This window comes from Acidovorax sp. KPB24-07, from assembly GCF_057543315.1.
In genome coordinates, this window is record NZ_BAAJYS010000001.1 from 56,631 (window position 1) to 102,797 (window position 46,167).

General features: G+C 60.7%; 45 protein-coding genes. 33 read left to right on the top strand and 12 right to left on the bottom strand.

What is annotated here, in order from left to right:
* Positions 1-15: 15 nt before the first annotated feature.
* The 8 genes from AC27IQ_RS00290 to AC27IQ_RS00325 all read left to right on the top strand — a co-directional run bounded on the left by AC27IQ_RS00290 (position 16) and on the right by AC27IQ_RS00325 (position 10,010).
* Positions 16-471 carry a hypothetical protein gene (locus AC27IQ_RS00290; protein ID WP_228316155.1) on the top strand — a complete coding sequence of 152 codons (456 nt, stop codon included), beginning with the start codon at positions 16-18 and terminating at the stop codon, positions 469-471.
* 242 nt (positions 472-713) lie between these two features.
* Complete coding sequence (locus tag AC27IQ_RS00295; RefSeq protein ID WP_487087324.1) at positions 714-3,080, top strand: TonB-dependent siderophore receptor; 2,367 nt, start codon at positions 714-716, stop codon at positions 3,078-3,080.
* 222 nt (positions 3,081-3,302) lie between these two features.
* The gene (locus AC27IQ_RS00300) at positions 3,303-5,537 is read left to right on the top strand and encodes a type VI secretion system Vgr family protein (RefSeq protein ID WP_487087326.1); all 2,235 of its coding nucleotides are present in this window, start codon (positions 3,303-3,305) and stop codon (positions 5,535-5,537) included.
* 30 nt (positions 5,538-5,567) lie between these two features.
* Positions 5,568-6,887, top strand: coding sequence for a DUF2169 family type VI secretion system accessory protein (locus tag AC27IQ_RS00305; RefSeq protein ID WP_487087328.1), 1,320 nt, complete (start codon positions 5,568-5,570; stop codon positions 6,885-6,887).
* On the top strand, positions 6,877-7,236 hold the full coding sequence (locus tag AC27IQ_RS00310) for a DUF4150 domain-containing protein (RefSeq protein WP_228316159.1): 360 nt from the start codon (positions 6,877-6,879) through the stop codon (positions 7,234-7,236). Before AC27IQ_RS00305 ends, AC27IQ_RS00310 begins: the two co-directional genes overlap by 11 nt.
* 6 nt (positions 7,237-7,242) lie before the next feature.
* Complete coding sequence (locus AC27IQ_RS00315) at positions 7,243-8,241, top strand: hypothetical protein (protein ID WP_487087330.1); 999 nt, start codon at positions 7,243-7,245, stop codon at positions 8,239-8,241.
* A 12-nt stretch (positions 8,242-8,253) separates the two neighbouring features.
* The gene (locus AC27IQ_RS00320; RefSeq protein ID WP_487087332.1) at positions 8,254-9,216 is read left to right on the top strand and encodes a beta propeller repeat protein; all 963 of its coding nucleotides are present in this window, start codon (positions 8,254-8,256) and stop codon (positions 9,214-9,216) included.
* A gap of 191 nt (positions 9,217-9,407) precedes the next feature.
* The gene (locus tag AC27IQ_RS00325) at positions 9,408-10,010 is read left to right on the top strand and encodes a hypothetical protein (protein ID WP_487087334.1); all 603 of its coding nucleotides are present in this window, start codon (positions 9,408-9,410) and stop codon (positions 10,008-10,010) included.
* Between the two features lie 78 nt (positions 10,011-10,088).
* Here the strand turns inward: AC27IQ_RS00325 and AC27IQ_RS00330 are convergent, their stop codons facing one another.
* The 4 genes from AC27IQ_RS00330 to AC27IQ_RS00345 all read right to left on the bottom strand — a co-directional run bounded on the left by AC27IQ_RS00330 (position 10,089) and on the right by AC27IQ_RS00345 (position 12,499).
* Positions 10,089-10,706 carry a hypothetical protein gene (locus tag AC27IQ_RS00330; RefSeq protein WP_487087336.1) on the bottom strand — a complete coding sequence of 206 codons (618 nt, stop codon included), beginning with the start codon at positions 10,704-10,706 and terminating at the stop codon, positions 10,089-10,091.
* A gap of 105 nt (positions 10,707-10,811) precedes the next feature.
* A complete protein-coding gene (locus tag AC27IQ_RS00335) occupies positions 10,812-11,528 on the bottom strand; it encodes a LysE family translocator (protein ID WP_487087338.1) in 717 nt (238 codons plus the stop codon).
* A gap of 6 nt (positions 11,529-11,534) precedes the next feature.
* A complete protein-coding gene (locus AC27IQ_RS00340) occupies positions 11,535-11,870 on the bottom strand; it encodes a hypothetical protein (protein ID WP_487087340.1) in 336 nt (111 codons plus the stop codon).
* Entirely contained in the window at positions 11,867-12,499 is a 633-nt protein-coding gene (locus tag AC27IQ_RS00345) for a hypothetical protein (protein ID WP_487087342.1), read from the bottom strand. Before AC27IQ_RS00345 ends, AC27IQ_RS00340 begins: the two co-directional genes overlap by 4 nt.
* Positions 12,500-12,808: 309 nt before the next feature.
* Between AC27IQ_RS00345 and AC27IQ_RS00350 the strand changes: the two genes are divergently transcribed.
* The 5 genes from AC27IQ_RS00350 to AC27IQ_RS00370 all read left to right on the top strand — a co-directional run bounded on the left by AC27IQ_RS00350 (position 12,809) and on the right by AC27IQ_RS00370 (position 17,490).
* Positions 12,809-14,038, top strand: a complete 1,230-nt coding sequence (locus tag AC27IQ_RS00350) for a DUF1444 family protein (protein ID WP_487087344.1) — start codon at positions 12,809-12,811, stop codon at positions 14,036-14,038.
* A gap of 160 nt (positions 14,039-14,198) precedes the next feature.
* Positions 14,199-15,008 carry a hypothetical protein gene (locus AC27IQ_RS00355; protein WP_487087346.1) on the top strand — a complete coding sequence of 270 codons (810 nt, stop codon included), beginning with the start codon at positions 14,199-14,201 and terminating at the stop codon, positions 15,006-15,008.
* Positions 15,005-15,721 carry a hypothetical protein gene (locus AC27IQ_RS00360; protein ID WP_487087348.1) on the top strand — a complete coding sequence of 239 codons (717 nt, stop codon included), beginning with the start codon at positions 15,005-15,007 and terminating at the stop codon, positions 15,719-15,721. The genes AC27IQ_RS00355 and AC27IQ_RS00360 overlap by 4 nt, the downstream gene beginning before the upstream one ends.
* A gap of 284 nt (positions 15,722-16,005) precedes the next feature.
* Positions 16,006-17,001 (top strand): hypothetical protein, encoded by a 996-nt coding sequence (locus tag AC27IQ_RS00365; RefSeq protein WP_487087350.1) that lies wholly within the window; start codon positions 16,006-16,008, stop codon positions 16,999-17,001.
* Positions 17,002-17,025: 24 nt separating this feature from the next.
* Positions 17,026-17,490 (top strand): STY0301 family protein, encoded by a 465-nt coding sequence (locus AC27IQ_RS00370; protein ID WP_487087352.1) that lies wholly within the window; start codon positions 17,026-17,028, stop codon positions 17,488-17,490.
* A gap of 353 nt (positions 17,491-17,843) precedes the next feature.
* Here the strand turns inward: AC27IQ_RS00370 and mobH (AC27IQ_RS00375) are convergent, their stop codons facing one another.
* The 4 genes from mobH (AC27IQ_RS00375) to AC27IQ_RS00390 form a co-directional block, all read right to left on the bottom strand.
* A complete protein-coding gene (gene mobH / locus AC27IQ_RS00375; RefSeq protein ID WP_487087354.1) occupies positions 17,844-19,742 on the bottom strand; it encodes a MobH family relaxase in 1,899 nt (632 codons plus the stop codon).
* Between the two features lie 130 nt (positions 19,743-19,872).
* The gene (locus AC27IQ_RS00380; RefSeq protein ID WP_487087356.1) at positions 19,873-21,048 is read right to left on the bottom strand and encodes an MFS transporter; all 1,176 of its coding nucleotides are present in this window, start codon (positions 21,046-21,048) and stop codon (positions 19,873-19,875) included.
* A 72-nt stretch (positions 21,049-21,120) separates the two neighbouring features.
* Positions 21,121-21,954 (bottom strand): hypothetical protein, encoded by an 834-nt coding sequence (locus AC27IQ_RS00385; protein ID WP_487087358.1) that lies wholly within the window; start codon positions 21,952-21,954, stop codon positions 21,121-21,123.
* 175 nt (positions 21,955-22,129) lie between these two features.
* Positions 22,130-22,981 carry a helix-turn-helix domain-containing protein gene (locus AC27IQ_RS00390; RefSeq protein WP_284408720.1) on the bottom strand — a complete coding sequence of 284 codons (852 nt, stop codon included), beginning with the start codon at positions 22,979-22,981 and terminating at the stop codon, positions 22,130-22,132.
* A 271-nt stretch (positions 22,982-23,252) separates the two neighbouring features.
* On the opposite strand from AC27IQ_RS00390, the gene AC27IQ_RS00395 reads away from it, so the two are divergent.
* From AC27IQ_RS00395 to AC27IQ_RS00420, 6 genes are all read left to right on the top strand, one after another.
* Positions 23,253-24,089, top strand: a complete 837-nt coding sequence (locus tag AC27IQ_RS00395; protein WP_487087360.1) for a Bug family tripartite tricarboxylate transporter substrate binding protein — start codon at positions 23,253-23,255, stop codon at positions 24,087-24,089.
* 65 nt (positions 24,090-24,154) lie between these two features.
* Entirely contained in the window at positions 24,155-25,015 is an 861-nt protein-coding gene (locus tag AC27IQ_RS00400) for a PhzF family phenazine biosynthesis protein (RefSeq protein ID WP_284408722.1), read from the top strand.
* Complete coding sequence (locus tag AC27IQ_RS00405) at positions 25,012-25,491, top strand: RidA family protein (RefSeq protein WP_274342124.1); 480 nt, start codon at positions 25,012-25,014, stop codon at positions 25,489-25,491. The genes AC27IQ_RS00400 and AC27IQ_RS00405 overlap by 4 nt, the downstream gene beginning before the upstream one ends.
* Positions 25,492-25,502: 11 nt before the next feature.
* Positions 25,503-26,756, top strand: coding sequence for a lyase family protein (locus tag AC27IQ_RS00410; RefSeq protein ID WP_228316180.1), 1,254 nt, complete (start codon positions 25,503-25,505; stop codon positions 26,754-26,756).
* A gap of 33 nt (positions 26,757-26,789) precedes the next feature.
* A complete protein-coding gene (locus AC27IQ_RS00415; protein ID WP_487087363.1) occupies positions 26,790-27,539 on the top strand; it encodes a sulfite exporter TauE/SafE family protein in 750 nt (249 codons plus the stop codon).
* A gap of 307 nt (positions 27,540-27,846) precedes the next feature.
* Positions 27,847-28,458, top strand: a complete 612-nt coding sequence (locus AC27IQ_RS00420; protein ID WP_487087365.1) for a hypothetical protein — start codon at positions 27,847-27,849, stop codon at positions 28,456-28,458.
* Positions 28,459-29,169: 711 nt separating this feature from the next.
* On the opposite strand, the gene AC27IQ_RS00425 is transcribed toward AC27IQ_RS00420, so the two are convergent.
* Entirely contained in the window at positions 29,170-29,478 is a 309-nt protein-coding gene (locus AC27IQ_RS00425; RefSeq protein ID WP_323517478.1) for a hypothetical protein, read from the bottom strand.
* 432 nt (positions 29,479-29,910) lie between these two features.
* Between AC27IQ_RS00425 and AC27IQ_RS00430 the strand changes: the two genes are divergently transcribed.
* The 7 genes from AC27IQ_RS00430 to AC27IQ_RS00460 all read left to right on the top strand — a co-directional run bounded on the left by AC27IQ_RS00430 (position 29,911) and on the right by AC27IQ_RS00460 (position 33,041).
* Positions 29,911-30,369, top strand: a complete 459-nt coding sequence (locus tag AC27IQ_RS00430) for a hypothetical protein (RefSeq protein WP_487087399.1) — start codon at positions 29,911-29,913, stop codon at positions 30,367-30,369.
* Positions 30,370-30,392: 23 nt separating this feature from the next.
* On the top strand, positions 30,393-30,779 hold the full coding sequence (locus tag AC27IQ_RS00435) for a hypothetical protein (RefSeq protein ID WP_487087367.1): 387 nt from the start codon (positions 30,393-30,395) through the stop codon (positions 30,777-30,779).
* Positions 30,780-30,875: 96 nt separating this feature from the next.
* Complete coding sequence (locus AC27IQ_RS00440; protein WP_487087369.1) at positions 30,876-31,349, top strand: hypothetical protein; 474 nt, start codon at positions 30,876-30,878, stop codon at positions 31,347-31,349.
* An 82-nt stretch (positions 31,350-31,431) separates the two neighbouring features.
* Positions 31,432-31,794 (top strand): hypothetical protein, encoded by a 363-nt coding sequence (locus tag AC27IQ_RS00445; RefSeq protein WP_487087371.1) that lies wholly within the window; start codon positions 31,432-31,434, stop codon positions 31,792-31,794.
* Positions 31,795-32,018: 224 nt separating this feature from the next.
* Positions 32,019-32,252: an AbrB/MazE/SpoVT family DNA-binding domain-containing protein gene (locus tag AC27IQ_RS00450; RefSeq protein ID WP_487087373.1), complete on the top strand. Its 234-nt coding sequence runs from the start codon at positions 32,019-32,021 to the stop codon at positions 32,250-32,252.
* The gene (locus tag AC27IQ_RS00455; RefSeq protein WP_487087375.1) at positions 32,239-32,649 is read left to right on the top strand and encodes a PIN domain-containing protein; all 411 of its coding nucleotides are present in this window, start codon (positions 32,239-32,241) and stop codon (positions 32,647-32,649) included. Before AC27IQ_RS00450 ends, AC27IQ_RS00455 begins: the two co-directional genes overlap by 14 nt.
* A 26-nt stretch (positions 32,650-32,675) precedes the next feature.
* Entirely contained in the window at positions 32,676-33,041 is a 366-nt protein-coding gene (locus AC27IQ_RS00460; RefSeq protein ID WP_487087401.1) for a DUF3742 family protein, read from the top strand.
* 4 nt (positions 33,042-33,045) lie between these two features.
* On the opposite strand, the gene AC27IQ_RS00465 is transcribed toward AC27IQ_RS00460, so the two are convergent.
* Positions 33,046-34,563: a conjugal transfer protein TraG N-terminal domain-containing protein gene (locus AC27IQ_RS00465; RefSeq protein ID WP_487087377.1), complete on the bottom strand. Its 1,518-nt coding sequence runs from the start codon at positions 34,561-34,563 to the stop codon at positions 33,046-33,048.
* On the opposite strand from AC27IQ_RS00465, the gene AC27IQ_RS00470 reads away from it, so the two are divergent.
* From AC27IQ_RS00470 to AC27IQ_RS00485, 4 genes are all read left to right on the top strand, one after another.
* Entirely contained in the window at positions 34,562-34,717 is a 156-nt protein-coding gene (locus AC27IQ_RS00470; protein WP_487087379.1) for a hypothetical protein, read from the top strand. The genes AC27IQ_RS00465 and AC27IQ_RS00470 overlap by 2 nt on opposite strands.
* 548 nt (positions 34,718-35,265) lie before the next feature.
* Complete coding sequence (locus AC27IQ_RS00475; protein WP_487087381.1) at positions 35,266-38,238, top strand: ATP-binding protein; 2,973 nt, start codon at positions 35,266-35,268, stop codon at positions 38,236-38,238.
* 12 nt (positions 38,239-38,250) lie between these two features.
* On the top strand, positions 38,251-39,495 hold the full coding sequence (locus AC27IQ_RS00480; protein WP_487087383.1) for a Shedu immune nuclease family protein: 1,245 nt from the start codon (positions 38,251-38,253) through the stop codon (positions 39,493-39,495).
* Between the two features lie 560 nt (positions 39,496-40,055).
* Positions 40,056-41,897, top strand: a complete 1,842-nt coding sequence (locus AC27IQ_RS00485) for a tyrosine-type recombinase/integrase (RefSeq protein WP_487087385.1) — start codon at positions 40,056-40,058, stop codon at positions 41,895-41,897.
* Here AC27IQ_RS00485 and mobH (AC27IQ_RS00490) read toward each other — a convergent pair.
* A complete protein-coding gene (mobH, locus tag AC27IQ_RS00490; protein WP_487087387.1) occupies positions 41,894-43,777 on the bottom strand; it encodes a MobH family relaxase in 1,884 nt (627 codons plus the stop codon). The two genes, AC27IQ_RS00485 and mobH (AC27IQ_RS00490), sit on opposite strands and share 4 nt — an antisense overlap.
* Before the next feature lie 240 nt (positions 43,778-44,017).
* Here mobH (AC27IQ_RS00490) and AC27IQ_RS00495 point away from each other — a divergent pair, with 240 nt between their 5' ends.
* From AC27IQ_RS00495 to AC27IQ_RS00505, 3 genes are read left to right on the top strand one after another with little or no spacing between them, the layout of a single operon-like run.
* Positions 44,018-44,266 carry a FitA-like ribbon-helix-helix domain-containing protein gene (locus AC27IQ_RS00495; RefSeq protein ID WP_487087389.1) on the top strand — a complete coding sequence of 83 codons (249 nt, stop codon included), beginning with the start codon at positions 44,018-44,020 and terminating at the stop codon, positions 44,264-44,266.
* Positions 44,263-44,682 (top strand): PIN domain-containing protein, encoded by a 420-nt coding sequence (locus AC27IQ_RS00500; protein ID WP_487087391.1) that lies wholly within the window; start codon positions 44,263-44,265, stop codon positions 44,680-44,682. Before AC27IQ_RS00495 ends, AC27IQ_RS00500 begins: the two co-directional genes overlap by 4 nt.
* Positions 44,683-44,709: 27 nt before the next feature.
* A complete protein-coding gene (locus AC27IQ_RS00505; RefSeq protein WP_320200724.1) occupies positions 44,710-45,072 on the top strand; it encodes a DUF3742 family protein in 363 nt (120 codons plus the stop codon).
* A gap of 12 nt (positions 45,073-45,084) precedes the next feature.
* Here AC27IQ_RS00505 and AC27IQ_RS00510 read toward each other — a convergent pair.
* Positions 45,085-46,167: conjugal transfer protein TraG N-terminal domain-containing protein (locus AC27IQ_RS00510; protein ID WP_487087393.1), on the bottom strand; the 1,083-nt coding region annotated here is incomplete at its 5' end.

The window sequence follows — 46,167 nt, forward strand, 5'->3', positions numbered from 1 at the left end:
CCAAGGAAGATGTTGATGAAACTTCGCTACCGCCTGCGCCAGTTGACTGCCACGGCCGTGCTCTTTCCCGTCCTGTTTGCCGGTGCTGTTGCGACGGTCCATGCAGACGCGCCTCGCGCGGAAATCGCCACGCAGGTGAAGACCTATGCGTCCACCGATGGCGTCAAGGCCTGGACCTTGCGTTACGGCCCGCGCGAGAAGAACCAGGCACTGATCCAGGTCACCGATTCCGACAGCACGATCGACAAGAAGATTTTGCTCGCAACGACCAGCACCACGGCCAAGGACACGCGTTACACGGTCCAGCTCAACGGACGCCCCTACGTGCTGCTGATCCTCAATGGGAGCGCGGGCGAGCTGTATGTCCCCGGCTCGCAGAAGTCCACCTGGGTGCGCTATGACGAAGATCTGTCCGCGCAGAGCAACCCGGAGCACTACCTGACGGACTACGAGCAGCAAGGCAAGCCGTAACCGCCCGGGCTGCGTACTTGCCTTGCAAGGCGAGGTGAGAAGGATCCTGCTGCTTGCGTGCCGCAGGATTCTGCCGCAGCCAATCGGTCTTCCCACTGCCATACCGTTTTACCAAGGCAGCCAATCCGAGAGTCCGCTCGCGCATGCAGGGCGGCGCCGAAGCGCAACAGCGCGAGCCCGGCCCCTCATCGGTCGCCACCGAGGCAAAGGTCGTTCATTCTTGCCCGTCGGAGTCCGGTTCCATGCCCCATCGCGTGCCTTCCATTGTTTCAACCGGCATGGCCGCTGCCTTGCTTGTCCTTGGTGTGTCCGCTCCCGCATCGGCAACCGATGCGCGCGAGCATGAGGCGCCCATTTCCGTCTCGGTTCCCGCGCGACCGCTCGGCGAGGCGCTCAACGAGTTTTCCCGGCAAGCCGGCATGCAGTTGCTGGCGCCGCCTTCGCTGACGGCGGGCAGGCAATCGGTAGCCGTCTTCGGCCGTTTGAGCCGTCGCGAAGCCCTGCACCGGATGCTGGCTGGCACAGGGCTCGCCGCCGAGATCGACCTGCAAGAACGCCTGGTGGTGCTGAGGTCCGCGACACTACCCGCCGCCACCTCGCTTCCGACGCTCCAGGTCACGGCGGATGCACAAGTGCCCGAGCCCATCGGCTATGCGGCGCAGCGAAGCCGGACGGCCACCAAGACCGACACCGCGATGCTGGAGACACCGCAGTCGATCTCGGTGATTGGGCGCACCGAAATGGATGCGCGCGGCTCGCTGGACCTGATGGACATCGTGGCGCAGACGCCCGGTGTCTCGGTGGCCGCGTACGGACCGGACAACCGCGGCTGGGAGTACATCGCGCTGCGCGGCTTTCCGGGCAACACCAGCAGCTACAGGGACGGCTTGCCACAGACGCAGTTCGGCGTGATCTATCGCCTGACCGAGCCCTATGGGCTGGAGCGCGTGGAAGTGCTGCGCGGCCCTGCGTCGGTACTGTTCGGCCAGGGGGATGCGGGCGGTGTCGTCAACCGTGTGAGCAAGGCGCCGGGTGCGGACGCTGCGCGCGAGATCGAGGTGCAGGTCGGCAGTTTCGACCGCAGGCAAGTGGCATTCGATGTGGGCGGTGCTCTGGGCGATGGCAGCGACGTGGGCCTCCGGTTGGTGGGCGTGGGCTTGGACAGCAATGACCAGGATCGGTATCCCAATGGTGAGCGCATCAACCGCACACGCGTTCATCTCGCCCCATCGTTGCGTTGGCGGCCTACGCCCACCACCTCGCTCACACTACTGGGGGAGTTCATCAAGGATCGCTCGGGCGAAGACCCGTACTACGCCAATTTTGTCGATCCCGACGGCCGCCTGCGCCGCATCAAATACGGCGATCCGTCGTTCAGCCGCTTCCAGCAGAACCAGTACTCGCTCGGCTACCAGTTCGAGCATGCATTCCAGGGCGGCTGGACGTTGCGCCAGAACACGCGATACACCGACATCGCGCTGGAGCGCGATGCCCTGTGGGGCGATGCACTGCAGGGGGACGGACACACACTGTCCCGCAGCACGCGCTCCTGGGACGACGGACTGAAGCAAGGGTCCGTCGACACGCAGGTGCAGGGTAGTGCGCGCACCGGATCAGTCCAGCACACACTGCTGTTCGGGCTGGATTGGAACCACCTCGAAGGCAGGGCGCTGCGCTTTCGGGGCACGGGACCCAATCTGGACTTGCTCTCTCCGGTCTACGGGATGGCCGTGCCGGCACCGCGCACCCCCATGGCGGATTTCACCCAAGACATGGATCAGATCGGGCTCTACGCACAGGATCAGATCCGCGTTGGGGACCGTTGGGTCACCACGCTGGGCGGGCGCCGGGACCGCGTTACGACCACCACGGCCAACCGCCTGAACGCGCAACGCACGGGACAACGGGACGACGCCTTCAGCGGCCGCATCGGCGTGAACTACCTGCTGGGCCGCGGATGGTCGCCCTACGCCAGCTATGCCGAATCGTTCCTGCCCACCAGTGGCGTGGATGCCGACAACAAACCGTTCCAGCCCAGTCGCGGCAAGCAGGTGGAGGCCGGCATCAAGTACCAGCCCGAGGACGGCAGAAGTCTGTTCACCGCAGCGTTGTTCGATCTTAGAAAGACCAACGTGGTCACGTACGACAGCATCACTTCGGACGCACGTCAGATCGGCAAGCAGCGCTCGCGCGGCTTGGAACTGGAAGCCAAAGGCGCGTTGTCTCCGAAGCTGCAGCTCGCCGCATCCTATACCTGGCTCGATCTCGAGGTGACCGATAGCGCGGACGTCACCGAAGTCGGCAAGATCCCGCCCACGGTGCCCCAGCAGACTGCATCGCTTTGGCTGGACTACGCGCTCGCTGGAGGCTTCGGTGTGGGCGCGGGTCTCAACTACGTGGGGGAGCGCCAGAACGACGAAGCCAACACCTCGGCAGAGGGCGGATTCACCCTGCTGGCAGCCATGCTGCGCTATGACACGGGAAAGTGGCGGATGGCCTTGAACGTCACCAACCTGCTCAACCACCAATACAACACCATCTGCTACCACGGCGAGTGCTACCTGGGAAAAGAGCGCACCTGGACCGCCAGTGCCAAGTACCGGTTCTGAGCGTTGCATGGGCGCCCGATGCAGGCGCTGCAACATGGCGACTCCCTTGCTCAAAGCATGGGATTACCATGATGGAGATAAAAATGGCTTATCTAGAATATAAGAAATAACATTTGAATACACATATTCCCTCGTAGGGGAAGGGCGTATGTTATCGGTTGCACGTTAATATCCGCGCCAATTGATACAACTGCGTGTCCTTCAAGGGTACGCCCATGGAAAATGACCCGGCGCGTTACGATTCAAACTCCCGTTGGCAATCAACTGCAATTCAGACAGTTGAAGGGGGAGGAGGCCATCAGTCAACTGTTTCGGTTCGATATCGACCTGTTGAGCGACAGCAAGGGCATCGATCCCAAGGCGTTGCTGGGCAAGAACGCCACCGTCGTGGTGGAAACGCAGGGGGGTGGGGTGCGTCATCTCGATGGAATCGTCACGCGATTTGGTATGCAGGGTGAGGATCATCGGTATTACGCCTACCGGCTCGAACTGAGGCCCTGGCTTTGGCTGGCCACCCGCAAGAGCGATTTCAAGATTTTTCAGGGAAAGACTGCCCCGGAAATCATCGAGCAGGTCTTGGGGAAATATGGTTACCCCATGGAAAAACGCCTGACGCGCAGCTATCGCACCTGGGATTACTGCGTCCAGTACAACGAAACCGATTACCAATTCGTCTCGCGTCTCATGGAGCACGAGGGCATCTATTACTTCCATCAGCACAATGCGGGCCAGCACACGCTGACCCTGGCCGACGACATCGTCGCCTCGCACAGCCCATTGCCAGGGGCGGCGGTGATTCCGTTCTACCCGCCGGAGAAGGCGGCGGTCGCTGATAAGGAAAACATCCACGCCTGGCAACTGAGCCAGAGCATCCACTCCGGACGGCACTACAACGACGACTACGACTTCACCAAACCCCGGGCGGACCTCTCCAACATGCGTCAGACCCCGCCGGGCCATGCGCACGACAGCTACGAGATGTACGAATGGCCTGGGGGCTATACCGACTTTGGCGACGGTGAGGCCTATGCCCGTGTTCGTCTGCAGGAGAGCCTGACGGGTCACAGCACCGTGCGTGGGCAATCGCGCCACAGGGCCCTTGCACCTGGCTATACCTTTACGCTGGAGAACTACCCCCGCGAAGACCAGAACCAGCAGTACCTGCTCACCAGCCTCGAGTACCACTTCAAGGAAAATCCCCAGGTCAGCGCCGCGGCGCCCGGGCCGAAGGGCACGCCGCAGGAGGAGGGTTCGTTTCAGAAGTTCACCCTGCAGGCGCAGCCGACTACGTTGCCCTATACGCCGGCGCGCACCACGCCCAAACCCAAGACCACTGGCCCGCAGACTGCTGTGGTCGTCGGTCCGCCCGGCGAAGAGATCTGGCCCGACCAGTACGGGCGCGTCAAAGTGCAGTTCCACTGGGACCGCGTGGGTGCGATGGACGAGAACTCCAGTTGCTGGGTGCGCGTCTCCAGCAGTTGGGCCGGCTCCGGCTTCGGGGCCATGTTCATCCCGCGCATCGGCCACGAGGTCGTGGTGGATTTTTTGAACGGAGACCCCGATTACCCGATCATCACCGGCTGCGTCTACAACGCCAACAACATGCCCCCGTGGTCGTTGCCCGGCAACGCCACGCAATCGGGCATCAAGACCAAATCGAGCAAGGGTGGCGCATTTGGCGACGGATTGAAGAACGGAGCGGGCGATGCCAATGCCATCCGATTCGAAGACAAGGCCGGGGCCGAGCAGCTGTGGCTGCACGCGCAGAAGGACCAACTATCCGAGGTGGAAAACGACGAGGACCGCTGGATCGGCCACGATCTGCGTACCGTGGTGGACCACGATGAAACCCGCACGGTGCACCACGACCGCGTGACCACCATCGACAACGACGAAACCCAGACCGTCCACAACGACCGCAAGCGGCGCGTGGACCATAACGAAACCCTGTCCGTGGGCGACAACCGTCGGCGCGACGTGGGGATCGATGAGACGGTGAGCATCGGCAAGAACCGAACTCAGACCATTGGTCGCAACGAGAAAGACAAGATCGGCAATAACTGGTCGATCAAGGTGGGTAGTTTCAAGACCGAGACCATTGGCTTGGCTTATCTGCAGAACGTGGGCCTGGCCAAGATGATGAACATCGGAGCGGCCTACAACGTGAACGTGGGCGCGGCCATGGTGGTCAACGTGGGGCTGACGCAGAGCACCAACGTGCTGATGGGCCGCTCGGTCACCGTGGGGCAGAGCCAGACCACCAAGGTGGGGGAAAACTGGAGCCAGACGACCGGCAAGGTAATCCGCATCGAGGCAGGCGATTCCATCGAACTGGTATGCGGCGCCTCGGTGATCAAGATGGAAAAAGGCGGGCAGATCACCGTCAACGGCAAGGAAATCGATGTGGTGGGGACCAAGCACATTGGCCTGGATTCCAAGCGCATCGACCTCAATTGAATCGACGCTATGGCACTCCCATCGCACACCTTGCCCAGCCCTATCGATGCTGCGGGCGTTCCAGAAGTCATCAACCATACGCCTTGGCCGAGCCAATACTTCCAGCATGTGGATCCGCAGGGGGACATCTTCCATGTGGTGGTCACACGCATCTCGTACTCATTGCTCCAACTTCAGGAAAAGAACGGACGCATGGAGCCGGTGCTGCTGCCGCCCGAGCAGCAGCTACCGCTGTGCCAAGCGGACCAGTTCCAGGGCAAGGTCAACGAAAGTAGCCTTCTGCAAGAAAGCGACTACGCGCCATATAAGCCCAGGTGCGACGTGCTTTTGGTCAATGCAACAGCACATTCGCCGGAAGGCACGCCGCTGGCCCGTTGGCCAGTGGGATTTCGCTTCGGAAGCGCCATCGAAAAAACCTTTCATGTTACCGGTCCGCGCCGCTTTGCCCGGTCCGTCGCCGCACTGGGCATGCTCCAACTGACCGATCCCGAGCCGACTACCCGTGTGCGCCTGCGCTACGAAACTGCCTTCGGCGGCCCCAACGTCATCCGCCAGGAAAATGCCTTGCAGGCCTGTGCGGACGGCGAACTGGACGGCGGCATGCCCGACGCATCGCGGCAATTTGCACGGAAGGCGCATTCGCAACTGCCGGCGCTGTACCCCGCCAACCCTATCGGTTGCGGGCGGTTGCCCGACGCGGTGGTGCAAGCCAACGAGGCGTTGGACAGACTCCGGCGCGACGGTGCCTCGCTGGGATCCCCGCCCATCACCGATGCATCGATGTCCGACGCCGAACGGCCCGCACCGCAGATCGAGGCATTCAATCGCCCTTATACCGGGCAGGACGACTATCCCGTCGTGGGTGTCGGGCCGGTAGGCCGCTGGTGGTCCCCGCGGGTGGCGCTGGCCGGCACCCACGACGAGCGCTGGAAGCAGATCCAGTGGCCCAGGAGCCCGCTCGACCACGACTACCGCTACTGGAACTGCGCACCCGAGGACCAGCAGATCGACTATCCGCAAGGCGGTGAGGAAGTGGTGTTGGTGCATTTCACGGCGGCAGCAAGGCACAAGGGCCCCTACCGTTTCACGCTGCCCCGCCAGGACTTGCAGTTGCTGGTGCGGTTGAAGGTCGGTGTGCTGATGTTCGCGCCGATGCACATCGACACCGTGATCCTCGATCTGGAAGCGGGCACGCTCAGCATCGTGCGTCGCGCGGTCGTCAGCGCCAAGACCGATGTGCGGCAGTTGGAACTGGGCACCTGGCCTGCAGGCACTGGCATGCAACTCGATGAGGCGATGCAGCAGGCAGCCCGGCAGAACCAAGCCCGGGGAGCCAGCCATGGCCAATGAAAACATCGTCGCCAAGGACGGGCGCTTTCGCGTCGTCTCGCTCGCGCCCGACGTCTGCCTGACGCCCAGCAAGAACGGCGTGCCGGTGCCATATCCCATCACCCACCAGCTGGATCAAAGCCAACATTGCTCGCCCAACGTCTTCTTGCAGGGAAAGCCGGTGTATCTGCACAACCAGAGCTATGTGGACAACGTGATGGGTGATGAACCCGGACAGGGAAAGGGGGTGGTCAGCCAGACCAACGTCTTCATCAGTCACGACATCGACCACAGCAAATCCGTGTACGTCAACGGGCGGGCCATCGTGCGTACCGCCGACAAGATGTGGATGAACTGGAAGAAACCGTAACACCCTATGGCGTCCAAAAGATCCCGGCCGCCAGAGGCCGAAACACGCAACGCGCGCGTCAAGCCCAATGACTATCCCTCACCGGGTCCGATCGGCAACACCACGGGCATCGTGGTCCCGGACACCGTGCCTAATCCGCACGGCAACAGCGCCCCGCCTATCAAGCCCACCGAGCCCGAGAAAAGCTGGTGGAGTCGCTGGGGCAGCGACGTGGTGCATACCGGATTGGATGTCGTCGGGCTGATCCCCGGAGCCGGCGAGATCGCGGATGGCGCGAATGCGCTCATTTACCTGGCCGAAGGCGACAAGGTCAATGCGGCAATCAGTGCGACTGCCATGATTCCCGGCGCCGGCATGGTAGCCACCGGCGCAAAGTACGGCAAGAAAGCCGTGGGTGCCGCCGCCGAGGCAGTGGGCAAGAAGACCGCCCGCGAGGCGGAAGAGGCGCTGGCCAAGCGCGAGGCCAAGGAGGCGGAAGAAGCTGCCGCGAAAAAGGCCGAGGGCAACGGGGGCGGCAAGGACAAGGGCAACCCTAGGTGTGTGCTGCGCCCATATAGCCCTGATACCTGTAAAGCGGAGGGTCGAACAGGGCATCATGTCGTGCCGGATCGGGTATTCAGAACCGGCCCCAGAGGTAGCCCACACCCTTTTGGGATCACGGAAGCAGAAGGGCTCGTAATCTGTGTTGACGGGGCTAATGTTTCCCGCTCGAAGGAGCACGGGAAAATTCACGCCATCTACGACCCATTAGAGCGAGCGGCGGGCTTGGCTGGCAAGCCACCAGGCACGGCAAAACTCGGCGTACTGGAAGCAGCAGGTGCGTTTTCGGTGGGGAAAATCACAGGCTGCAACCCCATCCTGCTGGAAGCGCAGTTACGTGCGTACCATAAGCTCAAGGGGTTGGACGTTGATACGGTCGTGCGGGCAGACCCCAGCGGAAAAATACCCATCGATTTCTCAAAGATCGGTCCAGGAAAAACATCGCAAGGAGGCCCGCTGCGATAGCGGGTTAAGACAATGAACGCAGTCCCCATCACTTTCAGCCATTGCACCGCCATCGAAAGCGACTATTACATGATCGCATCGAAACCTGATGCCCTCGACACCAGCGAAGAGTTCACTCGGCTTTTCTATTTTGATGCTCAGGCCCCCAACACCTGGCGTCACACCGACATGCCGTATTTCACTGCCGTTGACATGTGCGTCGTGCACCGGGCGCTCGGCAGCCAGCGCCGCTATGCCGTGCTCTCTAGGCAGGGGCAAGTCCTCTATTACTGGCCCGGTGACCAGCTGGCCGAAAAGATAGAAGGCGCGGGATTGGCAGAGCCGGAGGGACCTGTTTACGGATACCTCAACGCGCTCAAGGAAATCGACGGTTCGTTGTATGTTTGTGGAGGTGGTGGTCAGATCTACCGGCGGAACGGCCGGGGCTGGAGTGACATGGCAGGCACATTGCGCAAGCCAGCACCGCTTTTGAAGGCAGACCTCGCGCTGAATTCCCCTATGGTGGGGGACGATCTGTCGGACATCGATGGCTACCGCGCCGACGACCTGTATGTTGCCGGCGGGCAGGGGATCTACCACTACGGCGGCCACGACTGGATAGCATGTGAAACCTCTACCGATGAAATCCTCATGGCGGTGGTGTGCATGCCGGGCGGTGTAGTGTGGGCCTGTGGATTCAACGGCGCGGTAATGCGTGGTAACGCCGCCGAAGGCTTTCGAGACGTCAGTCATTACGATGACAACATGGTCCTGACAAACATGGCCTTCTTCGGCAGACATTTGTATTTTTCATCCAACCAGGGCTTGTTCCGCTTGGATCCGCAGGCGCCGAAGAGTCGGTTGGAAAAGATCAACATGGTGCCTGAGTGCGAGGACGTGTCGGTGGTGGGCGATGTTCTGCTTTGCGTCGGTCCGAAGAGCATCCATGTCTTGCACTCGGGCGATTGGAAAGAACTGGTTCACCCGGACAATTAGCCAATCCGAGAAACAAGGGCATGATCCGCCAGATCGATGCGTTCATCATCTATACCGTCGACTACTGCAAGATGGTTTACGGCTTGTGGGTGAACACTTGCAGCATCGTGAGCAGGGCCGACAAGACGCGGATGAACTGAGAAAAGCCGTAGCCGATGGACACTAAAAGATCCCGGCCGCCGGAGGCTGCAATGCGCAACGAGCGCGTCAAGCCCAACGACTACCCGTCGGTCGGCCCTGTCCGTAACACCACTAGCCACCCAACCGAAATTGCCACCCGGAAAGTTGAAAGCAGCGCGCCGGGTTCGACCGTTGATTTCCCATTTCGGACCGACGCAAAGATCTACGGCCTTTCACCTCAGATTCGCGAGGGAGTGGTTGTAGGTTGGAACGTGAATATCCGTCGACATGATCGCTACTACCAGCGCGAGTTTTCTGGTGTGAGACATGGCGGAGTTGATGGTGCGAAAGCTGCAGCCAAGGAATACCGCGACCAGGTGTTGCAGAACGCTCCTCCCATGAGCATGCGGGAATTCGCGTCGATCGTTAGAACTAACAACACTTCAGGCGTTCCCGGTGTATTTCGACGCACAGAAGGGCAGTACATCTACTGGGCTGCGATCGTGCATCTGCCAACAGGAAAAACGCGCAGGCGCTCGTTCTCCATAAAAAAAATACGGCGAAGAGAACGCGCGCGCCAAAGCGATGAGCGCGAGGCAGGAGTTGCTGGAAGGCTTGCATGGCTGGTTGACGCCATATCCCGAGGTGGTGTCAGAGTTTCATGCATCGCCTAACACTCATGAGGACGGGCCGAAGCCACTAAACAAGAAGGCTTGAGCACGTGGTTGGCCCGTTGCCTGAGAAAAAGGCAACTACTGGCGATGCACGTCGATTTGGTGGCGGAGATGGTCGTGGTTCGGGGGCTTGCCCAAGCGTGAGAAGAAGTCATCCAAAAACTCGGTAGCGGAGTTGATGGCCCAGGCCGCACAATCAGGCGAAAGAAAGCGTGGAATGTAGGGCGTGGAAGCGGGTAAAAACACGAACGAAGCCTCCATGCGTGGTCGAAGCGCGCTGTCATACAGGTTGTTTTGACCCACCATGTTCTCTGTACCGGAATCCAGCCAGTCGTGTCTGTAGTGGATTAGCCGGTTCCTCAGATCGATTAGCGTGTGTGCTGCCTTCCACCTTTCGTTGTCCTGTTCAATCGTGGCCACGCCAGCGTCGTGCAAAACTTCGTTGAGCCGGAGTAACGATGCAGGCACTCCACGGATGTCCTTGCGTGGTCGGCCGTCGTTTTCGGAAAGCTCGTTGGCGGTAGCGTCGATGAAGGCGCCTGCGCAAATCACGGCGCCGGAGACGTGAGCGCTCATTGCAATTGCGTTTTCTTCAGAGCCATCGAGCTCAAGCGTCGCGGCTGTTCTGGCATGGTATGCCGCCATCTGTGCATGGTGCAGGGAGAAGTAGGTCCGCAGAAGCATGCCGGTCAACATGTATCAAGTCCGTTTCATTGAGAAGGTGTTGCGTTGGAGCGGATGCAGGCGGAACATCATGGCGTAAGCCAGGACGATCTGGCAGCGAACATGGCTGCAGGGTTCCTATTTGGGTAGAAGAAGTCTTGCGCCGAAGAAGATCAGTAGCCCGCCGGTCAACCGGTCGATGATCGGTTTGGTGATGGCGTAGCGCGTGCGCGCCGCGTCGGCGGAAAACGCATTGGCGATCACGGTGTTCAAGGTGAGCGAGATCGCCGCGACCACCAGTACCGCGGCTGCCTTGGCCCAGAAGGCCAGGTCCGGGGTGAAGAGTGTCGCGAAGGCACTGCTGAAAAACACCAGTGTCTTGGGGTTCGTCAGATTGGTTGCCAGTCCGTAGCGATATGCCTGCCATGGACCTCGCCTTGCGGGAGCCTGCACGTGCTGCGTGATCGGTCGATCCGCTCTGTGGAACATCCTGGTGCCGATGTAGACGAGATAGACCCCACCGATCGCGCGCAGGAGTTGTTGGGCCCAGTGGTACTGCCCAATCACCACGCCCAGGCCCACCGCAGCGAGACTGGCCCACACCACACTGGCCGTGGAAACACCCAGCCCCACACACAATGCCTGGCGCCGGGACTGGCTAATGGCCGTTGCCGTGATCACCAGGAAATTGGGGCCTGGACTGATTGCCAGCATCAAGTAAAGGCTGGCGATGCTGCTCAGAAAGAGCATTTCATTGGTTGCCATCGAAGATCCATTTTCTCGAAGCAAGTGAAAGATTGCATAAAAGTGGGTCACAACGTTGGCATCGATGCCAACGTCGATGCCACCGCGCACGCGGCGTCACCTTGTCGAACTCAGCGCAACAAGCACCATCCCAACAATGATCAAGCTGGCAGAAAATGTCCGTTCCAACGGCGAGTGGGTTCTAACGCCAAGGACTGCCTGCATCAATGCCACGAGCGCGAACACCACTCCGGCTACGACGACGTGGTTGCCGGAGCCATGCTCGATGGCATGCGGGGGGATGGACGGGTCCATCTCATAGATCAGGTCATCTTTCCGCCCGGTGAGTGCGATGACCATCAGGCCGAGAAGGGACGCAGCATGGAGAACGATGCGAATCAGCTTTTTCATGGCGAACAGGTTGCGTTGGATCAGGGGCGGATCGAAGATCATGGAGATGCCAAGAAGTCGAGTCCTGTCAGATCGTCGTTGATCTGAGCCACGGCCTGTCCGCGGCCCGGATAAGCGCTGAACGCAATGGTCAACTTCCCATCCCTGACCGTGTAGGGGCTCAGGTCGCTGCCGCTACTGGCTGCCAGTTCAATGTTGTCCAGGCAGCTGGACACCGGCACATGTTCTTCGACCTTCGGCACGGGGCGCAGGTTCACTACGGTCACGCTGATCTCGGCACCCGCGCCACAGTAGCCATGCCCATCGCCTGGTGATGAACGGCGTGCGGAGAAATAGAGCAGCTTGCCGTGTGCGAGATAAGGCTGCAGCTTCATTGGTAGCCAGCGGATGAGGTTCTCCGCGCCAACCCGTGCGGGGTCGTAAGGATGGGGGATGGTCTCCAGCACGGTCTTTCGTGCAGTGGGCGCCTGCAGCACGATGCGGCCAGACGCGCGCTCATACGTGAGCTTCAGCAAGCCATGCTGCGCAGTGCACAACGCCGTGTCCCCTGTGAGGGCCGGAGCCTTGACGCACTCCGGTGACCGGTCATGGGTGACGGCGTATGCGGCGCCTACGCTGCACATCGCGGCACCGGCCAGCACGGTAAGCAGCACTTTCAGGGCGGGCAGCATGGGGCAGTCTGCATCGATTCGAAGGCGCCAGTGTGCCAGCGGCACGAGCGATGGTCGAATATGCGGCACGTCAGAAGGCGGGGTAGGGTACGGTCCTTCTCGCTCGTCTCCTTATCGAAGAAGAACTGTGCGGCGATTCGGGTTAATTTTTCCAAAGATTTCTAGATACCGTATGACAGCCGCAAGTTTGCCTGCCCATGTTTGTCAGGAAGAGATGACGTATGGGACTACTTACTGGAGAGGCGAAGGCCGGGTGACTATGTTCTGGCCGAGCGCACGCATGACCCCATTCGCCGAGGACCACTGCTGATGTTCGCTGCACTGTTCGACATGCTATTCAACCGCAAACCCGGCCCTGACACTTTTGCCAAGCGATTCCTCGCCGCGTTGCGCGCGCAGGGCGCTGGCGAAGACATGGACTACGATCCGGACACGTTCCAACTGGTCGGTCGCAATGGTCGCACCATCAATCTCCACAACCTGTATCAAACCTACAGCAATTCCGACCACCGTGGCCGGGACGAAGCGATCCGCAGCTATGTCGCCGCCTTCATGGAAGGGAACAACGGAGAAAGCCAGGCCATGACGTTCGAAAAGGTGCGGCCTACACTGATGCCGGTGCTGCGCCACCGCGCCATGCTAGAGGAAATGCGGCTGGTTCACCGCCGCGAGCACGGGCCCGATGCCGCGTTCACTGTCGTCTTCCGCGACATCGCCGACGACTGCGTCGAGTTGCTGGCCGTCGACCGCGCCGAGTCTGTCTCCCCCCTGTTGCAGGGGCCGAATCAAGAATGGGGCATCACCTTGGAACAAGGCCTGGCCATCGCACATGACAACCTGCGCGACGCCACCTCAGACCGCTTTGTGGAGGTGGCCCCAGGCGTGTTCCGGGGCGCCTGGCAGGACGCCTACGATACCAGCCGCGTGCTGTTGCCCGACGTGATCGCGCGCGTAGCGGTCAGGGGGCGCCCTGTGTTCATGCTGCCCACCCGCGATTGCCTGCTGGTCGTCGGCGACCGCGACGAAGCGCCCATGGCGGCCATGCTGGAACTGAGCATCGAAGCCGCCAGTCAAGGGCGCTGCATCTCCGCGCTAGCCTACACATACGAAGAGCGCCGCATCGTGCCCTTCGCGCTGTCGCAGCCCCAGCATCTGCGTCGCCAAGGCGACCTGCGGCGCATGATGGACGCCTCCAACTATGCGATGCAGAACGAGTTGCTGCAGGCGGTGCACAAGGCCGAACAGCTGGACATCTTTGTCGCGTCCTACCGCTTGTACAAGGAAAACGACGGGAGCGGCCATCAATTCTCGCTCGCCACCTGGACCGAAGATGTAGACATCCTGCTGCCTAAGGCCGACCGCATCGCCTTCGTCACGTCTAACGAGGAAGGCGATGCCGATGTGGTGGTGGCGCAGTGGAACCAGGCGGTCGAAGTTGTCGGTGCATTGATGGAGCTGCAGCCAGATTTCTATCCGCCGCGCTATCGCGTGCGAAGCTTTCCCAGTTCCGTGCAATTGCAGCAATTGGTGCAGGCCTAGCTATGAGGGGTCACTCGATTGGAGTAGGAGTTCATCCGAATCGGTTTTTGAGAGACTGATCTCGGACAGCCAGTCATGCTGATCGCTCCAGTAGCGTGTACAGGCCGTTTTATTTAATCTGCTGGGGCCCATGCGATAGCCGAAAAAGACGGGGTAGGGCGTGGTCATTCTCGCTCGTCTTCTTGAAGAAATGCATGTGCTTGCACGACACTTGTTTGGCCCGTGCGCAGCCGCTGCCTGGTGCAAACCGTCATCGAAGGTCAACATGGATCCGACTGGTATTTTTGCTGCAATTTCGCTGTCCCCACTGGCATTCGAGCGTTTCTGCGACGACCACGGTAAAGCGCTGGTGCAGGATATCAACTACATCCTCGCTAACCGCGCGATTGATCGGGAGTATCAAGAGGCGCTGGCCGAGGCTCGAAGCCAGTCGGCGACGCTGACGTCGTTCTTGAATTTTCAGAAAAGCCATCCCTCTCCGGATTCACGCTACCGCAGAACGCTGGAGAACTATCTGCATCCGGGGTCGGACGAACTGATCATTCAGTACGATCTGGCCAGTCAGACAATGTTCTATTTCTACATTCTTGATCGCCGCAATCCCGATGAGATCGAGGACGTACCATCCTTCAGGGTGCTGCGCGAGGTCGTCAAGTACAAGGACGAAGACGGCACAGACTACGTGGCCTTGTCCTCCAGCGCCACGAACTTCAATACCGATCCGATCTGGAGATCGTTCACCATCCAGAAGACCGGTTGGAGCCGGCAGCCCGACGGCACCCCGATTCCCCAGCATGTGATCTCCCAGCTGGATGGCTTGTCGCAAAAGTATTATTTCGATGCGATTGACCGTGATCTCGGCTTGGCATCGGCGGGCACGGAGGAAGAGGCACCGTGGATCTATCCGAAGGACCACCTGCATCCCTGCCTGCTCAGGCATGTCACCGAACAGCCGATGAACCTGGATTGATCCCTTTGCTGCTTGCGCGAGCGCTGCGAATGAAACGGGCGATAGCCCTTGCCGCCGTGGTGATGGTGACCGGTGCTTTGCATGCTGCCAACACCAGTGCTGCTGCCGACAACGCCGCTGGTGTGGTGCATGTCATCAACCCGGAACTGCTCTCGGCGCTGCAAAACCTCAAAGCAACCCTGCCGGCCGGGCGCACGCCGCTCGCGTTCGACAACGGCGCTTCGGCCAAGAACTGCCTGGAGTATTCGGATCTGTTGTCGACAAGCAAGCCAGTCGAATCGACTCGCAACTTCGAGATTCGAAGTGAATATCGGCTGTGCGACGGCATTCGCATTATTGCGGGTAAGCCCGTCGTCGCGCAGAAGGCCGCAGCCTCCGGCGAAGAGGGCAAAACCCTGTACGAAAAGCTGGACCTGCGCTCATTCCCTTCATCGCTGCACAATCGCACTGATGCCAGCAAGCGCACGCTCAGTGCGTTGCTGCCCGGCGACGTTCGATCCGAAGGCAGCACCGTGCAAGTGGACACCCCGGAGCAGTTCTTCCGGTTGGAGGTGGTGGGCATCATCGACCATGGCAAGGGACAAGCACCCGAGTGGATCGTCTGGGTGACCGACCAGCTCAAGACCGGTAGCTACCGCGGGTACAGCACCCTCGTCGTGCACCCGCCTCGTGTCGCATCGGATCTCTACACCGCAAGCCCTTCTCCCCGATGAGCGAAAGCCTGCCGATTTTCTGCTCGTGGGGTTGCCATTGGTCGACGGATGCACCGCGCATCGCCTCGCGCATCGCATCCACTCGACGGCGGCTGGGACGCCATCGACTGCAGGTGGTTTATCGCCAACGAGGCATGCGAGGAGGAAATGATGGTCTGCTTGACGGGGTCGGATGGCTCAAGCCAGGCAACTTCTCAGGCGCAAGGAGCTAGGTGGTGCAGGACTGCGTGCGTCGATGGATTCGGCATAGGTTGTCTCCAGGCCAGTATGTTAGCAGGGCGATCGTGCCTGCGATGATGATGGGTGTGTTACCAGTGGTGGAGATGCTGGGATCCGTCGATGCGTGCGCTCCCGATGATCCAAGCCGCCAGGTGCTGGAGTCACTTCCCGCGGATATTGGCGTGGATGGCGGACGCCGTTCGACCTACGAGCTCGCTCTCGTCCCATGCGATGACGCCGCATGTCCCTTTGAGGTGCGCTTGGTCGCGAGGACATCGGAAGCAGAGTCTGCAGAAGGCCACGCGAAGAAGGGCGTTGACACGCATGGACCGGTCAGGTTGACGTGGTACGCGTCGGGCGCGCCGGCATGGGGAGCCGATGCGCAGACGCACACCGCTGAACCCATCGCATTCTTCGGAGCGGCTTTGCCACGCGTCTGGACGACGGGCTTGGAGGAGCATCAGGTCGCCGTCTCCGCCGGCGCGGTGCCGCTTGAGCCGGGCAAGCAAACGGGTGCGTATGCACTGCTCGTGACGCAGACTGCGGGGTTCGAGCATCCGAAACGTCAGCACGCCCTGTTGACCGCGGTATCGGGTGATCTGAAAGTGGCGTGGTCCAAGGTCGAGCCGCAGGGCCCTCACGTATCCTGGGTCGCGATCCCCAAGCGCCGTGCCCCGGTCTACGTCTCGCTGTTCTTCTCGCCTGACGATGATGCTGCAGATGACGTGCTTGCTCGTCAGCTGAAGTGGGATACCGAACAGCAGGTGTTTTCCGAGGAACCTCCGCCGCCGCAGGTGCAGGCCGTCGTCGCAGGTTCTTACCGCACACTGAGCGCGGCAAGGGTAGCCAGGTCCGCCTCGGACTGCCTGACTGGATACAGCGCGATCGATACCGGTCCGAATCAATGGGCGATGCCGCATCGGTACGCGTTGATCCGGGTGACCTGGGAGCCAGCCCAGGTCGCCACGGAGACCGAGCGACTTCGCCAGTGCCGTCCAGGCGGCCCGGCGCACTCGCTTCCGCTCACGAATCTGTTGTCGTCCTCGCCCTCCAACCCATAAGCCCAACGCATCAGGAGTCATCGCGTGTCATCCAAACGTTTTTCAACCGCTGCGATCGCGGCAATGTCGTTGGCTGGGGTGCTGCTATGCGGTGCAGCGTTTGCCAAGGACACGTTGAAGTGTCCAACGACACTGGCTGTTTCAGAGACGGTCCTGCAAACCCAGGATGTACCGGAAGGAACCCAGGCCATCCTCAAGGGAGACGGGTCTTTGCCATTCTTTTCCATGGGTGTCTTTTCAGGGCACCCTCGCGATTTGGCCTCGCTGATCCCTGACGGTGGCGATGAGCAGGAATCATCGGGGGTCTCAGAGGGCGTCTGGAAATTTGAGAGCAGGAATCCCTATGGAATCTACCTGGTGTGCGAATACGGCGCCCTTGGCGCGGTGCAGATCTACAAGCGCGTCGGCGACGACGTCAGGTCTTGCACGGCGACGACGCGCAAGGACCGCGACCAGCATCTGATCGACATTGATTTCGAGTGCGAATGAGCGCAAGGCCCTTCGCTTTGATTGGTGTGACTGCAATCAGGCGTGCGTGCGATCCACCCTACAAAGCAGTCAGTGACTTCTTACAAGCCGGTCAGGGGTGACCCGATGGAGGCGCTCGATGGTCCGCGGCAATCTATGGATGTCGGATGGGTCGTTACATCCCGCAGCTCGGTGACGAGGTCCGAGCAGGCCGACAACAAAGACCAGCAACGTTCGGGCCGATGGCTATCCACCGGGCGGGCCAGGTAGGGATACCTCGGCTGCTGGTCCCTTTTGTGGCCGGACCGGCGCAAGGGCGCTATCGCGCATCCTGAATGTGCGCGCTGCCATCCAATGGCTACTTGTGGAAAGCGTCAGCACTGGACGGCTGCTTCGCCCTTATCAGCCTCCGATTCTGGCGCCGGCTCCTTCAAGACGAGATACGGATTGCCAGGAAGGGATTGCGGCAGGACCATCAAGGGGTCAATGAGCAGATAGCCATGCAGCCTGCGCGTTTTGCGAGGACCGGCGACCTCGCATGTCCAGATGTTCAGTCCGTCGCGCTGCTTGCGATGCACGCGCAGTTTTTCAAACTGCTTTTGCACCCACTGCCACTCGGGCAGTTTTTCTTGCCTGGCTAAAGCGACGACATCTGGATGCTCCTGCGCATAGCGCTGAAAGACACCCGGGCTGACCAGGTAGGCGGTGTCCGCCACCGTGTGCACCAACGCCTTGGCATCGTTGATGACGAGCCGGCGGCTCACGATGCTGTGCCGCAACCAGCTCAGGAAATGCCTGCCCGATGGTGTGGCTTGCCCATCGGCGGGAAGGCCAGCGCAGTCGGTGGTGGATGCCGTGCCTCCACCATGCGGAGTGATGGCCGGCGCGACAGTTTCGAAGGGCGTTTGCGGCGCGTCCTCGTGCGTTTTCGCGTCCGGCTGCATCAGCGCCAGCAGCGCATCGATTCCATCGTGCGGCGGTGGGGCCGATGGGAAGGGGAGGGCCGCGGCGGTGGGTGGGCGGCCAGCGGCTTCGCTTTCAGGCGCCTGCGGCGGAGATGCTGAGGGGCTTGGATGATCCGCCGCTGCCACCGGCGCCAGATCGTCCTTCATATCCGTCTCCACCACCGTCACCTGGCCATGGAAGGCTTCCGGCCGCTCGGAGGCATCCCAGACCAGGGCAGGGGAGAGGCGCAGAAACGTGAACGTTTTGGACCAGCCGCCGTCGCTTCGGACCGTGGCCCGCCAGATCGCTTTGCCATCGGGTGTCGGCAACGCAATGCCATGCTCCTGCAAGACATTGAACACCGCCAGGTTGCTGGTGGGGATGCCCTCCATGCCTTGCGACAGCAAGTGCGCGCGCAACTTGTCCGAGACGGTCTTGCTGACCAGCCAGAGGGCGTCCTGCGTCAGCCAGCCATCGGAGGCTTCGGGCTGGTTGAGCTTCAGTTGGTCGCGCAGCAGGTAGCGCAGTCCGTCGAGGAGCTTGCGCTGCAGGGCGTGGCGAGGGGCAGCCAGGGCTTTGGCGGGATCGCCGCCCAGCGATTGCGCGACCGAGGCCTGATCGGCTTGCACGACCAGTTCGCCCAGCACGCCGGCATGTTCGTGCTGACCCGCCAGGACGTAGAGCAGCGGACCCCACAGGTCCGGAAAACCGCTGAGCCAGTCCAGGATGTCCCGGTCCAGCACGCGCACGTAGAGCAACCCGGTAGCCGCGCCATGCAGGCGATATTCGCGCCCGGCGCGATAGCGGAATCGATACGGGCGCAGCAGCGGGCCGTGCCATGGATGCCATGCGCTCCCATCACCGTACTCGACCTCCAGGTCGACCGCGATCTTGCCCAGGTCGTGCACCAGCGCAGCGTAGGCCACGCCAGCGGTCCAGGCCTCCGCCTGGGCGGCCTGGGCCTCGGGCGTGGCGCCAGCGGGCAGCAGATGCGACTGCCGCAGCTTCAGCGCATAGGCCACGATTTCAAGGCCATGGTCCAGCATGCCGCCCGGGTACGCGTGGTGGTGGCTCTCGGAAGCGGGGAACTGTTGCACCAACTCGGCGTAGCGCTGCAGCGGCCCCCGGTAGAGATGGTCGAATTGCGCACGCGAGAGCGAGGTGCGCTGCCAGATGTGCTCGATGAGGCGCTGCCGACGGGCCGTGGCGAGCAGGGCCTGCGCCGATTGCGGCGACACGAGGCCGGAGGGGGCCGCGGAGGGCGGCGTGGCCACGAGAGCCGATGCGTTTGGGCGTTTCACCCGCGAGCGTTGGAAAAGATTGAACATGCAGGCCCGTCGGCAGGATGGGGCTGCACCGAGATGGCGAACCCAGCCGCAGGGTGGCGCAGGTCCTTCCCTGCTGTCCGGCACCAATCGGGCACCGCGCGATGCCGATAGAGTGCGATGCACGAACGTCTCATTGCTTGGCAATGGACTGGGTTGTTCTCCCTGTCCATCCGCACAGCAAGCCAGCGATGACAGTGCTGGCTGACAATGCCCACCATGCCGGGCGATACCCGCCGATCTGATCGACGCTCCATCCGAACGCTAGCGGAAGCAGGGCGATCGACACCTGGTTCATGGCCATGGCTGCGCCGAGTGCTCGGCCGGTCTGGTCTGCCCGCGCGGATTCCGCCAGCCAGACCACCCAGGGCCCATACCAGCCAAAGCCGAAGAAGCCGGCCGCGCAGCTCAGGCTGACCAGCCATGTCAGCGGCACCGAGGCGGGGAGCAGTGCGGTGCAGGCCATGACGGCCGCACATCCCCATGCGCATCCACCAACGCTCATCCATCGCTGGCCGGGATGCCGATCGCTGGCGCGTGCCAGGAAGATGCGGCCCACGGCTCCGGCCAGTTGCGCCTGGAATAGCAGCGCTGTCGCGGTTGTCAGCGGCAGCGCGAAGACATGGGCCACGAACAGTCCCCAGTACACGCTGATGGCCGTCTGGCCCAGGACCAGCAGGGCGCCGACTACCATGGGCAACGACGTGGCGTGCCCGGCCGGGCCGGCACGCGGGGCAGCATGCGGTGCGGCAATCGGTGCCGGGCGATGAACCCAGGCGAATGCCCCACCCGCCAGCCCCATCAGGAGCGCTGCGCTGCCCATCGCATCCATCCAGCCCCGTGCGCCGATGAGCGCAGGAAAGAGCAGCGCTGCCAGTGCCCCTCCGAGGGGCAACGCTGCTTGGCGGATGCCCATCGCCAGTCCCCGTTGCGCCGGCGGGAACCAGCCGTGGACGACCCGGCTGCTGCCCGGCTGGATGGGGCTGTAGCCCAGGCCCAGCAGCACCATCGCGGCCAGGCAGGCGGGGTAGCTTTCGGCCAGTCCCAGCAAGGCCATGGCAGCGGCCACGATGCACACGCCAGCGGCGACCGGCCAGCGCTCTCCGTGACGGTCCAGGGCGTAGCCGGCCAGCCACAGCCCGGGGATGGTGATGGCGCCGCAGAGCGTGGCCAGCAGGCCGAGCTGGGCATGGGTGAGCCCGAAACGCTGCTGCGCGAACACACCCCATGCACCGATGCTCTGTGTCCCGAGCGCCGCGCACAGCTGCACGCCCGTGGACACGGCGAGAATCTTCCAGCGGGTGTGCATGCGGGCGCTCCTCGGACGCAAGGAATTTGCGAGAACATGCCGTACATCGGGGCGCTGGCGGCTGCGCGTGGATCAGGCCACCGCTTCCAGTTCGGATCGGGGGTGAGCCGCTTGCATGTATTGCATCAGCAGCCCGTAGTGGGTCGCCATGTTCTCGATCAACTGCCGGCTCGCTTGGTATAGCAACTGCCAGTCAGGCTCCCGTTGTGCTACGGCGAAGTAGTCCTCCATGCCGCGCACCAGAGCGGCGAAGTGTCCGCTTTCCGTGGTGCCCAGGTGATCGTGGAGGAACTGCAAATCCTCCTTGACTCCTTCCTGGCCTCGGCCCAGCCGATCACGGCGCCAAGCCACGAAACAGGGCGTGGCATAGGCAAATTCACCGTGGTTGTAAAGCTCTTCCGGCAGCGAACGGATGATGGCCACCCCGAGATCTTCCCCGTTTTCCCGGTAGCGCCGCGAGGCATTGAGATATGCCTTGGCGCCGGACATGCGGTACCGATCCAGCTTCCATTGGTCGTCGCCGGTCAGGCCGGTGGCGAAGCGGTCGTACAGCAGTTGGTGGTTGGTCGTGCCGATGCCCACGTCTTCGCGCGACACCTCGGACACACGGGCCGCCGTTCGCAACAAGAGCACTTGGCGATCCTGTGGTGCGTGCTCGGCTTGTTCGAGCACGCGGAAGGCCAGGGCGCAGAAACTGGCCGATCCGATCCCCGGACTGCGCCAGTTGTGAAAGAAGATGCGCCGGGCGTCAGGATGCCAAGCCATCGTGCTGAAGGCGTCGAAAAATTCTTCGATACGTCGCAGGCTTTCGATGCAATCGCGATAGGCGTTGCGCAGCGCCTGCTGCGCCTGCGGTGCATGGACCAAGGCGATTTCCGGTTCCACGATATCGTTGATGCGTTTCATGGGCGCTGTCCTCTGCGGTCGCGCGGAAAGTGACCACGTGGCAGCGCTCTCGGCGCCGCAGTGGCTTCCGAGCAGGGGCGCGATGGCAAACAACGGTGCGTCGGACTGCTCGCAGCCCCGACGTTATGCGTCGGCGGCTGCCGCTTGAATCAGGCTTCCCTGAAACGCTTGTGCGTTATTTCGTACGCGGTGCGCAGGCGCTGCGCTCTGTGTGCGCACGCAACTCCGAAGCGGACATCCCGAAGGATTTCCTCATGATCCGTGCCAGGTAAGAGCCGGACTCCCAGCCCACCTGCTGCGCAATGCACAGCACCGATTCGTCTGTATTTTCCAGCAGGTACTTGGCGCGCAGCAGACGCTTGCTTTGTTGGAACTCCAGGGGCGAGTGGCCGTACTGCAGGCGGAAGTAGCGCTCGACCTGGCGGCGCGACAGCCGCTGAGTGCGTGCGAACGCATCCAGCGCGAGTGGTTGATCCAGGTCGGTTTCAATGTGGTCGGCAAGCAGGCTGGCGATGTGCCGCGAAGGGTGCGGTTCGGTGTTCCGAACCGGGTGCGAACACAGTCGCGCGGCTTCCATCACCACCGCACCGCACCAAGCGGTGGTATCGATCTCGCGACCATGTACTGCAATGTCGAGCAGGCGACGCGAGAGCGCGCCCAGTGCTGCACTTCCCGTTCGCAGGCCCTGCGAGGGTCGGACGATGGCCTGTGCTTCCAAGACAGCAGACCAAAGTTCCGGGTCGACATAGATCGCGAGGTGCGTCTGCCGAAACGTCTGGGCAGATGTGGCATGGGCCGCATCTGCAGCAAGCCACAAAAAGTCGCCAGGCGACGACTGCAGGCTGCGCTCCCATGCATCCACGATCTCGAACCGTCCCTGCATCGGCACGAACAGCATGTCGCAATCGTGCGTGTGAGGTGACGCTGCATAGCCCTGCCGGTGATTCGCCACCAGCGTAGAGCCATGGCGCAACTGCTCCCGAAAGGGAGACACCCGCAATCCCTGCGGTCCCAATTCTTGTTGCATATCCATCCCTTGTCGCGATTGTGCTGAGTGATGTCGCAATCGGATGTGCGCTCCACTCAGTGTTCGCGAAGAATTAATTGCAGCGTTTCATCCACTGCGTTTTTTTGAAAGAACTGCTATGACTCTTCGATCTCAGCGCTTTTGGCGCCTCGGCATATTGTCGGCATGCCTCGCTTTGGCATCTGCTACTTCCCGCATCGCGAACGCGCAGGATTTCCCTAGCAAACCCATCACCATTGTCGTCCCGTTTCCTGCCGGCGGGGGCACAGATGTGGTTTTTCGGTCGATCTCCCCGAAACTCCAGGCCGCCCTGGGACCTGCTGCACGCATCGTCATCGACAACCGCGCCGGTGCTGGCGGAACCGTTGGCACGGCCTCCGCCGCCAAGGCCACGCCAGACGGTTACACGTTGATTGCTGCCACGACAACGACCATTGCTTCTGCCCAGGCGGTGTATCCGAAACTCGGTTACGACCCCAACGCCCTGGTGCCCATCGGCCTGCTGGGTACCACTCCCTTCGTGCTGGTCACTGCGCCAGGGTTCCCTGGGCGAACCCCGGCAGAATTCATCGCCCATGCGAAGGCCCACCCGGGCACGATCAACTACGCCAGCATCGGAAACGGCAGTGCGAGTCACCTGGTCGCGGAACTGTTCAAGCAGCGAGCAGGGGTGGAGATGACGCATGTGCCTTACCGGGGCGCCGGACCGGCGCAGACCGATCTCATGGCCGGGCAGGTGCAGGTGCTGTTCGACAACCCGACGGCGCTCGTGCAGCAGGTGCGCGCCGGGCGCATGCAGGCCCTGGCGATCACCGAGCCTTCGGCCGTGTTCCAGGACCTTCCCACCTTCGCGGCGGCGGGCATGCAGGGTTTCCGTCCCGAGCTTTGGTATGGCCTCATGGCACCGGCGGCGACACCGGAGCCAGTGATCCAGCGGCTGCACGCGGCGCTGAGCCGGGTGCTGGAGGACCGGGAAGTCCGGGCCGATCTGCTCGCCCGCGGCGTGGCCCCGGTGGCCGGAACGCCCCAGGCGTTCGCGCAGCGGATCCACGCCGACATCGCCCTGTGGGGCGGCATCGCCCGCGCGGTCGGTGCCAAGGTGGAGTGAGCACGATGCACTCCCAGCATAGGGTTTCCCCAAGTCCAAGCCATGCATCGACCCGGGCACCGTTGGTGCGGGTCTTCACCATCGATGGCGATCCACGCGGCGGCAATCCCGCGCCGGTCTGGCTGGACGCCGAGGCCATGACCGGTGCCGAGATGCAATCGCATGCGCGTGCCAGCGGCCACGAGTCCGTCTTCGTGACCGCGTGCAGCGACGGTGTGCATCGCTGGGAAATGCGCTACTTCGTGCCGATGCACGAGATGGAAATGTGTGGCCATGCCACCATCGCCGCGCTGTGGCTGCTGCATGCGCAGGACCGTTGGGACGGAGAGCCGGTCGCGATCCGCACGGCCAGCGGGACGGTGCATGGGCGCAGGGTGGACGGTCGCATCGAAATCAGCCAGCCACCGGCTTGCATGCGGTTGCTGGGCGAGGGGCACATCCGTTCGATTGTGCAGTGCCTGGGGCTCAGAACGTCGCAGGTCGTCGATGGCGTATTGAATGCTTCCACCAGTCGGGCCAAGACGCTCATCCGGCTGGACAGCATGCAAACCCTGCACGCCCTGCGCGTCAATGCGGAGCAGGTACCCATCGTCTGTGAGCGCATTGGTTCAACCGGGTTGTATCCCTATGCCGTCTCCCGCGTCGAACCGCGGGAGGTGCATTGCAGTGCGCGACAGTTTCCCAGGGCGTCCGGCTATCTGGAGGACCCGGCGACAGGCATCGCTGCCGCTGCCTTGGCCTGGGGATTGCGCCGCATGGCGCTGGTGGGGCCTAGGTCCGCGGTGGTCACCGTCCGGCAGGGCGAGGCGATGGGATCTCCCTCTCAGATCACAGTGCGCATGCCCGCGGTGACCCAAGAGGCCGAGGGCTGCTGGGTGGGTGGCCAAGCGCTGTTGGAAACAGATTGGGGAGGGCAGTGGATATGAACCACGTTGTTTGCGCAGCCGACCGAAGGCTCGATGCACTGGTGGCGGGCGAGCCTGAGCTGAAGCCATCGGGCCGCTACAGCAGCTTCTTCCAGATTGGCGATTGCTGGGTGTCCAGCGGCGTGGTGGGGCGGCGGGGTGGTGCCATCATCGCCGGTCCACTGCGGAGTGAAGAGGACGTACCTATCGGCGAACGGGCGGCTGCCGCCGCAGTGCTGCTGCTCCTGCGCGCGGCGCAAAAGGCGCTGGGCACCCTGGACCGGGTCGATCGGGTCGTCACGCTGCAGGGCTTCATCAGCAGTACCGCAGACTTCCGAGACCACGTGCGGGTGATGGATGCGGCGTCGGCCTGCCTGCAGGACGTGCTGCCGCAATCACCGTTGCCCGCTCGCACGGCGGTGGGCGTGGCGTCGTTGCCCGGTGGCGGCGCGGTCGAGGTGATCATGGTGCTCGCTACCCGCGATATCCCGGATTGAAGGAGCCAAGAATGGTCGATCCGAAATGGGGCGCCTACACGGCCGATGCCCTCATGCACTATCCGAGCGGCCTGGGCCGGATTCCATGCAGCCTGATCCACGCTTTCGGGCTGCAAAAGCAGGCGAGCGCGCGGGCCAATGCGCACCTGCAGGAACTGCCGGTGCCTATTGCCGACGCCATTGCACTTGCTGCGCAGGAAGTGGCGGCAGGGGCGTGGGACGCGCATTTCCCACTCGGAATGTGGCAGGCAGGCGATGGCAACCAGACCCACATCAACGTCAACGAAGTGATCGCGTGCCGGGCGGCCGAGCTCATGGCCGAGACCAAGGCCGGGTCACCCGACATCGGGGCGGTTGCCGAAATCCATCCGCTCGACCACGTCAACCGGAACCAGTCGTCCAACGACAGCTGGCCGACCGTGGTGCATATGGCACTGGCCCGCGAACTACAGGCTTCGTTTTCTTCATCGCTGGAGACCTTGGTGACGGCGCTGGACCTCTTCGCAGCGAGGCATCATGAGACAGCCAAGGTCGGTCGCACCTTTCTGCGCGACGCGCATTGCACGACGGTAGGCATGGAGTTCCGTGGATTCGCCGCCTTGCTGCGCGGATCTCAATCCCATCTGGCGACCGCCTGCGAGACGCTGCGAGTGCTCCCTCAAGGGGGCGGTGCAGTGGGCAACGGCGCAGGAGTCCATCCGGGCTTCGGGACACGCTTTGCGGAGGAGCTGCGTACGCTGACGGGCATGCCGTTTCAGTCGGCGCCGCAGCCATGCGCGGCCCAAGTGGTGGATACGGCGTTGCTGACGGTGTGGAGCGGGTTGGTCATGATCTCGGTGGTGTGTTTGAAGCTCTGCCGCGACATCGAGCTACTGGGATCGGGGCCCGCATGCGGATTAGGCGAGCTGTTACTGCCCGCGGTGGGGCCGGGTTCCTCCAGCATGGCCGGCAAGGTCAATCCGACCCACGCCTCCATGCTGGAGATGATGTGCATGAAGGTGCTGTCCGACCACGCGATGGTCTGTGCCTCGCTGTCGAGCGCGCGTCTGCAACTCAATACGACCTATCTGCTGGCCGCTTGCGTGACCGTGGATGCGGTTGAGACGCTAGGGCAGGGCCTGGAGTGCTTTGCCAGCTCGTGTATCGATCGGCTGGAGGTCGATCATTCGCAGTTGGACGTACACCTGGCAAAAGGACCGGGTGCGCGGTACCTGCAGTCGCGAGAGCTGGGATATGACGCTGTGGCGAGGCAAGATGTGGGGTGAGCGCAGCGCGTAGCGAATCGGAGTGACGGGTACGTGGACGAGGTGTTTTGGGTGGTGGTGATCGGTGCCGTGGTGGCAGGCTTCGTGCAGGGCTTGTCGGGTTTTGCGTTCAGTCTGGTAGCGATATCGTTTTGGGCCTGGGCGTTGGAGCCGCGCGTTGCCGCGGCGCTCGCCGTATTCGGTGCATTGACAGGGCAACTGTTGGCCGTGGCATCGGTGCGACGTGGTTTTGACTGGCGCGTGTTGTTGCCTTTCGTGTTGGGCGGATTCGCGGGTATTCCGCTGGGCGTGGCCTTGCTGCCGCGGATCGATATGGCCATGTTCAAGGCGATCCTGGGCACGTTGCTGGTGCTGTGGTGCCCCGCGATGCTGATGGCCAAGCAGCTACCCCACATTCGCAAAGGCGGACGTGTGGCCGACGGGGTCGTGGGACTGGCCGGTGGCGTCATGGGCGGCCTTGGCGGCTTCACCGGCGCGCTGCCCACGCTGTGGTGCACGCTGCGCGGCTACGAGAAGGACCAGCAGCGCGCCGTGATCCAGAACTTCAACTTGTCGATGCTGCTGGTCACAATGGCGACCTACCTAGGCACCGGGGCGGTCACGCGGGACATGCTGCCGCTGTTCGCCATCGTGGCTCCTGCGATGCTCGTACCGACCTTGCTTGGTGCTCGACTGTACGTCGGCCTGAGCGAGGCGACCTTTCGGCAGGTTGTGCTGGGGCTACTCACCGCGTCGGGCGTGGCGATGTTGCTCTCGTCTGTGCCAGACCTGCTGCGGAGATGATCTCGACGTGCATTGGGCCTGCACCGGTCGGGGGCGAGCTCTACAGACATAGTTGATCCATTCGCCTTCCGTCTCCGTCTGCTGTAGCTGCAGGGACTGATTGGGTAGATCCCTGTTCGTTGCCTGCTTCTTCCCGGCCTTCAAGGCGGTGCCACTCTGGCTCGCTATGGTTTGCGGCTTATGCCGGGTGGGGAATGTTCCGCGTCGTTCGTCTTATTTTTAGGCCCTTCTAAACGTCAAACAGCCTTTTGAACGCCAAGATGAAGTGTTGGAACGGGTCAACCAATCCATGAGACAAGAGGTCTGTATGCACGACGGCGTAAGCCAGGACCACCGTCCGTCCCAAGCCGAATTACTCGAGATGGCAGCTCGGGGGCGTGAGACGCTCACCATCTATGAAGGAGGTGGTTTTTCGAGCGCGCTGCTCTGGATATTGGCGCTGCTTTGTGCACTTCCCGGCATGGCGATGCTTCGGAGCAACATCGTCTTTGCCTTGGCGTTTATAGCCATGGCGGCCGCATTGGGGATGCTCGCCCGTGGGCTCGGGCGACGCAGAAAACTTCCCTTCTTGACGCTCAGCGCCCACGGACTTCAGTACTCAGCCGTCACACAGCCGATCCCGTGGACGGCGATCGAAAATTACCGGGTCGGCGCTGGCAGTCACCGTGGTGAGAATCTGATTCTCTTCGTGGATCTGTCCAGTGACTATGACGTCCCACTCAAGGACGCCCGATCGGTCAGCGCTTGGCATAGCGTCGGGCGCTCCTGGTACAACGCCAAACAAGACTGGATCATCTTCAAGGTTCCACGCGTCCAGGGAATGACCAACCCTCAACTGATCGAACTTTTCTCGATGTACTGGCAAGCAGGGATCGCACGTGCCCGGCTGGAAGAGAGGAAGTCTTCTTCAGTTCCCTGATTAAGGTCTGCAGCTTGGGGTTATAGGCGAATCAGCGTTGCCGAATCTGTTGCGAACCTGCTTCGCCTCCGCTCGGGTCCGGTTCCACCAGCATGGCTGGCACGCTTAATTTCATGCTGAAGATGATGTGCATGAAGGTGCTGTCGGACCATCGATGGTTTGTGCTCGCTGTCGAGCGCGCGTCTGCTCAACACGAGTTATCTGCTGACCGCTTGCGTGCCTATGGATGCGATTGAGGCGCTGGTGCAGGGAGCAGCGTTCTTTGCTTCCCGGTTAATCGACCGGCTGGATGTGGATCGGGCGCAGTTGACCGCGTAGGTGGAGAAGGGGGCCGGTGCACGCTGCTTGCGATCACGGGAGGAGGGCTATGACGCGCTTGCAAGGCAAGATGTTCGGTGACTGCGGTACAGGTCTAACCACGGTTACGTGCAAGGGACGATGTTTTGGCTGTTGACGGCGGAAACAGCGCTTCCGAGGCGCCAGTGTCATTCGGATCGCCTAGCATGAATTGCGCTGGTTCCGTCTGTCGCCGAGTTTACAGAGAAAAATGGCAAGAGGCTCCATTCGAATTCGGGGCCCTCAAGTGCTCCAACATTCAAAATAGCTGCCGTGGCTGATTTCGTCTGAATTCTCTAAATTGCGTTCCGCAGTGGCAGGCAGGAGTAGTTAAAAAGGGGCCATCGGCCCCTTTTTTGTCATTGGTGCACTAGGTTATACAGTAACTACCCCGAGCTGGTCATCCAAGGCCGCATCGTGCGATTCAAGGGCCGCGTTGCCAGTCACTTGATCCAATTTGAATCTGGCAAATCCAACAGTGCTAACCCTAGACAGCTTTCTGTCGCGTTCGAACTCGTACAAATCCTTCACATCTTTACGAAAATCTTCAAAGTGCTCCTGCTGCACAAAGTTGTAAGTCTTGTTCAGGTACTCAATTTCCTTGTCAACGTCCACTCGGTTATCCACCTGCTTGAGATGACGAGCAATGGTATGAAGCTTACTATCCAAAAATGGACTTGCCATATGACCTCCTAAGCTACGGATCGACAACGACAGAAAATTTATCGTTGCCTTACGGATCATAGACGAAAGTTGCTCTCTAGGTGGCAATCGGTGGGTCTCAACCCATAAGTGATTGAAACGTAAAGAGAAGGACTGTCGCGGATCGCTTTTGGACACGAGACAAGGTGCCAGCAGGCCCTGCTCTTTCAAGCACGGAGTCGGGTTAAGAGGCTATTCTTAGAAGTAGATCGTTAAGGGGGGCACCTTGGAGATAGAACCAGAGACCAAGAAGACGCTGGAAGCTACGTCTGACCTGCCGAGACTCATTCAAGACGTTCTGGCAGAGCTAGGAATAGATGCGGATCCCGCCGTAGTAGCTGAGCGCGTTAGGCGCTTGGATATTGGCTTGCCGGTCGAGGACGAATTTTCAGTCGTGTGCGCTTGGCTTGGGAAGTGCCAGCTTCTGCACAAACTCGACCAGCATCAGATGCCTATAGCCTCCAAACAGAGTTCCAGGTTCCCGACTTACTAGCCAAATTTTCGACCCAGACAAGCAAGTTCCCGGTCTTGATCGAGGTGAAGTCGAAGAACGATAGGCTCCTGTCGTTCAAGCCGGACTACCTGAAGCGTCTACAAAACTATGCCGACCTAGTGGGTATGCCTTTGCTGGTCGCGTGGAAGTTTTACAGCGTCTGGACGCTGTTTGAAGTCCGGCACATGAAGAAGGCTTCTAAGAACTACAACATCACGCTGAATACTGCGATGCAGGAGAACCTGCTCGGCGTCTTGGTAGGAGACCTAGCCTATACGATTGGCGTAGGGGCAGGCGTGCATCTTCGGTTCCGCAAGCACAAACTGGTAGAAACGGAGAAGACTGAGGAAGGCTACACGGAACAGTGGATGATGACTTAAAGGAAGGCTACACGGAACAGTGGATGATGACTGTCGATGGCGTGAGCTTCACCGATAGCGAGGGCGCCAATCGCATCGACCTAGACAGTGAAGTTCAATCTTTGTTCACCGCATGGGATCTCGAAAACAAGGAGGAACATACTGAATCTCACATCCACATCCACTTTGTGGCAGGAGACGAGGGGGTGCAGTTTGCTCACACAGCTCTGGTTCGCCTGCTGCAATGGGAGGAGCCCGACCACAATCGGCCACATTGGCGCAAATTGATGCGGAAGGAGCAGGTCACCGCGAACGTGACGAGTTTCTCGACTGTGTTGAATAGGGCATTCCTAAATAAGGTGGTGTCCCATATCTTCTACCTCCATCCTCGGACGATGCCTGACTTCTTGCGGCCCACGGTTGAAAGCTAGCTGTGCCGGTTAAAAATGGCTGCGTTCAAATATTATCAATTAAGAGATTATGATAATTAATGCCTGCAGAATTTTCTGAATGAAAGGATATCTTTAATGCTTATTGAGCAGGCTTTTTTCTCACTGCCGGAAATTCTTCACGGATCTGGCTACCAGTCTCAAAGCTATGAATCAGGTATTGTTTCTGCGCTAACTCTCGCGCTCCTTCAGGTGCTGAACGGACGCAACGTCCCTAATCCCATTGGTTGCCTGCAAAGCGAACGGCTTTATCGCAGTGATGGCCTGTATGCTGCTGAAGGAGCACCGCGGTATCTCCGAGCGGACCTGTTCGCGGATGTCAATCGCTTGTACGTCGCCAATAAAAGGCTTAGCCAATATGGATGGCGGCATCATTTGTGGCTCGAATGTAAATTCCTTAGAGGTCAAGCGGGTCTGGATGGAAACCAGCACGCAGGGAATAAATCTCCCGCTACTGGTGCAATTTTAGCGGACTTGCTTCGTTTGGCCCTACTTGTCCCTGAGAAGAAAAAAAAATACTCACAGCAGCCGCTACTTTCTGCATGTTTATGATGCCGACCCTAAATTCTACTTGACGACTAGAGATCGTGCTTGGTGCAGGGGTTTGGTGAAAGTTGGAGAGCAAGAAATACGATTGTCAGCACTTGAAAAAGAACCAAAAGCAATGCGAAGATTGATCGGTGATCTCCCGGGGCTTGACGTCAAACTCCAAGTCACCAACTTTCATGCGGGTCCACTGCACGTTCAGCACCGTCCAATCTATTGGTGCTGGCTCACGCGCATCGACAAGGTGGAAGCAACCCTTGGACCACACACTGTCATGATTGATGTTGACCGAACGATCATTCAATCAGATGATGGTCTAGCGGAGATCGCGGCGTTTATCGCAGCACGGTTGGCTATCCTGCCGGAGTCTCCTGACACCCAGCCGCCTCGACCTGACGAGCAGGAGGAGGCGCAAGCGGAGGATGAAGCCATCGCGGGGATAGAGGGGTAGTTCAGGCAGCATCAAGCAAAAAGGGGCAATCCATGCGAGTGGTTTTTTTGGACAACCTTTTTCCTCTTTTTCAGGTAGAGCCTTTCCCCTTGCTGCCCCTTCCATTCCTTTTAACCTTTTGACGTGCTTGGAAAGTTGCGACTGCCTCAATGACGCCGGGGTTGCAAAGACACTCAGGAGTTGTAGGATATACATCATGGATGTATATCTTTTGAGGGTGCCGCATGCAAGTAGCCAAATGGGGCAATAGTCTGGCAGTGCGACTGCCTGCAAGCGTCGTAGAGGCCCTGGAGCTGCGCGAGGGTGACGACATCGAGATTGTCGTGGACGAGCCGCGCCTTTTCGCGGTGCGCAAGAAGCCAGGTTCGGAAGCTCTGCTGGAGCGGCTGCGTGCGTTCCGCGGCAAGCTGCCGGCAGATTTCAGGTTCAACCGGGAAGAGGCCAATGGTCGGCGGTAAGGCCAAGATCTTCCTCGATAGCAATGTGGTGCTTTATCTGTTGTCCGAGAACGCCGCGAAGGCAGATGATGCTGAAAAACTCCTTCAGCGGCGGCCGATCATCAGCGTGCAGGTGCTCAACGAAGTCACTCACGTGTGTGTGCGCAAGTTCAAGATGGGCTGGGGTGAGGTGGGGCAGTTTCTTTCGCTGGTGCGGGAGTTCTGCAAAGTTGTGCCTCTCACGGTCGACGTACACGACCGGGCTCGGCAGTTGGTCGAGCGGCACCAGCTGTCGTTCTACGATGCCTGCATCATTGCGGCCGCGGCCATCGAAGGTTGTCAGACCCTGTACACGGAAGACATGCACCACGGCCTCATCATCGAAGAAAGCCTTTCGATCCGGAATCCATTCACCTGACCCAATGATTGCAGGAGGGCTCCATGATGGCTACCTCTTACTCCAAGCCAACACTGAGCCGTAGGACTGGACGTGCTGCGGGGAGGGTGTGGCGCTGGCTGGTACAGCGTGACAGCCAGGTTAACGAATCGGTGGCCGCTTTCGTTCCATCTCGGGGAACTGCACTACTCGTGAGTTGGTGTGTCAAGTTCGTCATTCTCGGCCTTGCTATGTACGTGGCTTTTGGGATTGCCTTGTTGATTGCTACTGCTCTTTCACTGATTTGGGTTGTAAGCAGATTTGAACTAGAGACTCCATCAAAACCAGAGTGGCGGGACGGCCATTCTGGATATGGCTTCTATGACAAAAATGAGTGGCGTCACGATATGGGAGACACTGGCGAAGATTCGTAAATTTTCATTTGAAGACTGACTTCGCGCCTCCTATCACGCTTCTTCCGCTACTTCCTCCCGCTGATTTCGCGTCCCCTGTTGCCGCTGTTAGCGCTCCTACTAGATTGCCGGCTCGCACCCCAGCCCAAGCCAGTGCCATAACCCAGAAGCTCGGAAGGACGATGAACATCGACGCCATCACGAAGTTCAGGAGCATGTCGCCGAAGGCGTTGTTCAGTCCGAGCAGAGGATTAAAATTGCTGTGCGGAGAGTTCCATCCATAGAGTGCATCGAGGATGGTGCTGTCGATCCAGCGGGCCAGTTGGAACCAGAAATCTACAAAGAACAGCGCGAACTGCACACAACTCATCGTCACAACCGCCTTGAGGTCGTAAGTGCCAAATAGCAGGACGAGAGGGATGCAGATCAGCATCGCCATCTTGAGAAACGACAGCACCATCGGCAGCGCCTGCCGCACCACATCCATTGCAGGGAAGAATCCGATCGAGCCAGCTGCCAGACCAACGTCAGCTGCGCCGCGCGTCACGATGTTGGGCAGCGTCATGTCCACCTGACCGCCGTAGTCGGCGTAGGCTTGTCCTTGGTTCATTGTCTGCTGCCGCGGTGCGGCGATCGCGCGGATGATGGCATCGTCCGCCTGTTGGCGTGAGACGAAACCCGCCCATCGCCCAATGCGCGACAGCAGATCGGGATCCACCTGGACGAGCAAACGGCTACGCAAACCTTGGTCGCCGTCCGACCACCATTGCTGGCAGGTTGGGTAGCCGCCTCCGTTGTCCACCTGGGCTAGGCCTGCATCGCGCGTTGCGTTATATGGCCAGGCGGAGCGCGGTGTCTGCGAGTGATAGGTGTCGTAGAACCCGCCGGTTCCCAGGAAGTAGGCCGATCCAATCCAGGTCACATCGTTCATCTGCGTGTCGGAGAGCGCTGGCCGCCCCATGAAGAGTTTTGCCCGCGCAGGCCCGTAACAGTCATGGGTGAAGTCGGCCACCTCCTGAGCGAGTACCGGATCGTTGATGCGTGTGCTGTCGATGTCCATACGCATCTGCCGCAGGTCCGTGCCGCACGGGATGGCGGCCACGGCCGCGCCCGTGACGGCTTTCGAGACTGCATGCATGAAGAACCACCAAACCGGTACCTGCGCACTCTGATTGTTGAGCGTGGTGAAGGCATTGGACCATCGGGTGTCCTGCGGTGTCGCCACATCCACCTTGCATTGCGTGGAGCGCGAGGCATCGAACTGGATCGTCGAGAGATTGACGTTGATGAAGGGGATGCCGGCGAACAGGATGACCACGATGGCAACCCATACGCGGTTCTCGATGCGGACCGCCGACAGGACCCCCTTATTCCCCTCGTCGGCCCCCTCGGTTCGCGCCCGGAGCCATTCTTGGATCACGATGGACACGAAGGGCAGGGCGAACACGCCGCTGGCGACCAAGATGTGCCAGATGCCGTTGTGAACGATCCAGCCGACCAGCGTGAGGTAGTACTCCAGGTAGTCTGTGGTGTAGAGGGTCATGGGATCTCCGCGCGCCTTGCGTGATCATGACCAAGTGCTTGGGGTAGGCGCCGGTTTTCCAGAACCAAGACAGCAGGGCTGGGAAAAGGCATTCGCGCTGCCGGACCGCGACCTTGCAATCAAGGCCATGATTTTTGATGGAACTTTATGTTGAGGGCAACTCGTCTGTGGAGGCAGAACAATCCAAATTGCGCCCGCCCTGATTCTTATGGTTGGCGTCAGGGGAAGAGGGCAACTGAGAATTGAAGGCGGCAATGGCTGCCGGGAGCCTTGACTGCCGTCCGACTACCGTTGGTGCCTCTCCATAGTTTAGGGGGAAGCATTTAATCTGCTGCTCGGTATTGCAAGAGTCCGAAGTAGGCGCACGTAAATTGCGTATGCCAGCGAAGCTGACGAACAGTCCCAGCAACAGGAACATCGCATCGCCGGTCGACTTAAATCTGCTTGATATGGGCTAAAGGTATCGTTTGGCTAGGCCTCGTCCGAGGCTCCCATCAGGCTGAAGGCCGTAGTTCGGCGTGATGTGGCCGAGCGACCGCTCATGCTCGGATATCGGCTACTGCTATCTATCGGCGCAAATATTTAAAAGATTGCTTCGTCATGTTCTATGGCGGCCTCAAGAGCATCAAGTTGTCCGTACCCCCTGGGTGCTGCAAGTGCGGGATGTGGCACTATTTCAGACTGGAACAATAGTGCAGGGGGATGCGGGTGATCTCAATCGAAGACATATACAACCAGGACATCAACTTCCTGTTCGGTTCAGGGGCCTCCTTCGGTCTACTCCCGACCCTGCAGTTGCAGGTACAGACCGGCGTCGATAACCGCCGCTACACCCTCGAAGAACTTGCCACCAAGTTCGAGTTTGAGAAAGACCGACGACTCGTCCCACTGTTCATGCACTACTACACTAACTGCATCCGGCCGGCGGAAGAACTACGATTGGATGCAGTGACCACAGAGCCAGGCGCCACGGTCATCAAGAACTACCGTACTTTCCTGCTCACAGCGCTGGAGATGGTGAAGCGACGCAAGGCTCTGGATAGGCGCTGCAACGTGTTCACAACCAACTACGACGGCTGCTTCCCGCTTGTAGCTGACGCCCTCATAAAGGAGGGGCACATCGATTTCGTCATGAACGATGGTGCCAGAGGGTTCACGCGTCGCATTGTGCAGGCCCGGAACTTCGGGTCCTACTTGTGCCACGCTGGCGTCTTCGGGCGCTACCAGAGCAGCATTCCGCAGATCAACCTGATCCACCTGCATGGCTCCATCTACTGGAGCAAGCAAGAGGAGGTGATTCGAGTCGACTACGACCTGAAAGAGCGCAAGGACTTGCTAGACGCCGCTGCTCGTGCCTTGCTGCAGCCGTTTTCGGATGCGCTGAACGATCCGGCGGCCACGCTCGATGTCGTGCCCGACACGGGCTTTACCAACGACGAGCTGGATGCGTTCTGGGCCAAGTACGAGCTGATGCCAATCGTGAATCCGACCAAGTGGAAGTTCCACGAGACGGTCTACGAGGAGCACTACTACCAGATGCTCCGCCTGCTCAGCTACGAGCTGGAAAAGCCCAATGCTGTGCTGATCACCTTTGGCTTCTCGTTCGCTGACGAGCACATACTCAACCTCGTCATGCGGTCGTTGTCCAACCCGCACCTGCAGGTGTTCGTCTGCTGCTTCAACGGCGCGGAACACGCGTCGATGGAACAGAAGTTCAAGGGTCATCGCAACGTGAGGTGCCTGGTACTCGACGATGGGGTGATGAACTTCACCGCCTTCAACGAAAAAAATCCTGGCATGGCCGGATGCGGTAGGTGCGCCGGATGCAGCGGCCACGGCTCCCGCTGCTGCCGCCCCTACGGGCGGTGCCGGGGTGCTGGCATGAGCATCCGGGTCGGCGAAGTCACCGCGGTCCATGGAACCAAGGTGGTTCTGAAGATCTACGAGCAGTCGAGCAAGGAGACACTGTTCTTCGAGGGTGACAAGTACAGAGGTGTATCGATCCGCGAATACCTGTCTATCCAGCGCGGTTTCCGGGACATCATCTGCATGGTCGAGGGCGAGTACTTGGACGAGGGCCGCACGGAGCTGCAGGACGGAAAGCAGACCTTCGTACGCAAGGTTGAGGCCAGGCCGATCGGCTACTTCGACCGTACCGGCTTCACGCAAGGCATCAAGTACCTGCCCATGATCCAGGACGCGGCCTACCTGATGCCGGAGGAGAAGATTAGGTCGATCTTTGACCGCAAAGCGGATGGCGACTTCAGGATCGGAGAGATGCTCAAGGAAGAGATCGCCGTCGGGCTTCCCTGGCGGCGGCTGTTCAACAGCCACATTGGGATCTTCGGTAACACTGGCAGCGGGAAGTCCAACACCCTAGCCAAGCTTTACACCGTCTTACTTGACAAGAAGCTGCCTCTGATCGTTGGGAAGAGCCGGTTCGTCATGCTTGATTTCAATGGCGAGTACGGCGGCGAGCAACTGGCGCCGGCGGCCAACAAGATGGTCTATCAGCTCTCCACGCTGACTACCCCCGACACAAATGACCCGACGACCAGATTCCCCTTGGCACCGCAGGAGTTCTGGGAACTCGAGACTATGGCACTGCTGTTTCAAGCCACTGCCAACACGCAGCGTCCATTTCTCAACCGAGTCATCTCAGGCAAGCAACGGTTCGGCGCGAACCCCGCGTCATTGGTGACCTACACCAAGGCCAAGTTCAAGCAGTCTTTCTGCGCCGGCGAGGCGAAGCCGGCCACCCTGGACCTAATGCGCACCGTCGCGAAGCGGATGGGAAACCAAGATGTGGTCAACATGCTCGGCGAGGTCACCTGGTACCGCAATGGCCGCTTCAACTATCACGGAGCTTTCATTGACCCGGACGGTGTCCAATACAACGCCCATATCGCACCCATTGTGGATAGGCTGGATGTCCAAGACCTCGATGAGTTCGACCAGCTCGTGCTGAGAGTCAACCTGCAGCTGATCTCCGACCTGAACGCGGGCTACGTTCAGTTCGAACACATCCAGCCGCTTCTCAAGCGCGTCGAGTCGTCGTTGGCCAGCCTACGCAAGGTGCTGACCATCTCGGAAGAGCATCCCGTCGATCAGCTGCTGACGGTCATTTCAATGCGCCGCTGCAACAACGAGATCAAGAAGATCCTTCCGCTGCTTTTCGCCAAGCACTACTACAACAGCCACAGGAGCACGGTGGCCAATCCCCCAGACCGCACGATCCATCTCATCGTCGACGAGGCGCACAACATCCTGTCGGACCAGTCGGCGCGCGAAGCTGAGACATGGAAGGACTACCGTCTGGAGCAGTTCGAGGAAATCATCAAGGAGGGGCGTAAGTTCGGCATGTTCATTACGATCGCGAGCCAGCGACCTGCAGATATCTCTCCAACCATCGTTTCGCAGCTACACAACTTTTTCATCCACAGGCTGGTAAACGACCGGGACCTCTATCTTGTCGACAACACCATCTCGACGCTTGACGCTTTGTCGCGGAGTCTCATCCCAGGTCTGTCGCAGGGCTGCTGCGTCGTAACCGGTACAGCCTTCGAGCTGCCGATGGTGATCCAGGTTGATCGCCTGCCCAGCCACAAGCAGCCAGCCAGCGAGGACGTCGACCTCGAAAGGCTCTGGAACACGCCGTCTGAGGCCGGTCACTGAGAATCCGTCACCATGGCCGATCCCGTCATTACCTTCACCGTCGTCGGCGATGAACTGCACATGCTTTACCAGCCCCGCGACGGGAATGAGTGGGTCTATCGCCGGTTTGAAAAAGGGGAGGACTTGCTGGTCAAACGAACCTTCAGATTGACTAAACAGCTACTCGTCGACCCACCCGCGGCCGTGCCACCGGCAGATCCAAGCGATATAGAGGAAGGGGAGTTCGGCGGCGACGAGTCGATCCTGACTTTTGTCGTAGCGCGGGCGATCGACGGCGTGTACTTCGAGTTCGACGACCGTGTTCTGGAAGTAGGCATCCCGGTCTTGCTGGATCGTGCTGCCCGGCCAACCTGGAAATGGTTCACTGCCGAAGAGCGAACCTCGGTCATGCGCGTCATCGCCGGCTTGCGTCCTTCACGAATCGTCATTGGCGGCAGCTCACCTGACGCGATCCCCGTTGACGCTTACGAGGGTCTTATCGCGCAGTTTCCGACCCAAGTCGAGCGCGCCAAGTACGTCCGTGCGCGGGTCAGCGGTGTGGTGCGGGAGTACACCGATGCCAAGGTCGACGCGGTCGCTGACCTTGCAACCTACGTTGACCGCCGCACGAGCCAGGAGCCGCGCGATCTGCAAGGTTTGCTGCGCGAGGTCGAGATTCAGAAATTCGAGCTGCTGCTTCAACACTTGGAGCAGATGCTGGCTGCACCCGTAGGCACTTACAACGAGCGGGCCTGGCAGAACGAGATCCTGCAGATCATTCGATTGCTGTACCCTAAGTACATCGCGGCTTTTCCCAGCGTACCGGTGAAGGACTTTGAGGCCTCCACGACACGCCAACTGGATTTCATACTCGTCGACGTGTCAGGCTACGTGGACGTGTTGGAGATCAAGCAGCCGTTCGACGACTGCATCGTCACGCCCGGCGTCTACCGGGCTAACCATGTCCCGTATCGCGAGCTCAGCGGCACCGTGCAGCAGGTCGAGAAATACCTCTACCACCTAACTCGATGGGGTCGAGAAGGCGAGGCGGCCCTGACCAAGCGTTTCGCGAGCCGCTTGCCTGTGGGGCTGAGGGTCCGCATTGCCAGTCCGTCAGGCTTGGCCATCCTCGGCCGCGATCACAACCTCACGCCAGCGCAGCGCCATGACTTCGAAATCATTCGCCGCCAGTACAAGCACATCGCGGACATCATCACTTATGACGATCTGCTGCGACGCATGAAGTTCATGCTCGAGCAGCTTCGTGCGGGTCGATAAGATTTGTGCGCGATCAAGAGCGGCACGTCATTCGGGATGAGAGCAAGGTAGAGGCGGTCCGCCAGATAACCGATCACGGGTTCAGAGTGCCATAGGTCGCCCAGCGGCTAGGGGTCACCACGCAGCTTGTGCGCTTGGCAGCGAAAAAGCCAAGGCCTGGCTTGTTGGCGGTGCATCCCCTTATCGGGAGCATCTTCGGCATGCTTTTTTCGCTCGCGACTTTGCCAGAGCCTCAGAAGTAGTACATAATAGCGTTCTTCCAACGGAGGTGTGTCTGACAAACCTCTTATGGATCAAGGAGTTGGGTCGGGAGCGAGCATCTCGTTTCCCGCTCCAATTTATGATCTACAGACTTCCACTGACGTCTGTAAGTCGTTGAAAACAGGGGCTTTTGCCCCTTTTTTCATTCCAGTGACGTCCATTGAAATCCGCCTGCATCCAGGACTTTTAAGTCCATTTTTAAGTCCATCAATACGGACGCGGCGCAGACCGGATTGTTGCTGGAGGAGCGAGGTCAAAGAGACAAGCATGTAGCCCTGACGCGAAGCTCAGGAGATAGCATGGCACTCTCGGATATGGCCGTCCGCAACGCAAAGCCGAACGGCAAACCCTACACACTCAGCGATATCGACGGGCTTTGCCTCGCAGTCTCTCCGACCGGGGGCAAGGCATGGCACTACCGTTACTACTGGGTCGGCAAGCAAAAACGCATGTCGCTCGGAACCTACCCGGAAGTGGGGCTGCGAGAGGCCCGTGCATTGCGCGACGCAGCCCGTGCTCTGCTGGCCAAGGGGATCAATCCCCGCTCGGACCGCAAGCAAAAGCGGCAGGCCGTGCGCCTGGCGGACGAGAACACCTTCAAGGCTGTCTTCGACAAGTGGGTCATCCACCGTTCTCTGAGCCTCAAGGAAGGCCGTCAAACGACGCTTTCGCAGATCAAACGGGTTTTCGACAACGATGTTCTGCCCACCCTCGGGAAGACGCCCATCTACGAAATCCAGCGGCCTGACCTGTTGGAGGTCGTTGCCAAGATCGAGCGGCGCAAGGCCCTGAGCGTTGCCGAGAAAGTGCGCACATGGCTGCGCCAGTTGTTTCGCTACGCCCTGATCGTCGTGCCCGGACTGCAACAGAACCCGGCGTTCGATCTGGATGTCGTGGCCATGCCGCAGCCTCCGGTTCGCCATAACCCGTTCCTGCGCATGGCCGAGTTGCCCGCGATGCTGCAGCGTCTGCGCAGATACCACGGCAGACTGCAAACCCAGCTCGGACTGCGATTGCTGATGTTGACCGGGGTGCGGACGGGGGAATTGCGCTTCGCGACCCCGGACCAGTTCCATCTCGATCAGGGCCTGTGGATCATCCCACCCGAGGTCGTGAAGCAATTGCAGTTGGAGATGCGCAAGGAGGGCAAGCGACCCGCCGACATTCCCCCCTACATCGTGCCGTTGTCGGTGCAGGCCGTGGAGATCGTCCGGCACATGCTGGCGAAGTTCAAGCCTGCGCAAAAGTACCTGTTTTGCCACTACAGCGACCTGAAAAAACGCATCAGCGAAAACACGCTGAATGCCGCACTCAAGCGCATGGGCTACACCGATCAACTGACCGGCCATGGTATCCGGGGAACCATGTCCACCGCACTGCACGAAATCGGTTACCCGAAGGTCTGGATCGATGCCCAGCTTTCCCACACCGACCCGGATCAGGTGAGCGCCGCCTACAACCATGCGGAATATGTGGAGCAACGTCGGCACATGATGCAGGACTGGGCGGACCGGCTCGATCTGTTCGAGCAGCATCAGGTCGAAGCGGGCAGCATGCGCCTGACCCTGCATCTGGAGGGCGTCCCGGAAGTTCTGCATGAACGCTCGCACCACGATGCGCGCGTGGTGATCGCACCAACGCCGGTACGGCTGGTGAGCAGTACGCCTCAGACTGCGCCAACCGTGCCGGACACGGTGCGCCGCTTGTCGGCCATCGCGGGCCCGAGGGAGCAGTCCGCGTTGTCCGACGCCCAGCGCCAGCGCAACGAGATGGTGGACATCTTCAATGCGCCGCATGTTCTATCCGCTGCGGAGTTCGCCAAAATGGCGGGCAAGTCCCGCCGCTGGATCAGCTACGAAATCAGCAACAAGAAGCTCCTCGCGTTGAGCATGGGGAACCTGGGCCAGCGGGTTCCCGATTGGCATTTCGATCCGCTCAAACACAGGCTCATCCAGGCGGTTCTCAAGCATGCCGGTGATGCCGACCCCTGGGAGATTTACCGGGTGCTTTCACAGCCGCATGACCTGTTGGATGGGCTGGCCCCCGTGGAGGGCGTGACACCGCACAACTTCCATGAAGCCGTCATGGCCGTGTGCTTCACTTTGAAGGAGAAAGCGCCCAACGCGCAATGGTCGGCTTAGGTGACGGACTTTCCCGCCAATTCCTTCCGGGCGCTGCCATCCGGCGCCGCTTCGCTCACGGGATTGGACAGATAGGGGTTGTCGGGCGGCACGTCCTCGAACAACCGCTTCGGCTCCGTCAGCATGTAGCCATGCAAGCGCCGGGACTTGCGTGGCCCCGTGACCTCGCAAGTCCAGATGTTCAGGCCGCTGTCCTGCTTGCGATGGAGCTGCAGTTTCTCGAAGCGTTTTTGCACCCACAGCCAATCGGCCACCTGGTCCTGCTTGGCCAGGACTGCGACGTGCGGGTGCTCCTGCGCATAGCGCTGGAAAACGCCCGGGCTGACCAGGTAAGCGGTGCCAGCGACCGTGTGCACCAGGGCCTTGGCATCGTTGATGATGAGCGTGCGTCGCTCGATGTGCCGACGAAGCCAGCCCATGAAGTCCTCGCCCGATGGTGCCTGTACGGCTGTTCCTGGGGTGCGTGACGGCACGGGGCTGCTGTCCGTGGGCGGGTTCCTTGGGGTCGGTTGCGACAGTGCTTTCGCCGCCTCGGTTGCAACGGGTTCGACTGCCGGGGTTTCCATCAAGGCCAGGAGCGCATCCACGCCGTCGCCTGGGGTTGGCAGCACAGGCGGGACTTTCGTCAGGGATGACGCTGCAGCAATTGATGGCGATGGACCGGAGACAGGAACGGCGTGCGAGTTTTCCGGTTCTGCGGTTGGCGTTTCCTGGCACGCTGCCGGTTCGTCCAGAACCACCTCTACCGAGCCCGCGAACGGCTCGGGTCGTTCGTGACCCTCCCAGATCAGCGCCGGCGCAAGCCGCAGGAGCGTGAAGGCATGAGACCACCCCGCGTCGCTGGTCACCGTCGCCTTCCAGATGGCTTTGCCATCCGCGGTGGGCTGCAGCATGCCGTGGTCCTGGAGGACGTTGAAGACGGCGGTATTGTTGGCCGGAATGCCATCGATGCCCTGCGACAGCAAGTGCGCGCGCAGCTTGTCCGACACGGTTTTGCTGACGAGCCATAACGCCTCCTGCGTCAGCCACCCGTCCGAAGCCTGGGGCTGGTTCAGCCGGAGTTCCTCCTTGAGCAGGTAACGCAGGCCGTCCAGTAGCTTGCGCTGCAGGGCGTGTTTGGGTGCGGCCATCGCCTTGCCAGGATCGCCGCCCAGTTCCTGGGCGACCGAAGCGCGATCGGCCTGCGTCACGATTTCCCCCAGCACACCGGCATGCTCGTACTGGCCCGCCAGCACATACAGCAGCGCGGCCCAGAGGGTCGGATATCCGCTGAGCCAGTCAAGGATTTCGCGGTCCAGCAGCTGGCGATAGAGCAGGCCCGCCGCCGCTGTGTGCAGTCGGTATTCCCGGTCCTTGCGATACCGGAAGCGGTAGGGTTTGCGCAACGGACCATGCCAGGGATGCCAGGCGCTGCCGTCCGCATGCTCGACGTCCAGATCGACGGCGATCTTGCCGATGTCATGCAGCAGGGCCGCGTAGGCGGTGGCGGCCGTCCAGGCTTCGGCTTGTGCTGCCTGGTCCTCGGGTGTCGCACCCGCTGGCATCAGGTGCGACTGCCGCAGCTTGAGCGCGTAGGCGACGATCTCCAGGCCATGATCGAGCATGCCGCCGGGGTAAGCGTGGTGATGGCTTTCCGACGCGGGGAACTGCTGGACCAGTTCTGCATAGCGCTCCAGGGGGCCCTGGTACAGCGTGGTGAACTGCTTTCGTGAGAGTGAGGTGCGCTGCCAGATGTGTTCCAGCAGCTTTTGCCGGCGCGGGGTGGCGAGCAGCGACGCGGCGGGCTCGGGGCGGGTCAGCCCTTTTCCTTTTGGCGCAGCGTCCTGGTGCGGGGCCTGTGCGGGTGGCGGAGGGCGTTTTCGTTGAAACAGCGCGAACATGCGATCCCTTGAGTTCGGGGCGGGATGGGCCTTTTCCTTTTGCAGGTAGGGCCATTCCCCTTCGGGCCCATTCCCTTGCCTTTTGCCCTCATCCTTTTGGTATATCGCGTCGTCCCGTGCAAATCTTTGAAGAAAGCGGCGTGCAGTCAACCCACGAACTGGTCTCGAACACGTCAGCCGGTTGCGTTCGTTTCAATCAACGACTAAATTGCAGTCATTGACTAACGAGGTGATGCAATGATGACAACGATGACCATTCGGAACATTGATGAGCAGCTCAAGGGACGGCTCCGTATCCAGGCCGCCATCCATGGCCGCTCCATGGAGGAAGAAGCCCGGGACATCCTGCGTGCCGCTCTGTCCAAGGAGCCGGAACGCGCGCCCTCGCTGGTGCAGGCCATCAGGGCACGTGTGGAGGATCTCGGAGGTGTGGAAATAGAATTGCCAGCACGTGAAGCCATCCGCGTGCCGCCAGAGTTCGGCGCATGATCGTTCTCGATACCAACGTCCTGTCGGAGACTCTGCGGGCGGCTCCGGAAGATGTGCCTATGGCCTGGCTCGACCGGCAGCGCCGCTCTGCACTCTTCACGACCACCATATCGCGTGCAGAACTACTCTACGGTGTGCATATATTGCCGGATGGGCAACGAAAGACGGCTTTGTTGGAGGCCGTCAAAGGAATTTTCGTCACGGACATGGCTGGGCAGATCCTCGGCTTCGACGACGATGCCGCTGATGCCTATGCGGAAATCTCCGCATCACGCAAGGCGGCAGGAAAGCCTATCAGCCAGTTTGACGCCATGATCGCGGCAATCACAAAATCGCGGGGAGCCAGTTTGGCGACACGCAACGTCAAGGACTTCCTGGACTGTGGCATCCAGGTGATCAATCCGTGGGGAAGCTGACGGTTCGGACGGCGAAGGAGGATGACCATGACCACGCAGTCACACACTTTTGGATGGACCTACCGGCTGGGCAGAGGTGCGTCTCATGCCTGGCGCAGCTATGCCCGCAAAGAGCATGGGGCAGCAATATGGTTGGTTGAACATGGCATTCCAGCCGGTGGCACCAGGGCGGTGGTTTGGATGCTGAGGTTACTGACGGTTGGCGGCATCGCCTACCTATCCTTCTGGCTCGCTTTGCTACTTGGATGCCTCGTTGCGGTTGCTTGGAGTGCCGGAAGCTCTGACGACGAACAAAAAGCGCCAGAACTGCGCGATGGTATTTTTGGGTTCGGCCTCTATCATCGGGATGGATCACGAATTGATCCTTACGATCCAGACGATGATGGTTAGGCGCTTCCTCGTCTACAAGACCGTTTTCACCAATGTGTCGCCTGTTTTGCTCCCTGCTGCCTGTGCGTCTTTGGCTCCTGTCGCCAGGTACTGTGCCATACCACCGACGCGAACGCCCGCCCAAGTCAAAGCGGTGATCCAAACCCCCGGCAGCACGACGAACATCGTCGCCATCACGAAGTTCAGCAGCATGTCGCCGAACGCATTGTCCAGCCCCATCGCGAGATTGAAGTTCGTCATCGGGCGGTTCCACCCCCAGCCCCAGCCATAGAGCGCATCCAGGATCGTGCTGTCGATCCACCGTGCCAGCTGGAACCAGAAATCCACGAAGTACAGCGCGAAGAACACGCAACTGCTCGTCATCAGCACCTTGAGATCGTAGGTGCCGATCACCAGCACCATCGGGATGCAGATCACCAGCGCCATCTTGAGCAGCGACAGCACCATGGGCAGGGCCTGGCGCAGCACATCCATCGCCGGGAAGAAGCCCGGCGCACCCAGGGCGAGCCCCACGTTGCCCGCCCCGCGCGCCAGATCGTTGAAGAACGTCTTGTCGATCTGCCCGCCATAGTCCGTGTACACCTCCCCCTGGTTCAGCTTCTGCTGGCGGGGTGCCGCAATCGCCCGGATCACCGAATCGTCCAGCTCGCTGCGGGACACGAACCCCGCATAGTTGGCCAGCCGCGTGAGCAGCGTCGGGCTCACCTGGGCCAGGAGCCGCGCCCGCAGACCCGTCTCACTATCCGACCACCACTGGCGGCACGTCGGGTAGCCCCCGCCGCTGGCGACTTCGGCCAGGCCCGCATCCCGCTCGGCCTCGTAGGGCCATCCCTCGCGCGGCGTGCGCGACCGATAGCGGTCGTAATACCCCGCCGTGTCCACGAAGAACCGCGAACCGATCCAGGTCACCTCGTTGCCCTGCGCCGCGTCCAGATCGGGCCGCTGCATGAACAACCGCGCCCGCGCCGGCCCGTAGCAATCCTTCGAGAAATCCGCCACCTCCTGGGCCAGCACCGGATCGTCGATGCGCGTGGCATCCACCTCCATCCGCATCTGCCGCAAATCCGTGCCGCAGGGAATCGCCGCCACCGCCGC

Bases quoted from the DNA above. Each gene is read 5' to 3' on its own strand.
- AC27IQ_RS00470 (WP_487087379.1), top strand. From the start codon at position 34,562: ATGGGATCTCCGCGCGCCTTGCGTGATCATGACCAAGTGCTTGGGGTA.
- AC27IQ_RS00475 (WP_487087381.1), top strand. From the start codon at position 35,266: ATGCGGGTGATCTCAATCGAAGACATATACAACCAGGACATCAACTTC.
- AC27IQ_RS00420 (WP_487087365.1), top strand. From the start codon at position 27,847: ATGCACGACGGCGTAAGCCAGGACCACCGTCCGTCCCAAGCCGAATTA.
- AC27IQ_RS00505 (WP_320200724.1), top strand. From the start codon at position 44,710: ATGACCACGCAGTCACACACTTTTGGATGGACCTACCGGCTGGGCAGA.
- AC27IQ_RS00315 (WP_487087330.1), top strand. From the start codon at position 7,243: ATGGCGTCCAAAAGATCCCGGCCGCCAGAGGCCGAAACACGCAACGCG.
- AC27IQ_RS00450 (WP_487087373.1), top strand. From the start codon at position 32,019: ATGCAAGTAGCCAAATGGGGCAATAGTCTGGCAGTGCGACTGCCTGCA.
- AC27IQ_RS00390 (WP_284408720.1), bottom strand. From the start codon at position 22,981: ATGCAACAAGAATTGGGACCGCAGGGATTGCGGGTGTCTCCCTTTCGG.
- AC27IQ_RS00385 (WP_487087358.1), bottom strand. From the start codon at position 21,954: ATGAAACGCATCAACGATATCGTGGAACCGGAAATCGCCTTGGTCCAT.
- AC27IQ_RS00325 (WP_487087334.1), top strand. From the start codon at position 9,408: ATGCGCAACGAGCGCGTCAAGCCCAACGACTACCCGTCGGTCGGCCCT.
- AC27IQ_RS00380 (WP_487087356.1), bottom strand. From the start codon at position 21,048: ATGCACACCCGCTGGAAGATTCTCGCCGTGTCCACGGGCGTGCAGCTG.
- AC27IQ_RS00455 (WP_487087375.1), top strand. From the start codon at position 32,239: ATGGTCGGCGGTAAGGCCAAGATCTTCCTCGATAGCAATGTGGTGCTT.
- AC27IQ_RS00350 (WP_487087344.1), top strand. From the start codon at position 12,809: ATGTTCGCTGCACTGTTCGACATGCTATTCAACCGCAAACCCGGCCCT.
- AC27IQ_RS00330 (WP_487087336.1), bottom strand. From the start codon at position 10,706: ATGTTGACCGGCATGCTTCTGCGGACCTACTTCTCCCTGCACCATGCA.
- AC27IQ_RS00485 (WP_487087385.1), top strand. From the start codon at position 40,056: ATGGCACTCTCGGATATGGCCGTCCGCAACGCAAAGCCGAACGGCAAA.
- AC27IQ_RS00405 (WP_274342124.1), top strand. From the start codon at position 25,012: ATGAACCACGTTGTTTGCGCAGCCGACCGAAGGCTCGATGCACTGGTG.
- AC27IQ_RS00460 (WP_487087401.1), top strand. From the start codon at position 32,676: ATGGCTACCTCTTACTCCAAGCCAACACTGAGCCGTAGGACTGGACGT.
- AC27IQ_RS00495 (WP_487087389.1), top strand. From the start codon at position 44,018: ATGACAACGATGACCATTCGGAACATTGATGAGCAGCTCAAGGGACGG.
- AC27IQ_RS00310 (WP_228316159.1), top strand. From the start codon at position 6,877: ATGGCCAATGAAAACATCGTCGCCAAGGACGGGCGCTTTCGCGTCGTC.
- AC27IQ_RS00300 (WP_487087326.1), top strand. From the start codon at position 3,303: ATGACCCGGCGCGTTACGATTCAAACTCCCGTTGGCAATCAACTGCAA.
- AC27IQ_RS00290 (WP_228316155.1), top strand. From the start codon at position 16: ATGAAACTTCGCTACCGCCTGCGCCAGTTGACTGCCACGGCCGTGCTC.
- AC27IQ_RS00340 (WP_487087340.1), bottom strand. From the start codon at position 11,870: ATGATCTTCGATCCGCCCCTGATCCAACGCAACCTGTTCGCCATGAAA.
- AC27IQ_RS00440 (WP_487087369.1), top strand. From the start codon at position 30,876: ATGCTTATTGAGCAGGCTTTTTTCTCACTGCCGGAAATTCTTCACGGA.
- mobH (WP_487087354.1), bottom strand. From the start codon at position 19,742: ATGTTCAATCTTTTCCAACGCTCGCGGGTGAAACGCCCAAACGCATCG.
- AC27IQ_RS00465 (WP_487087377.1), bottom strand. From the start codon at position 34,563: ATGACCCTCTACACCACAGACTACCTGGAGTACTACCTCACGCTGGTC.
- AC27IQ_RS00500 (WP_487087391.1), top strand. From the start codon at position 44,263: ATGATCGTTCTCGATACCAACGTCCTGTCGGAGACTCTGCGGGCGGCT.
- AC27IQ_RS00435 (WP_487087367.1), top strand. From the start codon at position 30,393: ATGATGACTGTCGATGGCGTGAGCTTCACCGATAGCGAGGGCGCCAAT.
- mobH (WP_487087387.1), bottom strand. From the start codon at position 43,777: ATGTTCGCGCTGTTTCAACGAAAACGCCCTCCGCCACCCGCACAGGCC.
- AC27IQ_RS00410 (WP_228316180.1), top strand. From the start codon at position 25,503: ATGGTCGATCCGAAATGGGGCGCCTACACGGCCGATGCCCTCATGCAC.
- AC27IQ_RS00480 (WP_487087383.1), top strand. From the start codon at position 38,251: ATGGCCGATCCCGTCATTACCTTCACCGTCGTCGGCGATGAACTGCAC.
- AC27IQ_RS00320 (WP_487087332.1), top strand. From the start codon at position 8,254: ATGAACGCAGTCCCCATCACTTTCAGCCATTGCACCGCCATCGAAAGC.
- AC27IQ_RS00295 (WP_487087324.1), top strand. From the start codon at position 714: ATGCCCCATCGCGTGCCTTCCATTGTTTCAACCGGCATGGCCGCTGCC.
- AC27IQ_RS00425 (WP_323517478.1), bottom strand. From the start codon at position 29,478: ATGGCAAGTCCATTTTTGGATAGTAAGCTTCATACCATTGCTCGTCAT.
- AC27IQ_RS00345 (WP_487087342.1), bottom strand. From the start codon at position 12,499: ATGCTGCCCGCCCTGAAAGTGCTGCTTACCGTGCTGGCCGGTGCCGCG.